This is a genomic window from Novosphingobium lindaniclasticum LE124, from assembly GCF_000445125.1.
In the GTDB taxonomy this organism is placed as follows: domain Bacteria; phylum Pseudomonadota; class Alphaproteobacteria; order Sphingomonadales; family Sphingomonadaceae; genus Novosphingobium; species Novosphingobium lindaniclasticum.
The window spans coordinates 171,164-228,834 of record NZ_ATHL01000076.1 but is presented as its reverse complement, the minus strand read 5'-3'; the positions used below and the strand labels follow the sequence as shown (position 1 = coordinate 228,834).

The window sequence follows — 57,671 nt, the reverse complement described above, 5'->3', positions numbered from 1 at the left end:
CGAGCTTTCCGAACAGTTCGCTGCTGGCGGGAAAGATGGTCTTCTCGAAATGGAAGACGCGTCCGATCAGTTCATTCACTCTCGTCACCTTTCTTTGTTTCGGGTGCTCCGCGCGCGCCGGAGGGGTGGGGGGAACGGGGCGCGGAGCTTGAGAAGAAAGGTACGGATTGCTGTTTTCAGCCGTCGTGCGGATTTGTCAGGAAATGTTGCTGCACCGCAGCGTAGGTGAACGAAAATTCAGCCAAAATCCCCGGATCACGGGCACTTTTTCCCGGATCGCTTCATGTTTCCGCCTATTGCCGAACTTTAACAGGCATTTGGCGGAAGGGGGGACGCCCTTCGTCGCACCGAGCGCTCAGTGCGTCGTGATCGGCAAGCGAATCGTGGCTCGCAAACCACCCTCGGGCCGGTTGCGCAGGTCCAGCGTTCCCCCTTCCAGGCGCACGGCCTTGCGTACGATCGGAAGGCCCAGGCCCATGCCGGCGGTGTCGCGGGCGCGGGCCGTGTCGAGACGCACGAAAGGTTGAAGCGCGTCGGTAATCCGCTCCTCGGGAATGCCCGGGCCGTCGTCATCGATCGTGATTTCCGCCGCTCCGCCATCCCGGCGCAGCCCGACGCGGACGTTTCCGCCGTAGTGGAGAGCATTCTCTATCAGGTTGGACAAGGCGCGGCGGATCGACACCGGCCTCGCCATGATTTCCAGGGAGGAAAGACCTTCGTAAGTCGCCCTGGCGCCCCGGTCGGCAGCCGTGTCGACGAGCGTTTCCGCCATGATCGCCAGGTCGATGCGCTCTGCCGGTATCTGGGTGCCTCCGGTATCGACATAGGCCTGGATCGAATCGAGCAGCATCCGCATCTCGTCGATGTCATGGTTGATGCCGTCGCGAACCACCGGATCGACATCCCCGTCGTCTAGCCGCAGGCGCATCCGCGAGAGAGGCGTCTTGAGGTCGTGACCGATCGCAAGCATCGTATGCGTGCGGTCGACCATGGACTGATGGATGCGTTCCTGCATCTCGTTCATGGCGCGGATCAGTTCGCGCATTTCATCGGGCCCGCGTTCCGGCACGGGACGCGGCGGCCCGGCGTCGAAGTGACGCGTCGCCCGGATGAGCGAACGCAGCGGATTGAGAGCGGCGCGCAGAAGCAGCCAAGCTAGCGACATCAGCAAGAGGGTCGGCAGCAGCAGGCTGGCGAAGCGGCCGATGCTCAGCTTCCAGGCGGAACGGGCATGCGTGCGGAAGTCGAGCACCGTGCCGTCCGCAAGGCGGAGCGAACCACCAATATTGCCGTCGCGCGGAATGGATTCGAGATGAAGCTCGAGGTCGCTCTGGGCGAGTTCCGGCTCAATTTCGATGACCTGAGCCCGCAGATTTGCAAGCCGCAGCGACCCTCGGTAGCGCTTGGACTGGTCGATCAGCGTCAGCGAAAACTTCGCCGTGCTGAGCGCCGAGGTGACGGATGGACGCTCCTCCGCATCCGAGTGCTCGATCGCGCGCCGCGCCAGAACCAGGTTTTCGGCGATGCGCTGGGCATCGTCGCGGCGCAGCTCGAACGTGTTGGCGCGCTCGAACAGCACGGTATTGCAGATCACGTCGATGACGAAGACCAGCAACAGAACTGCTATCAGCCGCTCGGGCAGTCCGAAGCGCCGGAACAGGCGGAACCGGCGCAAGGACATCAGGCGCGCGAAACCTCGGCCTTGAACATGTAGCCGACGCCGCGAACGGTGACGATCGGCGATTCTCCGCCTTCGGCCTGGAGCTTGCGGCGCAGACGGCTGACGAGAACGTCGACGCTGCGGTCCGAACTGTCACCCAGGCGCGAGCGCGAAAGCTCGATCAGCCGCTCGCGGCCGAGCACGCGCTGCGGATAGGCTAGGAAGGTGGCCAGCAGGTCGAACTCGGCGCCGGTCAGGTCCACCATGGCGCCGGTGGGGGAGCGCAATTCGCGGCGGGCCATGGAGAGGTTCCAGCCTTCGAAATGGATCGATTCCGGGGTGCGGCCGTCTGCCACGGTTTCGCTGCCGTTGAATTCGGTCGTGACCGGATTGTTGCCGCCCCGGCGCAGTACGGCGCTGACGCGGGCGGCCAGTTCACGCGTGCTGAAAGGCTTGGCCAGATAATCGTCGGCGCCGAGTTCCAGTCCGAGCACGCGGTCTTCCTCGCTCCCGCGGGCGCTGATGAAGATTACGGGGATGTCGCATTCGCGGCGCAGGCGGCGGAACAGGTCGAAGCCGCTGGTGCCCGGAAGCATGATATCGAGCACGACTAGGCTGACCGGGCCTTCGCGCAGAGTGACCCACATTTCGGCACCCGTCGCGGCAGTCAGAACGTTGAATCCGCTCTGACGCAAGGCGCGGGAAGTAAGGGTGCGCAGAGGACCATCGTCCTCTACCAGCAGGATCGTCGGTGTGGGCATCGGGCCTTCATCGAGATGGCGATAGATGGGGGCTGTTATGTTGCTCATCGTCTCTTCATGTTGGATGTAGGTTTTCAGGTGCCGCTTGGCAAACGGCCTGTGCGATCTGTCGGCACAGAGGACAAGGATCCGCCAAGCCGGAACGACACCGGGCTGTCCGCTATCGGAAACCCATGCCCCGCCGAGGGCTGGGCGACTGCGAGAAGGAGGGTCTCATCTGATCGGGTCTCTGGTTCGCTCGCTTGCGAAACTGGCCGTTTCGGATTTCTCGCTTTGTGCAGAAATGTTACGAAACATGTCTATGTGAAACTATCACATGGCTGGGGCTGGGGCCGGCGCTGCGGCGTGGCCAAGGGTAGTCGGCTTCAGGTGCCGCGCAGGAGGCATTCCTCTTCGCGCTCGCGTGGGAACTCGCTACAGTTCCACCGGGCATCGCCGAGCGCGCCGGCTCGCCGAACATAGGTAAAGGAGATGGTGTCCACGGACGCGCCGGGGAGCGGCAGAGCGTGTGCCTTGCGGGCGGGATCGGTCCAGCCGATGAAGCGGCAGTCCGGCAGTTTGCCGCAGCGCTCTTCGGCAAGGCGCGGGAACGAGGCGGAGGCGTTTCCCGGCAAGGCCACGAGGAACAGGTCGTCATCCGCTTCGCGCGCTTGCGGCTCGCCATGCGCGATCGCCGGAGCCGGATCCGTTGTGCCTGCCAGGTGCTTTCCGGGCGACGAAAGGCTACCCAGCCGCGCGAGGTCAGGCTCTCCGCCACGGTAGCGCCGACCGAAAGCCGAAGGATCTCCCGCCGCGCCGCGCCAGCCGAAAAACAGATGGCTATTGACGACTGCCAGTTGGTTCATGGCGCGGTCCCAGGGCGGTGCAACCCAATACGTATGATAATGCGTCGCCTGGCCGACGAGGCTCTCCACGCGGCCGAGAAGCATTTCGGCAGCCCGGTCGCGCGCATCGCGCCAGTCGCGCGGGGAGGGACGGCGCCGGCCGAGAGACCCGTCGCAGGTGAAGGTGAACTGGCATCCCGTCACCCGGTCGGCGCCGGCAAAGACGACGCCGCAGATCGTGGACGGAAAAGCGGCATGGCGCACGCGGTTGAGTACGACTTGCACCACGGCGCGCTGGTCCGGGGCTTCGCGACCGGCCTCGTAATAAGCCGCGGCGGCAAGGCAGTCGATGGCTCGATCGCGATCCTGTGGTCCGGCATCGAAGTGGAAGGGGGCCGCAGGCGGTAAGTGCATGCCTGCCGATGGCACAGCGGTATTGAATGTGCGTGCGAGGCTGGGGGCGAGTTCTTGCTGACGCGGTTCGGCAGAGAGCATGTGGGCGGGGGTGAGTTGCCGCGTCGTGATCGGGCTACGCCCCGGAACAGGTCCAGCAGGCGTGAGCGCGGCTGCCGCACCGAGTAGAAGGAGGCTCGGCCGGCTCACCGCAGGCGGCCCCGGATCATGCGTTTTGATTGGCGGCTGCGGGGTGGGTGCCGTCCACGAGCCTGACCGCGTCCTCCGAATCGCAGGCGCGCGCCGGGCCGCTGGCGAACGACCGCGTGATGCGCAGAAGCGTATCGGCCACGACCATGACTTCTTCCGGCATCGGATGGCTGATGAAATGAACCGGGCTTGCGGTTAGGCCGTAGGCGCCGCTGTTGTGCACGGCGATCAGGTCGCCTTCGTCCAATCGGGGAAGTTCGACACCGCTGGCGAGACGATCGATCGAGGTGCAGAGCGGGCCTACTACGTCCACCGCCTCCGTCTCGTCGGCAGAACCGTTTCGAACGCCGATGCTGTGCATTCGATAACTCCGGCGCATCACCATGCCGAAATGGCCGGACGCGGGGAGATGGTTGTTCATGCCGCCGTCGCAAATGGCGATCCGTCTTCCGCGCGAGGTCTTGGTGGAGACTACCCTCGTGACGAAATACCCCGCTTGCGATACGAGATAGCGGCCAAGTTCGAGCACTATCTTGGCATTCGTGAAGCGGGGTTCTTTCCTGAAAGTGGAAAGTTCACCATTCAACATCCTGGAAACAAAACGTAAATCGACCGGCGTCTCGCCTTGGTGATAGGGAACACCCAGACCTGAGCCCATCACCAGCATCGCGGGCTTGACGTCATGCGCCGAACAAAGCCGCGCGAATATATCTAGCAGGTGTCGGTAAGTCTCCGCGATCACGTCCGCTTTGAGGCATTGCGTTCCCGCGTAGATGTGAAATCCGGCTAAGCTTAGTCCTGTAAGAGACTGAATTATGGAGATCGCGTCATGTGCCACTTCCATATCGATGCCGAATGGCGTGGGCTTTCCGGCCATCTGGTCTCCAAAGCCCTTGGGCAGGCTTTCGGGCGATATCCGCACGAGAACCGGCTGCACGCGCGCTGCCTGCCGGGCGATCCGATCCGCGATGCGCGCCTCTCGCAGGGACTCGATCACCAGGTGGCCCACACCGGCGCGGATGGCCTCGCGGATTTCCGCCTCGCGCTTGCCGGGGCCGGTGAAGCTCAGCAGAGCGGGGTCCCAGCCGGCCTCCTGAGCCAGTCGCAGTTCTCCCGCCGAAGAGATGTCGAGATGATCCACTTCGCCGGAGAGCCACTCCAGCAGAGCGGGATTGGGGTTGGCCTTGACCGCATAGCTGAGGCCCAGATCGGGGCCGAAGTTGGTTCGCAGCAAGGAAATGCGCTGCTCGATCCGCTGGGTGAAATAGACGAAGCACGGCGTTCCAAAACGGTCGGCGGCCCTTTTCAAAAGTTCGTCCTCGTCGGATCGAGTCACGCTGCCAGCTTCCGGGCGAAATCGAGGATGCTGGCGGCGGTGTCGAAGTTTTCCAGCGTAACGTCCTCTGCACGGATTTCAGCGCCGGTCTCCCGCTCGATGAACAGGATGAGGTTCAGCATGGCGACCGAATCCAGGGCGCCGCTGGAGAAAAGCGGCGTTTCGGGGGCGACTTGGCCTTCCAGAGCGGCGAATTGGGCGATGCTGCGGATCAGGCTGGACTCAGTCAGAGGCATGTCAGGCAAATCCTTGTAAAAGATAGATTCATGGAGAATCATGAAGGGATGGGCCGGCGGAAGCGACCCGGCATTCGCGGATGACTTCCGGACGCGAGAGCTTGCCGCTGGCGGTTCGTGGCATGGGTTCCGGCCACAGATGTATGCGGTGCGGCACCATGTAGGCAGGCATGGCGGCGCGGCAGTGCGCCAGCAGCGCTTCGCGAGTGCCGCCCACAAGCAGCGTGACCGCAATATGGACGGCCTGGCCGAGCAGGTCGTCCTGTACGCCGAAAGCCACGACATCGGCGGCAATTCCGCTGCGGTAGACGAGGTCCTCCACTTCATCGGGGCTTACGCGGTAGCCGCTGGTCTTGATGAGTGCGTCGTTGCGGCCGACGAACCACAAGTCGCCATCTTCATCGATGCGGACGATATCGCCGCTGTAGACCACCGGCTCGTCACCGAAGCGATCGAACAACTCCGGGCAGGGCCGGATCTTCTCGGCCGTCGCTTCGGGGCGATTCCAGTACCCCTGGCTGACGAGGGGGCCGCGATGGACCAGTTCACCCTGCTGTCCCGGCGTGGCAAGTCCTTCGCCGTGGCGGATGACGAAGACTTCGGCGCCCGGAATAGCTCGGCCGATCGAGCCCATCTTGGCGGCGAAGCGGTTGGGGTGAAGGAACGTCGAGCGGAACGCCTCCGTGAGCCCATACATGAGGAATATCTGTGCATTAGGTAAGACAGATGGCATTATTTCGAGCGTGCTTGCCGGTATGCGGCCGCCCGAGTTCGTTATGAAGCGAAGCGCCGGGAGCGGCGTTCGTGCGCTCGCCAGATATCGCACGATCTGGATCCACAGTGGCGGGACCGCTGCCAGCCCGGTCACGGCGTGCTTTACGAGCGAGGCGACGATCTCGCTTGCCATCGGCACGCTCTGGTGCACCACGCTGCCTCCGGTGAGCATCATCGTCGTCAGCTGGTTGAAGCCGTAATCGAAGCTGTAGGGCAGCACGCTCAGCAGCCGATCGGCCCCAGTCAGATGCAAGTATTCGGCGACGGACCGGGCGCCTTGCAGGATGTTGCCATGGCTGAGCATCACCCCCTTGGGCTGGCCGGTGGAGCCGGAGGTGTAGATGATGGCGGCGAGATCCTCGCTGAGCCTGGGAACCGCCGCGATTTGCGGAACCTGCGGTTCGCCAGGCGGGAAACGGACCTCCGAGACGGGCAGTACGCGCGCCGACTCGATCCCGCCGGCGATCACGGCGCGGGCCAGCGCGGGCTCGAGGATGAGAAGTCGCGCCCCGCAGTCATCGGCGACATAGCGTACCTGCTCGGCCGTCCAGGCCGTGCTGATATCCACCAGCACCGCGCCGACGCGGGTCACGCCCAGGATCGCCGCGACTTCCGTGATGCCTTTGCGCACTTGCACCAAGATGCGGTCTCCGGGGCCGACTCCGTGAACCTTGAGGATCGCGGCGACGGTGGCGGCATAAGCGTCGATTTCGGCGTAAGTGGCTTCGCGCTCGGGATCGATCAGAAAGACCGTGTCGGCGCGTGCCGGGAGGTTCGCCGCGAAAAGATCGTGCAGGGTGGCGGCGGTCATCGCATCGGGCCCAGTCGGGGATAGATCCGGGCCGGCGAACCGACGACGATCGAGTCCGCTGGAACGTCGGAGGTGACAGCGGTATTGGCCGCGATGCGCACTCGGTCGCCGACGCGGATCGCGCCCAGCACGGTCGAGTTCACGCCGACGAACACGTCGTCCCCGATGACCGGAGCGCCCTCGCGCATGTTCGATCCAATGGTGACGTTGTGCATCACGCCGCATCGGTCTCCGATCACCGAATGGGGATGGATCGACAGCGAACCCTCGTTGTTGACGATATGAAAGTCTTGGCCCAGCGTGGTCTCGGGAGGGATCCATATCTTGGTAAGATTGGCCAGGAAGAGGTTGGCGAGACCGTAAGTCCTGGAAACGAAAAAGCGCGCGAAGGGTAGCCGAAGGCCTTGGCCCCAGCGGCCGTAGCGATAGAGGCACAGGGACAGGAAGGCGCCGCCGAGCAGGGTCCCGCCGTGCCGCCGGTAGTCGCCGCGCAAGGTGGTCCATGCGCTGGAGACCTTCGGAACGCGCAGGCGGCCGGCCTTGTCCTCAAAGGAGGTCGAGGGTGCGCTCGATCTCGTCGATGTCCGCTGTAAATGCATCCTGGGTTCCTTCCCCGACCACCATTGCGTAGTCCTGTCCCTGCCGGTCGGTGAGCAGCTTGAGTGCCGATACCGCGCGCAGCGGCGGTTGGATGACGAAGGCGCAGGCGCCCGGCGGCATGGTCACCAGCCCGTGCACGAGGTGGCTGCCCTCGACACCGGCGACGACTTCGGCGCCGCCGCAGGCGTCGACGATTTCCGCCAGAGTCGCGTTGCTGGGATCCAGCACCGTGAAACCGCGGCGCTGCGCCAGATGCTCGGAAACGGCGCGTTCGTTCAGCAGGATCCGGGCATCGCCGGTACGGCCGCGCAGAAGGAACACGCCGGGGTGCCGCCTGGCAGAGGGTCCGGCCAGCCGCCTGCGCATGGCCTCTGCCCGCAACCGCTTGTTCTCGTTGTGTGCTGCGTCGTCGAACAGCACGAGTTCTCGAAAGAAGGCGGAAGTGCCGCGTCGAGGGCGCATGTCCATCGCGTGTTCGTAGGCCGGAACGTGGCCCTTGAGTTCACGGGTGGTGAAGGGAGCGCCCAACCCCTCTACGAGGCTGTATGTCAGGCAGTCGTCGCTGAGCCAGTTGCCGAACCAGCGGTTGCCCACCCACGACTCGAACAGGGCCATGCGCGCCTCCTCATGGGGGGCAAGAGCGATGGGGAACGCGCTGGAGCGGCGTCGCAGATGCCGGGCGCCCCCCCCGGCGTAGAGGATTCCATCGTGAAGCAGAGCATCCTTGAGCCGGTAGGCTGTGGTCGCGTCATGCTCGGCTTCGAAACCGCCTCTGAAGTGGCGGACCACCTGATCGACGGAGGCGAACTCGGCCCCGGCAATCCGCTCGTACTGTTCCGGCAAGGCCCTCGCACGGCGGACTTCCGACCGCGATGCCGGAGCGATCTGCCAACGTTCCACGGCGGCAGCGACAATGTCGGGGCGCGGCCGTTTCAGCAGGCGCGCGGCAAGGGCCGCGGCCGGTCGTGCCGACAGGACCCGGCGTTGTGCGAGGCGCCTGGGGGAAAGCGCCGCTTCCAGGGGCAAGCCGATGCTCACGGCTGCACCGATCCGGTCGCACCGGTGGCAGCGGCGGCAGGCGGTGGGAGCTGGCAGCAGGATCCGGGCAAGGCGTGTCTCCGCAAACTCTGGCGAGGTTCGCACGGACCGGCCCGCCCGCGCATCCGGGGGATCGGGTTCCCACGGCCCACCGGTCAAATTCCATTCGGAAAAGTCGCAATGCCGCCAAGAGGAAGGCGCGGCCATAATCCGGGGCATGAGAGAGATCGCGCAATGGGCGGGACCGATGGCCGAAGTGCGCCGTGAAGGCACTTCCCGCGCGCGGACGAAAGTCGCCTATTTCGTCAATGTCTATCCCAAGATCAGCCACAGCTTCATCAGGACGGAAATCGCGGCCCTGGAACGCTGCGGCTTTGCAGTCTCCCGGTTCACCCTGCGTCGCTGCAGCGAACGCCTGGATGCGGAGGATCAGGCCGAAAGCGAACGGACCGACGTCCTGTTGGAGGACCGGGCGGGAGCCCTGCGAGCGATGATTTCAGCGGTCCTCGCCAACCCTGGCGCCGCGCTGGGTGCTCTCGCGCTGGCATGGCGGACCTCCGGCGGCCGTTTCAAGGCCTGCGCCTACTTCGCCGAAGCCGCTCTGCTGGCGCATCGGCTCGGACGGTTGGGCATCCGCCACGTCCATGCTCACTTCGGCACCAACCCCGCTGCGGTGGTGCGTCTCGCGGCGCGGATCGCTCCGGTTACCTACAGCTTCACCGTGCACGGTCCCGACGAGTTCGACGATCCGCGCGGCCTCGACTTGCGAGGCAAGATTGCCGAAGCGGCGTTCGTGGCGGGGGTCTCCAGCTATGGCCGAGGCCAACTCATGCGCTGGGCCGCCCCTGAAGATCGGTCGCGCATCCATGTGGTGCGCTGCGCCGCTGGTCCGGGCTTCTTCGACAGCGCTTTGCAGGTCGAGATACCGCAGGCTCCGCATTTCCTCTGCGTCGCCCGTTTGAGCGCGCAGAAGGGGCTGCCGCTGCTAATTGAGGCCATGGCGAGAGTCTCGGCGCGCCGGGCGGTGACTCTGGACATCATCGGCGACGGGGAGGACCGTGCCGCGATCGAGGAGCAGATCGCAAGAAGCGCTTTGACGCACCGCGTCCGTCTGCTCGGCTGGGCCGGACCCGAGACCGTCCGTGCCGCTTTACAGAGCGCCCGCGCGCTGGTGCTGGCGAGCTTCGCGGAGGGACTGCCGGTGGTCCTCATGGAAGCCATGGCGAGCCGCCGCCCGGTCATTGCCACCGCCATCGCGGGCATCCCGGAACTTGTGGATGAGGACGTGGGCTGGCTGGTTCCGTCCGGTTCGCCCGAAGCTCTGGCCCAGGCGCTGGAGGCCGCTGTGGATGCTGCCCCGGCAGCCCTGGCCGCGATGGGAGAGCGGGGGCGCCTGCGCGTGCTGGAGAGGCATGATCCCGATCGCAACGCGGCGGGTCTTGCAGCCCTGCTCGCGCCTCTCGCCCAGACCGAAGCCGCTCAAGGCTAGAGGCTGGCAGGAGGAATCAGTCTCAGAAGGGGCGGCAGGCGGCGCCGCCAGAGGGCGGCGCGGCGCTGACGCTCGGGCAGGCGGCGGACCATCCATTCGACGTCGGCGCGGGACAGGCCCGTGCGTTCGCAGAGAAACGGATGGCGCGGCGGGTCTGCGAAGTAGCTGTAGAACAGCGCCGCGCGATCGCGCGCAATCGCCGGTTTGCCGCGGTGGAAGTAACGCGCCGTATCGCAGAAGACGACGGTGCCGCGCGGACCTTCGCAGCTTACCACATGGCGTTCGTAGCCGGGCCCGAGCCGCCGTTCGAGCTCGCTATCGTCCGACAGGGCATACGTGAAGCCCTCGCGATCGTCCTGTAGCGTGTCGGGGCAGGAGATCTGCTGGAACGGCCCGCCCTCGTCATCGACCGTGTGGAGATAGACTGCGACTTTCAGCATCCGCCGATCTTCCCAATCGCGGTGCCACTTGCGCGTGGAGATCGCCTGGCCGTCAGCGACAGTATAATTGATGGCGACCCCGTCGTAGGCCGCCGGCAGCCCGAGGTAGGCTTCGGCTATGTCCAGCAAACGGCTTTGGAGGCCCCAACGGAAGATCATCGCGCTGCGGGCGATCTGTTCGGGAGGGACGATGATGAAAGGGCGTCCCCCGCGTGCCAGCGCCCGGGCTTCCTCGGCAAAATCCTCGGCAAGCGCAGCGGAACGCGCCAGAACGGCCTCGGCGCCGGCAATGCCCAAGACATCCAGCGTCGTGACGTGGATGCCGCGTTCGTTCAGGTTCTTCACGATCCCCGCGTCTGCGGAGCCAAGCCTTGGCAGCGAGGAGCTATGGCGACGGACGCTGTCGTCGTAACGGCGACCGAGCCAGGAGCGCATATGGCGCTGGTTGAACAGCTTGAGGGTCGTGCGGGCAAGCAGATCGCGCAGCCACCGGCTCTCCTTCAGACCGATCATGGCAGCTCTCCCAAGGGCAGGTTCAGATCGAAGGCGCGTCTTTGCGGCGCCGGTAATAGCGCTCCGAGTAGCCGTAGCCGCTGCGGGGGGCGGGCTGCGAGAGCGACATGTTGAGAATGGAGCCGACGATCGGCGTCGACCCCAGAGCGCCGGATACTTCCAGCACGCCGCTCTTGCGGCTGCGGCCCTCCTGCGCGACCAGCAGCACGCCGTCGGCGGCAGGGGCGATATGAACGAGATCGTCGCCGATCAGGGCCGGTGGCGTGTCGATGATGCAGAGTGCCGCAGGGTCGTCACCGGCCAAGCGCTTCAGTGCGTGGGTGAGCCGGGGTGAAGCCAGCAGCTGCTCCGCGTCGGCATGGGCGCGGCGGACGCGGTGAACGGTGAGGTCGAACCCCTCGATCGGGGCCGCCGTATCCCTCCAGGCCGCCTCGCCTCCCAAGTAATCGTCGATGCCCGGGGCTTCGCCGCAAAGCCCCAGGCGGGCGCCGAGGGTAGGGCGTCTCAGGTCCAGCTCGACCAGGACTGTGGGGCGAACCCGGCTGAGCACGGCGGCAAGGTTCGCCGCCACATGGGTCTTGCCGTTGCCGGCCTCCACCGACGTGACGGCGAAGACGCGGTGCCCCGTCCGCTCGGCATGGGCAAGCAGAGCCGAGCGGATCATGAAGAACGGGTAGAGCTGGTCGCTCATCTGCCCGAAGCCGAAGATGCGATGGGCGGCAAGATGGGATGCGTCCAGCGCGACAAGGGCCGCAACCTGCTCACCGGCCCGGCGTCGCAGCGAGGGAATATCCGGCTCGGCGTTCATCGGCCCGCCTCCCGCCGAGCCCCGGGCCAACAGGCGCGGAGTTTCGTACCGGCCTCGTCTGCCATGCGCGAAAGCCGGCTCTTCTCAGCTACCAGAGGCACGATACCGAACGAGGGCACCTGTATCGCCCGCGCCAGCGTGTCTGCTCCATGGATGGTGCCGCTCAGGAACTCAAAGCCCAGGATCATGCATAGCCCTGCCGCCACGCCGCCGGCAAGTCCCATCGCGAGCAGCATGAGGGGCTTGAGCCCCAAAGGTTGCAGCGGCAGGCTCGGCTGATCGACCACCGTGAAGCGCTCGCCCTTGTCCTCCGACTGAAGGTTGGCGGCGACTTGCGCCTCAAGCTGCTTTTCACGCAAGGAATCGTACTGGCGCTTGATGTTGTCGTACTCGCGCTCGATCATGTTGAGTTCGTAAGCGGCCTGGGGTGCCTGTGCTGCTCGCTGGTCGAGGTCGGCCATCGTTTGCACCAGTTCCGCCCGGCGTCCCGCGAGGATTTCGATGCGCCTGCGTCCGGCCGCGATCTCGGTTTCGATAAGCGTGGTGCCGCTGGGCCGCAGCCGCGTGTGCAAGGCTTTCTGCCGTTCCACTTCGGCGCGTGCGGTAACGACATCGGGAAAAGCATCGGAATGGACGGCCAGAAGCTGCGCGAGACGGTCTTCCGCCCTGGCCAGTCCGTCGGCTGCGCTGAGCGGAGCCTGCCGCAGTTCCTGCTGGCGCGCGGCAAGCAGGCTGTTCTGCTGGATGAGCCCCTGCGTCTCGGCGTCGGTGCGCGACACTTCGGCGCGCAGGGCCGAGCTGGATTGCGCGCTGAGAGCGACGCTACTGGGCAGCGCGCCGGCGTAATGCGCCTCAACACCGCGGCGCTTGTCCTCCAGTTCGCGAAGCTGCCGCCGCAGCTCCTCCGAACGGCTCTCCAGGAAGGAGGCGGTACCCGTGGCCTGCTCGGTGCGAAAACGTTTGTCCTCTACCAGAAACATGCGGGTGAGCTGTTCGGTGACGCCGCGCGCCTTGAGAGCGTCGGGATACTTGAACGAAAGCGTGAAGGCGATCGTGCTGCCGCCGCCCCGCGCCTGATCGGCGCCGACGAGAGCGACGCCGATGTCGCTGCGCATCGCCTCCAGCACGGCGGGGAAATCCATCTGCGCGCGCTTGTCGGGATAGAGGTCGTTGGTCCTGATGAGCCCCGCCAGACTATCACGGCTGACGATCTGCTGGCGGATCTTGGCGATCCGCTCGTCAGCGATATCCGTCAGCGGAGAGGCGACCAGGCTGGTGGGTATCTGGGGGGAATCGATCAGCAGGGTGGCAGCGGACTGGTAGACCGGCTTGCGCAGGGCGATGGCGATTCCCGCTGCCAGCAGTCCCAGCACGATCGGCGCGATCATCCAGCGCCACCGCCTACGGAACATCGCCAGGATTTCGCGCGGATAGACGCCGATGCTGTCGGGATCCACGCCGATCCTCGGTCCGGTGGCAGGCGGCGACGGGGTCATGGGCGGGGAATCCGATAGAGCACGCCGGTCTGCAACGTCACGGAGTCCAGCGGCGTGTCGCCGATCCCGACTCGCCGGCGATATTCGGCACCCCCATAGAGCACGAAACGTCCGTCCAGCCGGTGCTCGTAGCGAGCGATGAGATTGAGAAGTTCGAGCCCCGGCACTTCGAAGCCCTGCAGGCCGGTGCTTCGGGGAACGCGCACGTAGGAACCGCGCGCGACAAGCGTTCCGCGCGCGCTGCTGCGCCAGTCGAAGCTCATCGCGGCGGACGTTTCGCGCTGGATGCCCCCGAAGCTGCCGACGACCGAAGCCACGGCGGCTGAGGCGCAGAACCTCACGCGTCCGGGCTCCTGGCACAGGCTCGCACGGCCCGAGAACTGGACCGGGCCGGTCTCCCGCCGGCTGCCTGTCCCTCGCCGCGATACCCGCGTGGCACCCAGTTCTACAGCCGCATTCCAGGCGCGCGGCAAGCGCCGGGCCGCCTTGCCCAGGATCGACCACGCGTGCGGGTCGCCGCCGGTGGCGGAGCGGCTCCTCGTAACCTGGGCTACAGCGCCGAGCGTGGTCGCGGAATCGATCCGGGTTTCCGCTGCGAGTTCGGCGGAGACGGCGCTGGTGGGAGCGAGCAGCGTGGAACCGCGTGGGTCGATGCGGCTCCAGCCAAGCTGGCCGGTAAATGCGGTGCGGGCGCTGGTGTGCACGGTTGCCGCTTGGGAAAGGTCATGGCGGACCTGAATGCTGACCGGATCGATCGCGCTGTCGACGCTCGAAGCCAGAGCTTCGATCGGCAGCACCCGCTCGAAGGAGGCTGCACTGCGCAGCGAGAGATACTCATTGCGGCGATGGACCAGCGCCACGTCGGCGCGGCCGGTGAGGAAGTGGCCGTATCGCCGCGCGTACTGGCGGTAGGCGACAGCGCCTTCGGTTTCGAGCTTCGTGCGGAAGTCCAGCGGCCATTCGGCGCCCGCTTTCACCGCGAGCTGTCCTCCCGGTGTGACGGTGTCGTCCTCCGGCAGGAGGAAGGGATTGCGGGCGGCGAACAGGCTCATGTCAACCTCGATGCGGGGCTGGCTCTGCGCGGTAGCCACTGCAGGCAGCAAGGCGGCGATGGCCGCGAAGGCAGGGCCGTGAAGCGCAAGTGCGGGCAGGGTGCCATGTCGCGGTGCCGTCACGGAACGACGAGAACATCGCCGCTCGACAGCGTCGGCAGCGGCTTGGCGAGAGTGCCGGGATCCAGGCTGCGACCGCCCTTGAGCAGCTTCTGAAGCTGGACCGGCTCGACGATCTGTCCTTGCTGCGTCTGACGCAGGATCACGGCATGGCGCACATCGGCAAATTCCGCCGTGCCGCCCGCCATGCTGAGCGCCTGGAGCACGTTGGGCGCCGTGCCGCTGGTGAAGCTGCCCGGCGTGCGAACTTTGCCGACCACATAGAACCTCATGCCGGTCGCCCCGCGCAAGGATACGGTGACATCGGGCGGTGCCGCCCGGTAGTTCAGGGAGATCCGCTCCCGCAGTTCCATGGCGATGTCGGAGACGTTGCGGCCGCTGGCCTTTATCGTACCTGCGAGCGGGAAGGCGAAAGTCCCGTCTGGCTGAACGAGCACCTGACGCTGCATCCGCTCCTCGCCCCAGACGAAGACATCGAGTTCGTCGCCCGCATTCACGGTATAGCGCGCGGAGGACGTGCCCGCATCCTGCGCCAAGGCGGGTGGAAGCGCGAACGCGAGCAGTGCCAGAATGCTCGCGATCGTCCGAAACCCGATGGTCGGGCCGCTCAGAACGCTGCATGACAGGGACCGAAGCTGGGCAAGGGACACGGGACCTCCCTGAACGCCGGCATTTTCCGGCAGTCCGCTCCGCAGCCTATCGCCCGCGCCCGCTGCTCGAAATCGTCGGATGGAAGAGCGGTCTTCTCGGGACCGAAAATCCTGCAGAAAGCGCGAATGCGGAACCTGAAAGGCAGGAGCGGATTTTTCGCAGGCGGATTGCCGGTCCCCGTCGCAACAAGAGAACGCCTCCCGGCTCTGCGGCATAGTGGCTCGCGGGGAGAACCATCATGTACCTGGACAAGTTCCACGAGACCACGGAGCATTTCGCGCCGGCGAACGTGCCGGACCTCGCCGCACTGGTCGCGGCGCCGCTAAACGAAGCGGCGGAACGCCGGATCGAGCCGGATTGGACGGAACCGCGCCCTGTCGAATTCCTGGATCTGCAGTTCACCCGCATAAGCATGGTCGAAGCGATCGAGGCGATCGTCGCCCGCCCGCCATCGGCACCCTTTTCCTACATCGTCACGCCCAATGTCGATCACGTCGTCCGGCTCCAACGCCGCCGTTCGGATCTGTGGCCGGCCTATCGCGGCGCCTGGATGACGCTGTGCGACAGCAGGATCCTTGCCCGGATGGCAAACGCCGTAGGCCGCGATCTGCCGGTGGTGACCGGCAGCGATCTGACGGCCGCCCTGTTCGAGCAGCGCATCTGTACCGACGATCGGATCGCGATCCTGGGCGGGACCGAAGACATGGTTTCCCGGATCACCCAGCGGTTTAACTTGCGCGATGTGCGGCACTACAATCCCCCGATGGGGTTCATCCGCGATGCGCGGGAAGTGGCGGAAGCCGTGGGCTTTCTGGTCGAGGCAAAGGCCCGCTACACTTTTCTTGCAGTAGGATCCCCGCAGCAGGAAATCATCGCGCGCCGCGTTTCGCGGACGGCTTGCGCGAGCGGCGTCGGTTTCTGCGTGGGCGCGGGTCTGGAATTCCTCACCGGCGATCAGGAACGCGCCCCGCGCGTGGTGCAGCAGATGTCGCTGGAATGGCTCTATCGGCTGAGCCGCGACCCGCAGCGTCTCTGGCGCCGCTATCTGGTCGAGGGGCCGCAGATATTCCGCATTCACCAGACCTGGCGGCGCATGTCCGTCAGTCTTCCGGGTAGCGCGGGGAGGCTGGTTCCCTGAAGCGTCTGACGGTCGTGACGGGAGTTTGCGCTGCAGCAGCGGCGGCTATCGGCGTCGTCTCCAGCGGGATCGTGAACCGGTTCCCAAGAGCGGAGCAGGCGTTCCCCGTTCTGGCTGCCGGCGCGCCGCACGCGGTTCCGCGAACCACGCTCGGCATCAACCTGTTCGGGCTCCAGACCTTCAATCGCCAACAGGTCTTCGCCAACATGATCGCGCAAAGCGAATGGTTCTCCTCGCGGGGAGAGGGATGGTCGCCCATGCCGGCCGCGCGACTGGACGCCCTCGGCTGGGTGCGCAGCCTAGAGCCCGGTCAGACCGCGCCCCGTCCGCTGGTCCTGCCCGCAGCACCCTTCGGGCCCGCGACGGTGCGCTGCACTTTCGCGGGGAAAGGTGCGCTTCAGGCGGGCGGCGCGGCCCGGCTGATCGACGCGTCGGCCGAAAACGTGGAACTGGAACTGCGCCCGAGCGGCGCGGAGGACGAAGGCGCCTGGGTGGAACTGATCCGCACCGATCCGGCCGACCCCTTGCGCGATCTCGACTGCCGCAAGTCCACATCTCTGCCCGGAGAGCGGTTCGATCCCGAGTTCCTTTCCTTCCTCTCCGGTTTCGAGGTCATCCGCTTCCTCGACTGGCAGCGGACGAACGACAATGCGAAAGTGGCGTGGGCCAACCGGACGCTCCCTACAAGTGCCTCGCAAGTCGGCATTGGCGGCGCTTCGATCGAGGACATGGTCGATCTGGCAAACGCCACCGGGGCGGATCCCTGGTTCCTCATGCCCTACGAGGCCGACGCCGATTACATTCGCGGGTTCGCGAGATTGGTTCGCAAGCGTTTGGACCCCCGCCGCAAGGTCTATGTCGAACTGGGGAACGAAGTGTGGAACCAGATCTTCGACGCCTCGGCCCAAGCCGAGCGCGAGGGCCTGGCCCTCGGTCTGGGCCACGGCGATCCCACAAGGGCGCGAATGGAGCGCTACGCAGGCAAGATCACTGCCGCGATGCGCATCTGGACCGAGGTCTATGCCGATCGCCCCGGTTCCCTCATCCGCGTCTGCGCCAGCCAGCATGCCAATCCCGAACTGGCTCGCATGATACTCGATCACGAGGACACGCGCCGCTGGGTCGATGCGCTGGCTACCGCACCTTACCTCTGGCTGGACCTGGAGGGGCGCAGCCGGAGCAATCTGGACCCCATTTTCGAAGCGATGCCTGATTCAGTCGAGCGAACATTCGCCATGGCGGCCGCCAATCGGGAGATCGCCGCCGCCCATGGCCTGCGATACATCGCCTATGAGGGCGGCCAGCATCTCGTCACCCGCGACATCGACCTCGCCCGCGCGGTGCAGCGAGACGCGCGGATGGCTCGAGTTTACGACCGCTACCTGGAGGGCTGGCGCCGACGTTTCGGCGATACGCTGACGCTCTATGCCTCCACCGCGCCGATCGGGGAGTATGGGGCCTGGGGCCTGCGCGAATATGCCGGACAGCCGGCCGACGAAACGCCCAAGCTCACCGCCGTCCGCCGGTTCCAGCGGGAAGCACGGTGAACCGGCAGGCCGTGCAGGCCTTCGCCGGAACCGCCTTGGTTCTGGCCGCGCTCGGCGGCGCCTACTACGCGATCCATGCAGCGCTCTACGTGGCATGCGTGAGCACGGCCGGGGTAGTTTCGTTCCTGGTCTGCCTGCGCCGCGCGCACCGCGACGATATGGCCTTGCGCAGTCTCATCTGCGTCGTCGCCATGCCGCTGCTGGCCTGGTCGCTGACCGGCGCGCGGCTCCTGCACCTGGCCATGTGCCTGTGGGTGCCGCTCCTGGCAGGCCGGCCCGAGCGGATCGCGCCGCTCTATCTTTTCAGCCTGCTCCTGCTGCCGCCGCTGGACACTCCGGTCGAACTGGGGGCGCTGAAGCTGTTCGACTTCGGCGTGCAGGATGGTCTGGCCGTCGGCGCCGCAGTCGCGATCTGGCTGAAACCCCTTGGCACCGGCAGCCGGATCGCCAGCGATGGCTGGGTCGCGCTCCTGCTGCTCATGCTGGGCATGGCGCTTTCCCGCGAGACCAGCGCCACGAATTTTCTGCGCACGACCGTCAACCTCGTGCTCGATCTGGGGCTGCCTTATTATATCCTGAGCCGGGGCATCGCCGATGTAGACGGGCAGCGCGGCGCCTTGCGCTGGCTGGCCTGCGGCGGCGTCGCGTTGACCGCAGTGCTGATGCTGGAGACCTGGCGCAGTTGGCCGATCTACAACGAGCTTTACGGCCAATACAACGTGCCCATGGTGCTGCTGGTCAAGGCGCGGGGCGGCCTGCTGCGGGCGGGAGGACCGTTCGTCGAGCCGACCTCCATGGCGCTCGTGCTCGCCCTCTGCCTGGCCGCGCTCAGCGTGTTGCGAGATGATTTTCGCTCCCGAGCGCAGTACATGGGTCTGCTGGCGATGACTTTCGTCGGCGTTTGCGCGCCTCAGTCGCGCGGGGCCTGGATCGGGCTGGGCCTCGCTGTCATCGCCATGGCGATCTATCGAGGCCGCTGGCGCGCGCTGCTGGCGACCGGCGCCAGCCTGGGGATGGTGATCGGCCTGGTCATCCTGACTGCCATGCTCTCGCCTGGCTTCGCCGAAGCGCTCGGCCTTTCCGGCGGCAGTGCCAGCGAAACCACCACGTACCGCCGCGAGCTTTTCGAACAGGGCAAGGACGCGTTCTGGCAAAGTCCTCTGCTCGGCCATTCGATGCCGCAGCTCAATATCCTGCTGGCGGACCTTCGTCAGGGAGAGGGCATCATCGATTTCGTCAACACCTACCTCTGGATCGCGCTCATCGGGGGAACGGCGGGCCTCCTGATCTTCATCGGTAACTTCCTGGACCCGCTGATCGCCTTGTGGAAGCGGCGTCGCCAGCTGCACCGGACGCCCGCAGAGGCGCCCGCTGCTTTCGCTTTCGGCGTGCTGGTCATGCTCGGCGAGATGTTGTTCTTCACCTCGTTCGGCGGCCGACCTGCTTTCCTGACGCTGGGTCTGTTCGGCCTCGGCGCCGCGATCCTGAGGCGGCCCGGTTCTATCGCTCACGAAGCGAGGCGGCCTTTGCCTGAGCCCGTGAGCTAGACCAGGAGGGGGCCGATCAGGATCGTGCCGAGCCATCCGCTGCCGACCCCGGCCAGACCCACCGCAAGGAACAGGAGTTCCTCCCTCATGTCCAGCAGTCCCGCCAGACGCAGTCGGAGCCATTTCACGACCAGCGCGGGCGCCTCCATCAGGCCGACCGCCAGCACCAGACCGATCTGGCCGAGGACCAGGTAGCCGGCAAAGCCCGCTGCCGTTAGCCAGACCAGTTTGACCACGCTGGCTTCCAACGTCGCGCTGATCCGGCCGGTCGCCGTCAGAGCCTCGTTCGCGGCGTTCGAAGGCAGGGCCAGCAGCGAGGAGATGCAGAGGATCTGGAGGTATCCGGCGGCCGCTGCGTAGCGATCGTCATAGAGCACGCTAACGATCATCGGCGCGCTGCCGATCACGCCGCCGGCCGCAAAGCCGTAGAGCAGCGCCGGCAGCCGCCGCTTTTCGTAGAAGCGGTGTCGCAGGTCGTCCGTACCGTCTCGCCATGCCTGGGCATAGGCGGGATAGAGCACCCGGCTGGCGTAATTCGCGGCGAAGGCCAGCGGTGCCGACGCGAGGTTTCCTGCCAGGATGTAGAAGCCGAATTGGTCTAGCGGCATGAGTTTGGCCAGCACGAGCTTGTCGCACTGGGAGATCAACAGGAAGATGATGCTGGACCCGGTGACATAGCGGGCGAACTTCCACAGCGCGCGAAGCGTCTCGCGGTCGAGCCGGAACCAGCGGCGGGATCCGGCGAACACCGCGTAGCTGAGCACGGTTTTCAGGAGACCGCTGACGAATAGCCCGACAAGGATGGCCCAGTAGTTCCCCCAGGCCCAGGCCAAGGCCGCGCTCGCCGCGATCTGCACGATCAGCACGACCAGTTCCAGTGCCGAGAGCCGCAGGATCAGACGGTGCCGAACTGCCGTCAGCAGGCTGGTGGAAGCAAGCCCCTCGATCACGAACGTCAGTCCCGAGGCGGCGATCAGCGGCGCAAGCTCGGGTTTTCCGAAAGTACGGGAGAGCGGCACCGCCAGAGCCGCCACTGCAAGGGCAAGCAGCAGCGAGCGGATCAGCGACACCGTCCACACGGTATCGAGAAAGCGCTTGTCCTCGCCGTTCTCCTGTCGGACCACGAAAGCCTGAAACCCGAGGTCGGTGGCCAGGGCTACGGTGAACTGGACCGAGGCGATCACCCCGGAGATCCCGAAGACTTCCGGCACCAGAAGCCGCGTCAGCACCATGCCCGAAACGGCGCGCAGCAGGTTGTTGAGAACGACCGAGACGACGACCACGTTGGTGTCGCGCGCGGCGTAGTCGCGCAGCCGAGACCAGGCGGCGAGCGGCGAGGAACGGTTCTGCCAGGCTTGGCTCGCTGTCTGCTCGCTCATGGCGCCTTGCCGGCGATGGTGCGGTCGTAGCAGTCCAGCAGTTTATCGCCCACCACATCCAGAGAGAACTCGACAGCGCAGCGTTCGCGAGCGGCATTGCCCATCGCCGCTGCATTCTGCGGGTTGCCCATGAGCCGGTCGAGTGCGTCGGCGAGGGCCTGGTGATCGGCTACCGGCGCCAGCAGGCCGCTTCGGCCATCGATCACGATTTCCTCGGCGCCGGGCCAGGCCGTCGTCACCAGCGGGCTTCCGGCGGCCATGGCTTCCAGCAGGATGTAGGGGAAGTTCTCCCAGCGTGAACTGATGACCGTCACCATGGCGCTCATCCGCAGCGGGATGATTTCGGCCGGTTTCAACAGGCCCCGATAAGTGATCCGCGAAAGGGTTTCGGGCACGAGGCGCGTGGCGGCGAACTGCTCGAAACCCATGCGCTCGCCCGGTCTCGTCTCCAACCCCTCGTCCGGGCCCACCAGAGTGAGCCGGGCCAGCGGCCGCAGCCGAAGGAGCTGTTCGAAGGCCAGCAGCATGGTGTCTGCGCCTTTCCAGAAGTCGAAGCGGCCCACCATCAGCACATGGTTGGGATCGGCATGCTCCAGCCTCCAGCGCGGTGCATCGGAACGCAGGCGAATGGGATTGGCGATAACGGCCGAGTACCGCTCCGGGTCGCGGCCATAGCTGCGGCATGCCCCCGCCATGATGGCCCGCGTCGGCGCAGTCACGACCGGCGCGCTGCGCACGGCTAAGGCTTCGGCGGCACAGCGCCGTCGTTCATCCCGCCGCTCCGCATCGGTCAGAAGACGATCGGGCTTGAGGGCCTGCGGTCCATGCAGGCGCGTGACCACGGGTACCGGGATCGCCCGGCCGGCCAGTTCGGACCAGCCGAAACTCTCCTCCATCTCGACGATGTCGAAGGGCCGGAGCCGATGGGCGGCGGCAATCTCGCGCGCGACGCGCCGGCCGACTTCGGGCAGGGCTCCGTCCGGATGCTTGCGCCAGCGCGCCAGTTTCCGTTCAGCCCGGGCGAGCACGTTCGCCGCGCCGCGCGGGGCAAGCGATAGAGCGCTGCCGTCGCCAAGGTAGAGCCGCTCCTGGGAAATGACCGATACGTCGTGCCCGCGCGCGATGAAGTGGTCGCGCACGGCAGAGACGTAGCTGACGATGCCGTTGGCCCCGCGCGACGGCGGCCAATGGGGGGAACAGAGCCCGATATGCACGCAGAGTCCTCCCGCTGCGGGTAGGCCGAAAATCTACGAAGCGGCCGCCAGGCTGTCGATCATGAGAACTTCCAAGGGAGTTTCCTGCCTGCACTGTGCTGGATCGGAGCGTTATCGTCGCCACAGGGCTCGCTGCGGTTTGCCGCGGCTCCTGCCCAGGCGAAAGGGGGGGAGATGGCGTTTCTGGAACTCACCGACCTGGGCGGTTACAGATGCTTCGATCAGGAGGCCTGCAAGGCTGCCGGATCTGCAGCCGCCGCCGAGTATCGCGCGAACCAGCCGTTCCCGCATGTCATGCTGGATGATTTCCTCACCCCCGATGTCCTGCGGCAAGTGCTTTCGGAATTTCCCGATAGCACGGGACAGGACTATTTCGATCGGGACCAGGAGCGCCTGAAGTTCCAGTTTCGGCCCGATCAGTGCAAAGGGCCGGCAACGCGCATGCTCTTCGCCGAATTGAACTCGGGTGCCTTCCTTGCCTTTCTTTCCGCCCTCACCGGCATACGGGGGCTGATCCCGGATCCCTATCATGCCGGGGCCGGACTGCACGAGACGCGAAACGGCGGTCATCTCGGCATCCATGCCGATTTCCCGCATCACGGGCGCATGAAGGTGGAACGGCGGCTCAATCTGCTCATCTATCTCAACGAGGACTGGTCGGCGGACTATGGCGGCGCTCTGGAACTCTGGGATCGGGGAATGACCCGGGCCTGCCGCCGCATAGAGCCCGCGTTCGGCCGCGCGGTGATCTTCAGCACCGATCGAGATACCTATCACGGCCACCCCGATCCGCTCACCTGCCCACCAGAACGCTCGCGCCGCTCGATCGCCACGTACTACTATACGGCGATCGGCACGAGCCTGCCGGCGATCGAACGGACTACGGACTTCCGCGCACGTCCGGGAACGGGCGACAGGGCCGATTGGCGGGTGCGGCTTCACAATCTCAAGTCCGACTGGCTGCCGCCGATCCTTCAGCGTCGCAATCGCGAACCGCTGGAGGCCATGCCGGCCGATCGCGCGGGGGTAGGTTCCTGATGCTCGTGATTGTAGCCTGGGCGGTGGCGCTGACCGCCTCGCTCCCTGCCGTAGTGCTGGCGATCGAATGCGCTCTGGGACTTTTCCCGCGCCGCCCGCGCGCAAGCTGCGCCGCAGCGCCGCCGTACATCGTGCTCATGCCCGCCCATGACGAGGCGCGGGGCATTGCGCCGGTGATCGCCGCCATTCTCGCCGAACTGCGCCCTTGCGACCGGCTCGTGGTGGTCGCCCACAACTGCACGGATGCAACTGCCGCAGTTGCGCGCGGCCTTGGTGCCATGGTCGTCGAACGTGATGACCCTTCAAGGCGCGGTAAGGGCCATGCTCTCGAATTCGGCCGCGACTTCATCGCCGCTGCGCCTTCGTTGCGGTCGGCGCGCGTAGTTACCGTGGTAGATGCGGATTGTATTCCGGCAGCAGGCGCACTGGCCACGATCGCGGCGGCTGCATTCGAGCGGCGAGCCGTCGTCCAGGGCGCCTACCTGATGGCGCCGCCGCACGAGGCCGATGCCATGGTGCGCGTGTCCTGCTTCGCCTTCCTGGTGAAGAACCTGGTCCGCCAGGCCGGACTGCACCGCCTGGCGGGCATGGCTCTGCTGCAAGGATCGGGAATGGCCTTTCCGCGCTCCGTCTTCGCGGAAAGGCGCTGGGCTACCGGCTCGCTCGTCGAAGACCTCGATATGGGACTGGACCTGCTGCTGTCCGGACAAAGCGTGGTTTTCGCGCAGGATGCTCGTTTCATCAGCGGGGCGAGTTCCCGTCACGGCACCCGGGGACAGCGGCGGCGCTGGGAGCACGGTATGTTGCAAACCGCGTTTCGCCATGTACCGAAATTGTTGGCGGCCGCGACACGCCGGAAGCGCGGAGGTCTGGTGCTGATGGCGCTCGACTTGCTGATCCCGCCAACTGTCCTCCTGCTCGTGGCGCTCGCTCTTGCGACATTGCTCGTTGCGCTTACTGACGGCATTGGCGGCTTACTGGTCACGGTGGCGAGTGCGCAAGCCCTGCTGGCGAGCGCGTTGTTCGCGGCATGGCGGCGCGAAGCGCGAGATATTCTCCCGCCCGCGAGCCTCTGGCAAGTGCCGGGCTACGTCTTGTGGAAGATACCGCTACTCCTGCAGTTCGTCACGCGGCGCGAGCGCGCGTGGGTGCGAACGGAGCGAGATCGGTGAACGACCCGGGCTTCGTCATCATCGGCCGCAACGAAGGGGCAAGGCTGGCGCTGTCCATCGATAGCGTGCAGCGGGAAACCTCGCTGGTCGTCTATGTCGACTCCGGCTCGTCCGACGGAAGCGTTAGCTTCGCCAAGGCGCGCGGCCTGCCGGTGGTGGAACTCGATCCAGCCTTGCCGTTCACGGCGGCAAGAGCGCGGAACGCGGGTTTCGGCTGGTTGATGCGCTGCCATCCCGAGCTCGAATTCGTGCACTTCATCGACGGGGATTGCGAACTCGTCCCCGGCTGGCTGGACCGAGCCATGCTCGCCATCCGCTCGGACGATCGCCTGGCGGCGGTCTGCGGGCGGCGGCGCGAGCGGGATCCGAAAGCGAGTCCCTACAACGGTCTCTGCGATCACGAATGGGATACGCCGATCGGCCTGCGCGAGACTTGCGGGGGAGACGCGCTGTTCCGCACCGCGCCGCTGCGCAGCGTGGGCGGGTTCCGCGAGGATCTGATCGCCGGAGAGGAGCCGGATCTGTGCCACCGCATCCGCAAGCGGGGATGGCTGATCCGGCGGATCGATGCCGACATGACGGTCCACGATGCGGCCATGACCCGGTTCTCGCAGTGGTGGCAGCGCAACCGCCGCAGCGGCTATGCCACGGCGGAGGCGCTCGCCTTGCGCGGGAAGGGGAACCGCCCGTTGTGCAAGGCGGCGGCGAGCAATGTACTCTGGGCCTTGCCGCCCATGTGGATCCTGTGGCCGCTGCTGTGGTTTCGCGTGTGCAGGCGGAGCGGGCCGATGGTGGCCTGCTTCATCACCTTGGGCAAGATCCCGCATTGCCAGGGGCAGTTGCAGTATTGGTTACGATCTTCGCGCGGCAAGGCGGAAAACCGTCGAACAAGGCTGATAGAGTACAAGTAAAGCCAATATCATCCCGGATCATGATGCGTCCGTAATTTCCGCCACCATGAATTTCCGCACCGAGTTGACGAACTATCCCAGCGTGTAAGCTGTTTATAGGGTCCGATGTCGAGGAGAACATCATGGCTTCGACAATCGATTCGGAAATGGGCGGCGCTCTGGTCGACATGTTTGCGCTCGGCAAGCAATCCGGAGGCCAGCGTTATCGCTCCGTTCTGATCGGTGATGAAACTCTGCTGGCCCAATGCGGCGAGATGCTGCGAAGCAGGGCGCACGAGATCGTTGCGGTGGTGGCAGGGCAAACGACCCCGGCAGCGGACTGGGCCCGTCGCAACCGGATACCTCTGCTCACTCGGACCCGCGATCTCCTTGCAGTAGACAGTGCCCCGCTCAATTGGATCTTCAGCATATCGAACCTCTCCGTCGTGCCCGACGAAGTGCTGGCGCTCGCCTCGCTAGGCGCGATCAACTTCCACGACGGCCCGCTACCCGCCCGAGCGGGGCTCAACACGCCGGTCTGGGCCTTGCTCGAGGGCGAGCGCGATCACGGCGTGACCTGGCACCTGATGACGGACACGGTAGATGCCGGGCCGGTATTGGCAGCCGAACCCGTTCGGGTGGAGGAGGGTGAGACGGCCTTTTCGCTCAACACCCGCTGTTTCGAGGCAGGCTTGCGCAGCTTTGCGGGCATTGTGGATGATCTGGAAGGAGCGGTCACTCGCGCCCTGCCGCAGGCGCATGCGCCGCTACGCATCTACGGCCGGGAGCATCGCCCGTCAGCCGCCGCGACGATCGATTGGACGCGCCCGGCAAACGATATCGCGCGGCTGGTTTGCGCGCTCGACTTCGGGCCGTATGCCAACCCTATGGCGCTGCCCAAGGCCGTCATCGGCGAGACACTTGCTTTGGTTCAACAGGTCAGCGTGCTCGACCATCGCTCCGGACGGCCCGCCGGAACTATCCTCCGGGGCGGCGAAATACCGATAGTGGCGACCGGCGACCGGGATTTGCGTATCGATCGGATGGCCTCGCTCGATGGAGCGCCGATGCTCCTGCCGGAGGAGTCTTCGGGCGCTGTTTTCGCCACGCTGGATCCGGAGCAGCGAGCGCGGCTAGATCGGCTTGATACAGCCATCGGCCGGCACGAGCCCTGGTGGCGTAGGCGACTCCAAAGCCGCGACAGCCTCCAAATTCCTGCCTTTCGCTCCCGGCCGGAGGGGAGAGCAGGGCAGTGGGCGCGCCTGGATGCCGCGCTGCTTTCTGGGACGACTGAAGACATGCTGGCGGCGATCCTCGGGTGGCTCGCCCGCGTTGCCGATCGCGATACCGTGGAGATCGGCTTTTCGGACGGGATAACCCGCGCGGGTCTGGACGATTTGGCGCTCTGGTTCGCTTCCGAGCTTCCGCTCAAGGTCGCCGCCGACTTCGACGCGCCGCTATCGAAACTGGCTCGTAACCTGGAACGGGAGATCGCCCAGTTGCGCCGCCACATCGGCTATTCCGCCGATCTCCTGGCACGAAGCCCGGAGCTACGCGGCCTCGCCATGGAGCATCCGGTGGCGGTGCGCATCGTGGATCGGCTCGGGGAGGAAGTGCCTCCGGGGCAGAACGTGCTCGACGTGGCGATATGCCCTGCGGAGGCAAGCTGCCGCTGGACTTATGATGTAAGCCGGTTGCCGGAGGCAGATGCGCGCGACCTGCTGGCCGGTTTCGAAGCGTTTCTATCTGCCGCCGATGCCGCACCGGACACGGCGCTCGGGCGGCTGTCGATATTGTCTGACTCCGAACGTGCATTGGTGCTCGACAGCTGGAACGAGAACTCGCTTCACCCTGCTGGAGAAGCCCCATGGTATCGTGACTTCGCCGAACAGGCTGCGAGGAGGCCCGATAATTTGGCCGTAACCGCAGGCAACGTTTCGCTGACCTATGGACAGTTGGATGCCCTTTCCAATCGGATGGCACGCTTACTGATCGCGCAGGGCGTCGGCAAGGAAACGCTGGTAGGTCTGCACCTGTCCCGATCGGCGGAGATGCTTGCCTGCCTCATCGCGGTACACAAGGCCGGGGGCGGTTACGTGCCGCTGGATCCTGCATATCCGCAAGACCGGATCGCGCACATGATCGCCGATTCGGGCATGACCCTGATCGTTAGCGAAGCCCGTCCGACGTCTCCGCTGCCGAAAACCGAAGCACGGGTTCTTGCGCTGGAAGATCTGCGCAGCGCAGCTGCCGCGTTCTCCGGCGATCCGTTCGACGGTAGTTCCAGCGGTGCCGACCTTGCCTACATGATCTACACGTCCGGTTCCACGGGACGGCCGAAGGGCGTGGTGGTCGAGCACCGCAACCTGCGCAACTTTTTCACCGGGATGGACGCTCATCTGGAGCCCGAGGGCACCTGGCTGGCAGTGACCAGCCTGAGTTTCGATATTTCGACGCTCGAACTGCTCTGGCCGCTGACGAAAGGCTGCCATGTCGTCCTGGCTTCGGAGCGGCAAGTGCGCGGCGATCTGGCTCCCGCGGCTCCCGCGCGCCATATCGGTTTCAGCCTGTTCTATTTCGCCAGTTCCGGCGGGAGCAATCCGGCCGATGCTTATCGGTTGCTGCTGGAAGGCGCACATTTTGCCGACGAGCATGGTTTTGAGGCCGTGTGGACGCCGGAGCGACATTTCCACGATTTCGGCGGGCCTTACCCCAATCCCTCGGTGGCCTCGGCGGCGATCGCGGCCGTCACTTCGCGGATCGCCATTCGCGCGGGCAGCGTGGTGGGTACGCTCCACCACCCCGTGCGGATCGCGGAGGAGTGGGCGCTGGTCGACAACTTGTCGAAGGGCCGGGTCGGAATAGCTTTCGCATCGGGCTGGCAGCCGAACGATTTCGTGCTCAATCCGGCGGCGTTTGCGGATCGGGCAGCATCTCTCAAGGCCTGCATGGAGGACGTGCGTGCGCTCTGGCGGGGCGAGAGCCGCCGCTTCCCCGGGCCGCTCGGCGGCGATGTCGAAGTGCTTACATATCCCCGGCCCATTCAGCCCGAGCTTCCCTGCTGGATCACCTCGGCTGGAAACATCGCGACATTCGTCGAGGCCGGGCGAGCGGGGGCCTTCGTGCTGACGCATCTGCTCGGGCAATCGATCGAGGAGGTGGCGGAAAAGATCGCAGCCTATCGCCAGGCTTGGCGCGAGGCGGGTCATGCCGGAGAGGGGCACGCAACGCTCATGCTCCACACGTTCCTTGGCGAGGACGAGGCGGAAGTCCGCGAACGCGTTCGCGGTCCGTTGATTGCATACTTGCGCACGGCAACGGCGCTCCTGCGCGACTATGCCTGGTCGTTCCCCGCCTTCAAGCGTCCGGGCGGCGCCGGGGCGAGCGGAGACGTGGACCTGGGCAGCCTCAGCGAGGCCGAGACGGAGGCGCTGCTGGACCATGCCTTCGAACGCTACTTCGAGACGAGTGGATTGTTCGGCACGCCCGAGGACAATCTGGCCCTGATCCGGCGTCTGGGAACCCTGGGGGTGGACGAGATCGGCTGCCTGATCGACTTCGGCATCGATACCGACACCGTCATCGCGCATCTGCCCGCGATCAACCGGCTTCGCGGTTTGGCGCAGGAGAGCGGAAAGGAGCGGGCCGGCGAATGCCCGTTGCACGAACTGATCCGGCGCCATGGAGTCACGCACCTCCAGTGCACCCCATCGCTGCTGCAGGCACTGGCGAGCGATCCTGCGGCACGTCCCGCGCTGGCGGGCTTGAAGCGTCTGATGGCGGGAGGAGAGGCGTTTCCGCCTGGTCTGGCGCAAGACATGCTGGGGCTGGTGAACGGCAGCGTGATGAACATGTATGGCCCTACGGAAACGACCGTATGGTCTACAGTTCACACCATAGTTCCGATCGACAAGGCTCCGCCGCTGGGCCGCCCCCTCGCCAACCAGCAGGTCTATGTTCTCGACCGTAGGCTCGAGCCGGTGAGACCCGGCACGCCGGGCGAACTGGTAATCGGCGGGGCAGGGGTCGTGCGAGGCTATCACCGACGACCCGAGCTTACCGCCGAGCGTTTCGTTCCGCATCCCTTCCACCCCGGCGAGCGGGCCTATCGCACAGGAGATCTGGCACGTCAGGGGGCCGACGGTACGCTGGAGTTTCTCGGCCGATTGGACCAGCAGGTGAAGATCCGGGGCCATCGGATCGAACTGGGCGAGATAGAAGCCGCGCTCGCCGCGCAAGCGGAAGTAAGCGAAGCCGTCGTGGTGGCTCGGGGCGAGGGCGGGACGACACGTCTCGTCGGCTATGTCGTTCCGGTCAGCCCGGCGGCGGCGTTCGATGCGTTGCGCGACCGTCTGCGGGAACGCTTGCGGATCCAGTTGCCGGAATTCATGGTCCCCGGTTCCTTCGTGCTGCTCGATGCCCTGCCGAGAACGCCGAACGGCAAGATCGATCGCAAGGCACTGCCCGAGCAGGGGAAGGAACAAGCCGCCCGACCGGCCGCGACATCCGAAGGCTCGAGCCAGAAGGTGTCCGTCGAAACCGCGGCCACGCCGTTCGAAGCGAAAATTCGCGCGATCTGGTGCGACCTCCTGCATCTTTCGCATGTCGGCCGCGAGGATAACTTCTTCGACATCGGCGGTCATTCGCTGCTGGCGATCCAGTTGCATCGACGGCTTCTCGCCATCGCGCCGGGTGCGGTCTCCCTGACCGACATCTTCCGCTTTCCGACCATCGCCGCCTTAGGCGCGCACCTTTCCAGCGAAAGCGCGCCGGATGCCGCCACGCGCGAGGGTCAGGACCGTGCACTGGCCCGACGCGCGGCACAGCTGCGCCGGGGAGCGGTTCGCTCCGTGATGAGGACCTGACAGATGGACCAGGCATTCGGATCGTTCGAGGATCGCGGCGAAAGCGTCGACGCAGCGTCGATCGCCATCGTCGGCATGGCGTGCCGCTTCGCAGGCGTGCGCGGGCCGGATGCGTTCTGGCAGCTCCTGCGAGACGGCCGCGAGGGGATCGTGACGTACAGCGAAGAGGAACTGCTCGCTTCCGGGGTCAGCCGGGCACTCCTGCGCCATCCGCGCTACGTCCGGCGAGGTGCGCCGCTGACCGACATGGAGTGCTTCGATGCCGGCCTCTTCGGGCTGAGCCAGCGCGACGCGGCGATCATGGATCCCCAGCACCGGCATTTCCTGGAGTGCTCGTGGGAGGCGCTGGAAGATGCGGGCCACACGCCCCAAGGTCTCGGCGGCATGGTCGGGGTCTTCGCCGGGTCCGGGCACAATGCCTACATGCCCTACAACCTGCTGGGCAACCGCTGCCTCGTGAAGGACACCGGGCTGTTCCTGCTGCGCCACACGGGGAACGACAAGGACTTCCTGACGACGCGGGTGTCCTACCTGCTCGACCTCAAGGGGCCGAGCATCAATGTCCAGACCGCCTGTTCGACCTCGCTGGTGGCCATCCACATGGCCGCGCAGAGCCTTTTATCGGGGGAGTGCGACATGGCGCTCGCAGGCGGCGCCTCGATCGAACTGCCGCATCGACAAGGCTACCTCTACGAAGAAGGCGAGATCCTTTCGGCAGACGGACGGTGCCGGCCCTTCGACGCATGCTCGCAAGGCACGGTCTTCGGCAGCGGGGTAGCCGTGCTCGCGCTTCGCCGCCTTGCCGACGCCGTGGAAAGCGGCGACCATATCCACGCCGTGCTGCGCGGATCGGCGATCAACAACGACGGCAGCGGCAAGGTCGGCTATCTCGCGCCGAGCGTGGAGGGGCAGGCCGCCGCCATCGCCGAAGCTCTGGCCGTTTCCGGCATCGACCCTTCCCAGATCGACTACGTGGAGGCCCATGGCACCGGGACACCGATCGGCGATCCCATCGAGGTGGCTGCCCTCTCTCAGGTCTTCCGGCAATCCGCCGCGCGCGCACGCCCCTGTTCGCTCGGCTCGGTCAAGGCGAATATCGGACATACCGATACGGCCGCCGGCGCGGCCGGGGTCATCAAGGTGGCCCTGGCGATGCGCCATGAAGAACTTCCCGCAGTGCCTCATTTCGAAGCACCCAACCCTGACTGCGCCTTCGCAACGAGCCCGCTCAGCGTTCAGGCCGTGCGGGAAGCCTGGCCCCGGCGCGACAACAGCCCCCGTCGCGCCGGGGTCAGTTCGCTCGGGGTGGGCGGCACCAACGCGCATGTCGTCATGGAGGAAGCGCCTCTGCGAAACGCGGGCGGCCCAAGCCGGCGGCATCAGTTGCTGCTCTCCTCCGCGCATAGCGAAAGCGCGCTCGCTGCCAACCTCAAGTCCCTGGCAGAGCATGTCTCGCAGCAGCCCGACCTCTCGCTTCCCGACGCGGCATTCACCTTGAGCATGGGACGGCGCCATCTTGGCTTGCGCGGCTTCGCAGTCGCCGGCACGCAAGCTCTCCTCCCGGCAGCGCAGGCGCTGGAGCAAGCGGCTGGGGCGAAAGCTCCGCCCCCAGCGATCCAAGGGCGCGGGGTGGCCTTCCTGTTCAGCGGCGGCGGCGCGCAACATGTCGATATGGCGCGCGGTCTGTATGAAGCCGAGCCGCTGTTCCAAGCCGAAGTGGATCGCGGGCTGCGGCTGCTGGACGATATCGGCGGCCCCGATCTGAAGCGCTGGCTGTTTCCCGCAGACATGGACCGTGGGCTTGCCGCCCGCGAACTGGAGCGGCCGTCCCATGCGCTTCCGGCGCTGTTCATCGTGCAGACCGCCCTGGCGCGGCTCTGGATGTCCCTGGGCGTCAAGCCGGCGGCGATGATCGGGCACAGCTGCGGCGAATATGCCGCCGCGCATATTTCCGGCGTGATCGATCTCGAAAGCGGACTGCGCATCGTTCATGCGCGGGGAGCGCTGTTCGAGAACACCGGCGCCGGAGCCATGTTGAGCATAGCCCTGACCGAAGAGGAACTGGTGCCTCTGCTGACGCCGGAACTATCCATCGCGGCGATCAATGCTCCTAGGCTCTGCGTTGCCTCGGGCGCTCCAAATGCGATCGGACGATTGCAAGAGGAACTCGCCGAGCTCGAGATCGAGGCGCAGCCGATCCCGATCACGGTGGCGGCACATTCGCCGATGCTCGATCCTATCCTTCCGGAGTTTCGCGCTCTGCTGCAGACGATTACGCTTCACGCTCCGAAAATACCCTTCGCATCGAACCTCACCGGCGACTGGGTCGCGGCGGGAGAGGCGACCGATCCGGAGTACTGGGTCCGCCACTTGCGCGAGCCCGTCCGGTTTACCGATGGCCTTCGGTGCCTGCTGGACGATGCGGATCGCGTTCTTCTTGAGGTCGGACCGGGGCGAACGATGTCGAGCCTGTCGCGCCAGCATCCTTCGCGCGGTGCCGCTCAGCCGGTCGTCAGTTCGATGCGGCACCCGGACGAAGATGTCATGGACGACGCGCGCTTTCTGGAAGCGGTTGGGGAACTGTGGTCGCTGGGCGTGGCGATTGACTGGACAGCGTTCTGGCAAGGCGAACGGCGGCTGCGCGTGCCGCTGCCGACGTACCGTTTCGATCGGCAGCGGCACTGGTTCGATCCTTCGCCGGTCAACGAGGATGGTGCGGAGGAGGGGGATGCCGATGCGCGGATGGATATGGCCGACTGGGGCTATGAGCCGGTGTGGACCCGTCAGGATCGCGCGAACGATGAGGACACCGAGGGAGACGAGGAGGCTGGCTCTGCCTTGGTCCTTTGCAACGGCAAGGGCTTTTCGGATCATCTTGCCGCGAGATTGCGCGCGTCGGGGATCGATGTCGTCACGGTGAGAGCTGGACGTCGGCGGTCCCGTCGCGGCGACGGGGCGTTCGTGATCCGTCCCTCTCGGCGCGAGGATTGGGCCTGGCTGCTGGAGGCGCTTTCCGAGCAAGGCCGACTGCCTGCGCGCGCCTATCACTGCTGGCTGGTACAGGAAGATCGCAAGACCACCGATCAAGGCGTGCTGGATAGAGGACTGTTCGCCGTGGCGGCGATGGCGCCTGAACTATCTGCCACCTGCGACGGGGTGGATATAGTGGTTGTCACCGACCGGGCGCAGCGTGTCGCCGGCGACCGCGACGTGGCCCCGCTCAAGGCGGCGGCACTGGGTGCTCGCGGGAGCATTGCCGCCGAATATCCGGACTTGCGCTTCAGCGCGGTGGATATCGAAAGTGGCATTCAGGAGGGGGCGGCGCTCCGTGGCTCGATCGAGGCCGTCTTGCGGGAACCTCGCATCGGTAGCGGGTCCGAAGTTGCGATCCGTGCCGGAGAGCGATGGACGCTGGGCTATCGTCCGTCCGCACAGGCGTTTGGCGGTAGCCCCGGCGCTCTGCTGAAGCCGGGCGGAACCTATCTTGTGACCGGAGGGCTCGGCGGTATCGGCCTGACTATCGCCGGAATGCTCGCCAGGACGTGCGCGGCCAGCATCGCGCTCCTGTCCCGCACGGCGTTGCCCGCTCGCGGGCAGTGGGAGACGCTGCTGGAACAAGGCGATCTGCAGCCTGCGATCGCCGACAAGCTGCGCGGTGTCATCGATCTGGAGCTGGCCGGGGCGAAAGTCGAGGTGGTGGTGGCGGATGTTGCCGATGCGCGGGCACTGCGCCGAGCGGTTCGCCAAGTCGAGGCTCAGTTCGGCAGGATCGAAGGCGTGTTTCACACGGCCGGAACGATCGATGACGAACTTGTGGAAACACGGCGCCCAGACGCCATGCAGGCGGTGCTGCGGCCCAAAGTGGGCGGCACCCTCGCGCTGGAAAAGGTCTTGGCCTCGCAGCCCCCGGAATTCCTGATGCTGTTCTCCTCGATCAGCGCCTTTGCAGGCTTGCCGGGACAAGCGGACTATGCCGCAGCCAACGCCTTTCTCGACGCTTACGCCCAGTCCCGCCGGAACGACCCGCTTACGCGGGTGATCTCGGTAGGATGGAGCCAGTGGGCCGAAGTGGGCATGGCGGCTGCTCTCGCCAGACGAGATATACCGAGCGCCGGGCAGGCGGCGGAGCTTGCTCCGGGTCGGCCCCTGGCACATCCTTTTCTGGATCGGGCCCATGCGATCTCGCAAGCCGAATTCGTGGCCGCTGGAACGTTGTCGCCCGACCGGCACTGGCTCCTGGACGAGCACCGCCTGACCGGCGTGGGGCCGCTGCTGCCGGGCACTGCCTACCTTGAAATCGCCCGTGCGGCAGTGGCCATGGTCGAGCCGGGGGCGCTGGAAATGAGCGACTTCGCATTCCTCGAACCTTTCATCGTGGCGGAAGGCGCCGCGCGCGACTTACGCGTCCACGTGCGCAAGGAGGACGAGGGTGCCTGGAAGGTCGCGGTCCTCGGCCGGGCGGCGGGCAGTTCGGGAGAGTGGACGGAGCATGCGCGCGGAACAGTTCGGGGGCATGATGCGCCATCTTCGCGTGCGGCTATCGACCTCGACGCCGTTGCCGCTCGCTGCCGTCCGGGCAGGGGCGGCAGCGAAGATCAGCCGAGGATGCGGTTCGGCCCCCGCTGGCAGACCATATCGCGCACGTTGATCGGCCAGGCCGAGGCATTGCTCCATCTCGATCTGCCGGAAGCGTTCGGCGGCGATCTCGAAAAGATCCTGCTGCACCCCGCCTTGCTGGACTTCGCCACGGCCGGAGCGCAAATCCTGATCGCCGGACGCGATGCGGAGCGCGACTTCCATGCGCCCTTTACCTACCGCCGGCTGGTGATGCATGCGGCGCTGCCGGCTCGTATCGTCAGCCACATCCGCTATCGACCGGACACCGACGCGAGCGGCCAGACGGCGGTGTTCGACCTGACCATCACCGACCCCGACGGGTTGGTACTGGTGGAGGTGAGCGAATTCACGATGGTCCGCGTGAACACCGCAGGCTTTGCGGAGCGGGCCATTGACGGAGCGCGTGACGGAGAAGTCCTGGAGAGCCGCCCGGGCATCCGCCCCGGGGAAGGTGCGGAAGTGGTGCACCGCCTGCTGTCCGGCGCTTGCCCGCCGCATGCCGTGATCTCGCCCTACGATCTTCAGGCTTCGTTGGCAGCCATGCGCCAGCCGCCCCGACCCAAGGATTTCGACGGAAGCGGCGACCCTGCCGAAGCGCCGCGCACCGAAACGGAGCGCCTTATCGCAGACTTGTGGTGCGACTTGCTGGGCACGGCGGCGGTGGGAAGGAACGACAGCTTCTTCGACCTCGGCGGCCATTCGCTTCTGGCCGTCCAGTTCATCAATCGCCTGCGCAAACGCACGGGGCGGACGCTTCCGCTGGCCGCGATGCTCGGGCACCCGACGGCGGCCAGTCTCGCCGCCGTTCTCGATCCTGAGAGTTCGGCCGAGGTGCTCGGTGCGGCGTCCATAACGCCCGAACCGGACGGCATCGTCACCATTCGACAAGGCGGATCCCGGACGCCCTTGTTCTTCGTGCACGATGGCCTGGGGGAAACGCTGCTCTACCGTGGCCTCGCGCTCAGGTTGGATACCGATCGGCCGGTGCTCGGCCTGGAGCCGCTGCGGCGGGACGACGGCTCCTACGCGCACACGCGTATCGACGAAATGGCTGCCCACTACGTGGCCCGGCTGCGCGGGGTGCAGGCGACCGGCCCCTACCTGCTTGCAGGCCTTTGCGCCGGCGGGGTCATCGCGTTCGAGATGGCCCGGCAGCTTCAGGACAAGGGAGAGCAAGTGGCCTTCGTGGGCATCATCGATGCCGCCGATGTGGAGGCGCGCAAGTTCCGCTTCCTGACGACGCGCCTCCGCCTTGCGCGGCTTCGCGGCCTGCTGAGACGCTCCGGCGTCTCTGAAGTGCTGCCGGATCTCGGCCGGAAGGTCCTGAACGCCGCCCGCTGGGAAATCGGGTCCCGCCTGCGCCAGGCGAAGGATCGCCGCACCGTGCGCTCCATGCGGGAGCGCGCGGATTCCGGGGCCATGCACCGGGCTGGAACGACGGGCGCGGGTGCGATCTCCTTCCTGAAACTCTATGAAGTGGCCCACCGGGAGCATCGTCCGAGCGGAATGTTCGAGGGCGGGAGCGTAGCCTTGTTCAAGGCGGCCGACGATACCGAACTGCCCGACGACACGCCTTACAGCCTCACCTACCGCGATTATGCGCTCGGCTGGGGCAAGCGGGTGCGCGACGAGATCGTCATCGTGGATATACCGGGCGGACACAGCAGCAATCTCCAGGAACCCTACGTGGACCGGCTCGCGCCCTTGTTTCAGGATGCGCTCGACGCCGCTCTGGCCGGCGGCTGCAGGGCCGTGGAGCCGATCGGGGTTGCCGCCGAATGAGCGAAACCGTCCCCCTGCATTCGATTGACGTGGTGATCGTCAATTACCGGACGGCGGCGCTTGCCCTTTCCTGTCTGGATAGCCTGGCGGCGGAGGCTGGCGAAGGGATGCGGATCCGGGCCGTCGTCATCGACAACGCATCGCCGGATGGGTCGGCTGACGTTATAGAGAATGCAATCAGGGAACGGGACTGGAACTGGGTTCATCTTGTCCGCTCGCCGGTGAACGGCGGTTTCGGGGCAGGCAACAATCTCGGCATCGATCTGGTCCTGCAGCAGGAGCGACCGGCCGATCTTGTCTGGCTCCTAAATCCCGACACCCGCGTCATGCCTGGAGCAGCCCGTGAGCTGGCACGCTTCATGGCCTGGAACCGCGCAGCCGGTCTGGTCGGAACGGCTTTGCTCGAGGCGGATGGAAGTCCCTGGCCTTTCGCCTTCCGCTTTCCTTCGATCCAGAGCGAGATCGAGCGCGGCCTGCGATGGCGCTTCTCGTCCCGCCTTCTCGCCGGTTACGCGGTCGCCCGGCGGATGGGCGAGCAGCCGGAACGGGCGGACTGGGTCAGCGGCGCCAGCCTGGCGATCCGGCCCGCACTCCTGCGCGAAGGCTTGCGGTTCGACGAAGGCTACTTCCTGTACTTCGAAGAGATCGACTTGTGCCTCGCGGCGCGTTCGTATGGCTGGGAGTGCTGGTATCTGCCCCAGGCGCGCGTCCTGCACATCGCCGGGCAGAGTACGGGCGTAACCGACGCCCAGGCCGTGCATCGGCGCGTGCCTGCGTACTGGTTCGAGTCCCGCCGGCGCTACTTTCGCAAGAACCATGGCCTGGTCTATGCCATCGCGGCAGATCTGGGATGGATGGCCGCTCACGCGGCGTTCCGTACGAAGCAGGCGCTGCGCCGGGATCCCTCCGTCGATCCGCCGCACCTGCTGGGGGACTTCCTGCGCCACAGCCTCGCCGCGCCGCGCAGATGACGCCGATCCCCTCGAACGATCACGGCCTGTTCGGGCTTGTGGTGACGCAGCTGTCGGCGCCGTTCTGGCTATGGCGGATCGAGGTGCCTCGTCTGATCGACCCTGCCGTGCTGGCGTGCCTCTCGGCGCAGGAGCGTGTTCGCGCGGCACGCTTTGCAAGCGAGTCCCTAGCGCGACGATATGCCGTGGCGCACGGCGCCTTGCGCCTTCTGGGCGAGCGCTGTTTCGGCGTTCCCGCTGCACACCAGCGATATGTTCACAACGCCTATGGCAAGCCGATTCTGGCTAACCTTCCGCAGGCGCGGTGCAGCCTCAGTTACAGCGGCACGAATGTCCTCGCCGCCTGGTCGCTGGACCATGAGATCGGCGTGGATCTGGAATGCGCGCGCCCTATCGCCGATGCTGCCGATCTGGCCGATCTGCATTGCACGGCGCGCGAACGGCAACGGCTACCGCGCCCGGGCGCGGCAGGGTACGACCGCGCCTTCCTGGCGCTTTGGGTGCGCAAGGAAGCCTGCGTCAAAGCGCTGGGCAGAGGCCTCGGCATCGCTCCTTCCTCGTTCGAATGCGACATCGATCCGGGGACGACTATCGTTCACATCCACGGCTCTCTTGTCGAGAGTCACGTCTGCAACCTGAAGGACGACCTCTTGGTCGCCTGGGCCCGATGCATCCGGGTGAACCGGTCTGATCGGAACCATCGGCCTGTCTTTGCCTGCTTCCCTACTGATGGAGTTGCAGAAGCCCTTCGCGAATGACATGAGCGATCATATGCGCGCGATTGCGTGTTCTGGTCTTCAAACGGACGTTTTCCACATGCCGCTCGACCGTGCAGGGCGCGATGTTCAGTTCGATGGCCGTTTCCTTTGCCGAACGCCCCATGGCTACGAAGCGCAGGACATCCAGTTCACGAGCCGTAAGTTGCACAGCTTCATTGTCAAATCTGTACATGAAATTCCCCCTACATTTCGATGTTGATGATCGAACCCCCCTAACTTCCGTTGAGACAATACCGAGCCTCATCGGCAAATGTTGCATCGCGGAGCATACGAGTCACGCTATATTTTGGAGCGGGTGCGGAGCCGTTTGGATTCCGCGCCCGCCAACGCGCAGTCGCATGAGCCTAAGGACTATCCTGATTCGACCGGATACTCATTAGAGTTAGCCGGTGGTGTTATGATCACGATTATACAGATGCTCTGCCCGCTGGAGACCCGAGAAACTTAGCGGAAGCGGTGATCCTTGGCAGTGCGACGGGAAAGATCACCGTCGACCCGGTCGGCGCGGGGCAGCAATGCCGCGGTGATCTGGCGGCCGCAGAGCATGCGTGCCTGACCCTGGTTGGCGAGTTCGCGTGCCAGCACGGCGGCCTGGGTGCGGTTGGTCACCGAAAGCTTTTTCAGCAGCGACTTCACGCTCGCCTTGACTGCGGATTCGCTGATGCCGATGTCACGGGAGATCGTCTTGTTAGGCAACCCGCGTTCCAGCGCGCCCAATACCTCCCATTCCCGCTCTGTAAGATCAAAGCCCTGGCTTTCACGGTGCTGCATGGGAACGTCCGTGATCAGCAGCAGGTTTTCCAGGAGTCCGATGATCTCGGGCGGCGCGACCTTTTGTCCGACGGCCACCATCTGCATCATCGCCACGAGCGACTGATAGGGCACTTGGTCGAGGAAGTAGGCATAGGCACCGGCGGCGAAGATCGCCGTCATCTCGGTGAAAGCGAACGCCGATACCAGGGCTACCACGCGAGCGTTGGGAAAGCGGCGCAGGATCTCGGCGATCACGGCAGCTCCATCGTTGCCCAGCAGGGAACCGCCGACGACGATGACGTGCGCAGCTTCCGGATCGGCCGGCAGCGCGAGCCGTTCGACGGCGTCCACCGATTCCGCAAGGTCGAAACCGGAGTCCGAGAGGATGCGGCGAACGCCTTCCCTTATCAGCGAATTCCGTATGGCTACCGATACACTCGTCGTCATGATCGCTCGCAGGCCTCTCTGCTTCGTCGCACCGTGAGGATGCATGAGGTCCGAGGAAGATCCGTTCCGCCCAACGAAATCCGGTCACCCGGAAAAATCGACTGATCCGTCCGGCGCTGCCGGGACTTGACCAGCCTAGCGCCAACACGTGGTTTTTGACAGATTCCCCTTTTGGGGAGGGTGGTTTTCACCATGCCCCAGGTGCCGCTTGCGCCTGCCGGTGTTCCAGACGTCGGATCATCCGCCGTAGCGGGCTTTCGAAACCCTCGTGCAGCACCCAGGCCAGGGTCGTCACCATCGCGCCGGCGGTCAGGGTCGCGATCCCGTCGCTGACGGCAGGATCGAAACCTCGGTTCAGGGCTTCACGGGAGAAGCGATCCACCAGGCCGATCGCCTGGAAATGCAGCAGGTAGACGCCGAAGGACACTTTGCCCAGCAACATCAGGGGCGGCGAAGCGAAAAGGCGCTTCAGCAAGCCGCGGTCCTGCGCAAGAGTGGCGACCAGCAGGATCATCGCCAGATAGGCGGGAAAGTCCGACCGCGCCTGAGCAAGCGTGACCAGTACCAGCAGCAATACCCCGCACTGGAACAGGTTTCCCGAAAGCACCGGGTTGAACGTGCCGTGGCGGAACAGGCGATGGAGCAACTGCCCGATCACGAACCCGGCAAGGCACCGCACCAGCGTATAAGGCGTGAAATACAAGTCGAGTTCGCCTTTGGCGATGGGCGTCCCGATGTAGTGGCGGCTCGCCGCCACGGTCATCGCCAGAACGGAGAGCAGGGCGGCCATGCCGGTAACCAGCGCAACTTTCCGGCTCGATCGCAGGCAAGCCAGCGCGATCAGCGGGAATAGCAGATAGGCGATCATTTCCGCGCTGACCGACCAGGCGGGCGGGTCCATGCTCGGCCAGTCGCCAAGGGACTGCATCATCACGAGGTTGGCGCTCAGCGTTACGTATTGCGGCACGTTCAGGGCACCCCGTTCCAGCGCGAGAGTCACGAACGCCAGCGTCGCCAGCAGATAGAGCGGATAGATCCGGGCGATCCGGTGCAGCAGGAAACTGCGCTGCCGGAATGTCCCGGAGGTCAGCGCCTCGCCGTAGACATGGGCCATGACGAAGCCGCTCAGGATGAAGAACAGGTCGACCGCAAGGTATCCGTGCAGGAGCAGCGTCGAGAGCGGCCCGGTAGCGATCATCTTGAGGTGGAAGTGGTAGAGCATGACGAACAGCGCCGCTGCACCCCGCAGGCCGGTCATGGGTCGGATTTCCCGCGCCGGGAAGGTTGCCGTTGCCGGTCCTGCTGCTCCTTGCATCGCTGGCTCTCCCTCTCGATCGGCATTGTCCTATCAGATGAGGCGAAGCGTAATCCGAGGCATCGCCCCCTGAAATCTGATCAAGGGGGCGAGCTTTGTGGTTGTCCGGCAAGAGCAGCGAGCTAGAACCTCAGCCATGCGGATCGAACTGTTCATCGCGGCCGGACTTGCCTTGCAGATGCCCCTTACGGCGGCAAGGGCTCAGGATGCGGCGGAGACCTCGGCGGCGGGACCTGTCGATCCCGCATTTGCCGGCCATTATTACCTGTCCGGGGTGATGGAAACCGGGTCGGAACTGCTGCTGCGCCCTGACGGCACTTTCGAGTGGTACATCAGCTATGGTGCGCTGGATCAGTTTTCGCGCGGTGCCTGGCATCGTCAAGGCGGTGAGATCGTGCTCGTGGCAAGCCGGCCCGGCAAGGACCGTCCACTGTTCGCCTATCTGGATCGGCAGCCCTGGTCGGCGGATGCGGAGCAGGAGCGCCTAGACCTCGAGCAGGCTGCGTTGGAGGAATCCGTTCGTCGGCGTTGTCCTTTCCTTGGCGGCGGGATCGTCACTGCCGAACCGGTCGTGGAGCCGGTCCCTATGTTGGACATCGGGACAGGTGTGAATGTGGCAACGCAAGAGGACGGTGAGCGGCAGGTCAAGGCGCGCGCTGCCGCGGATGCAGCGATCGCTGCCGCTCGCACCGCCCGGGAACGATTGGAAAGCACCGCCCGCCGGGTCATGGCGAAAGGCGCCGCGATGAAAGAAGAGGAGGAGGCGGAAGCCCGCCGCCTCACGCAGGCTTGGGAGGAAGCGCGCGGCGCGGCGCTGCGGGCGGCTCGCGAGGCCGGGATGGCGGAACCGGATTTGTCGGAGCCTGAACTTCCCGAAGCCTGCCGTCTGCCGGATTCCGTCGCTGCCGAAGCTCAGCCATCCGAACGGTGGCGCGGCGGTTTGGCGGTCCTCGTCGTCGATCCGCAAGCGGGTGAAGAAGCGCGCGGCGTACATGTCGAGCTGCGCTTCGCGGATGGGCAGGAGAGCGAAGTCACGACCTCCGGCGGACTGGCTCTGGTCCGCGACGGCGACGGCGCCCCGCTCGTTGCCGCCGTGCTGAGCGCGCCTTACGCGCCGGGCCGATCGATCGAAGTCGCCGTTCCCGAGGTTCGCTCCGGCGTCGTGCGCTTCTCCATCGATGCCGAGCAGGTCACCGCCTCGCCCTTCGAACGAATGACCCTGCGGATCGACGGAACCTCGCTGCTGCCCAGTGAACTTGGAAGGGGCCGCTACTCGCGCTGATCGTCGCTCCGGGCGGGAACCTGCGGAAGCGGAAGGCGATATCTAGGGCAGTCCTTTTCCGAAAAGCGCCGCCCATGTTCCATCGAGCCTGCCTGTTCCTTCTTCTTGCGGCGCTCCCGAGCGCGGCCTTCGCCCAGGAGCGCGACTATTGCCCAGATCGTCCTGGGATCGCCGCGCCCACATGTACCATGGCGCCGGGGAGGATCTCTTTCGAAGCCGGGCTGGGCGACTGGACCTTGAGCCGGGACGCGGCGGAGCGGGAGGATGTCGTGGTGACAGGGGATTTCCTGCTGCGCCTGGGCATCGCCGATCATGCCGAGGTGCAACTCGGGTGGACAAGCCTCGGTTTTTCCAGAACCCGCGACCGCGCTGCCGGAGATGTGGAGCATCGAACTGGAACCGGAGACGTCATGCTGGCACTGCGGCGCAATCTCGCGAACCCGGACGGGGCCGGCTTTTCCGCGGCGGTCATGCCTTTCCTGTCCCTGCCTGCCGGGCGCCGACCGATCGGCGCTGGGGACTGGGGCACGGGGCTGCGCGTTCCGCTGTCCTATGAGGTCTCCTCGGCGATAACTTTGGAGATGATGCCGGAGGTCGATGCCGAAGCGAACGAAGGGGGCAAAGGGCGCCATCTTGTTCTGGGCGAGGTTGTCGGGCTTGCCGCGCACCTGAACGATGCGCTGACTGCCACTGCCGAATATCAGTTCCGCAAGGTGGACGAGCCGGGCGATCATCACGGAGAGCATACGTCCGGTTTCTCGATCGCCTGGCAAACTTCCGATCGCTTCCAGGTCGATCTCGGCGTGAATGCCGGCCTCGACCACGACGCGGACGATCTGGAAGTGTACATGGGCATTTCCCGCCGATTCTAACGGCTGCGCCCCGTTCCACGTCACGCCGTGATGCTGCAGTGCGAAACAGGCTCTTGCGAGCCGGCCGAGGATACGGCAAGATGACGGCAACATCGGAGTCCCGCTCGCAAAGGCGCGAGTAGGATCCAGCAGTCCATCGGGCTGTCAGAAGAGGCAACGACGCCATCGGTCGAACCCAGAACAGGGTTCCGGCCGGTGGCGTTTTTTTCGTTTGGGGAAGACGTGGCGAGCAGCAAGGTCAAGAGCGCATGTCCCTACTGCGGCGTCGGGTGCGGCATCGTCATGGAAGTGGCGGAAGGCCGGATCGTCAAGGTCACGGGAGACAAGGAGCATCCCACCAACTTCGGGCGCCTCTGCACCAAGGGGAGCAGCTGCCACATACCCATCACGGCGCCGGGACGGGCCGAAACGGCTTATGCCCGCATCGACGGCAGCAGAGATCAGGGCGCCATTCCGATGACCGAGGCGATCACGCGCACCGCGAAGGGCCTGCGAGCGATCATCGACAGAGACGGCCCGGACGCGGTCTCGTTCTACGTCTCGGGCCAGATGTCTCTTGAAGCGCAGTATCTTGCCAACAAGCTCTGCAAGGGGTTCATCGGCACCAACAACATAGAGAGCAATTCGCGGCTTTGCATGGCCAGCGCGGCCAGCGGGTACAAGCTGTCGATCGGCGCCGACGGTCCTCCCGGTTCCTATCAGGACTTCGACAAGGCCGATGTCTTCTTCGTGATCGGCGCCAACATGGCGGACTGCCATCCGATCCTGTTCCTGCGCATGATGGACCGCGTGAAGGCGGGGGCCAAGCTGATCGTGGTCGATCCTCGCCGCAACGCCACGGCGGAGAAGGCAGACCTCTTCGTGCAGATACGCCCCGGAACCGATCTGGCACTGCTGAACGGGCTGCTCCATCTGCTGTTCGAGCAGGGCCACGTCGATCACGACTTCATCGCCGCCCACACCGAAGGCTGGGAAACGATACCTGCGTTCCTTGCCGACTACCCACCGGCGCGCGTATCCGAAATCACCGGCATTGCCGAAGCCGACCTTCACCTGGCCGCCAAATGGATCGGCGAGGCGGGCGCCTGGATGACCTGCTGGACGATGGGCCTCAACCAGAGCACCCATGGCACCTGGAACACCAATGCGATCTGCAACCTTCACCTCGCGACCGGTGCGATCTGCCGTCCGGGGGCAGGGCCGTTTTCGCTGACCGGTCAGCCCAATGCCATGGGCGGCCGCGAAATGGGCTATATGGGGCCGGGGCTGCCAGGCCAGCGTGCCACTCTCAGCGAGAACGACCGCCATTTCGTCGAGGATGCCTGGCGCGTGCCGCGCGGCACCCTGCGCACAGAAACCGGAGCGGGAACCGTCGCAATGTTCGAGGAGATGGCGGCAGGGCGGATCAAGGCCTGTTGGATCATCTGCACCAATCCCGTGGCGAGCGTGGCCAACCGCAAGACGGTGGTGGCCGGACTGGAGGCGGCCGAACTCGTCATCGTGCAGGACGTTTTCGTGGACACCGAGACGAACCGCCATGCCGACCTCATTCTCCCCGGAGCGCTCTGGGCAGAGGCCGAAGGCGTCATGGTCAATTCCGAGCGCAACCTGACGCTCATGCAGAAGGCTGTCGACCCGCCCGGCGAGGCCATGGCAGATTGGGAGATCATCGCCCGCGTCGCCTGCGAAATGGGCTACGCTCCGGCGTTTTCCTATGACTCCGCCGCCGAAGTCTTCGAAGAAATCAAAACTTTCTGGAATCCGCGTACCGGCTACGACATCCGAGGCGCCAGTCACCAGCGTCTTCGCGAAACGCCGCTGCAATGGCCTTATCCGCCCGACCACGCGGCCGATCGCAATCCCATCCGGTATCTCAACGAAGGAGCGAGCCAGTCGCCGAGGATCGAAGCGGATGGCAGCCGTCCGTCTCTCGCGTTCCCGACGGAAAGCGGCAGGGCGCGTTTCCTGCCCCGGCCGCACATGGATCCGGCAGAGATGCCCGATGCGGACTATCCGCTTGTCCTCAACACCGGCCGCCTTCAGCACCAGTGGCATACGTTGACCAAGACCGGGAAAGTGCCGATGCTGTGCAAGCTCAATCCGGAGCCCTTCCTTGAGTTGCACCCGGAGGACGCCGTTGCGCTGGGCATTGGTGAAGGCGATAGGGTGGAACTGCGCTCGCGCCGGGGACGCGCCGTGCTTCCAGCGGTGATTACGGAGCGGGTAAGGCCTGGTAACTGCTTCGCGCCGTTCCATTGGAACGACGTGTTCGGCGATGATCTTTGCGTGAACGCCGTCACCAGCGATGCCGTGGACCCGATCTCGCTGCAACCCGAGTTCAAGTTCTCCGCAGTGGCTCTCACACGCGTGTCGGGGCCGGTGGAGCGAGATGCCGAGCCTCCCCTTCAGGAGGATAAGACGGCGCCCTTTTCGGCCAGCATACCTGCCGCCGGGGGGCTGATGCCTTCGCAGGCGGCCGCCATCGACGCCTTTGCGCAAGTCATGGGGTTGTCGCCGGGCGACACTCCGGTGTTGTCGCTGGCGGAAGAAATCTACCTCAACGGCTTCATGACGGGCCTGCGAACAAGCGAGCCGGTCCGCACCGTTCCCCTGCTGCCGGACGGCGCTCCCTTGGAGACAGGCAAGCGGCATTTCGTCAATGGGCTACTCGCCGGCCTTTTCGCGCGAAGGCCCGTCACGGTCGACGAGGCTGGCCTCGCGGGGTTGGACATTGCCCCGGCCCAAGCCCGCCAGGCCGAGGAAGCGGCGTCGCAGGTGCTGGTGCTCTGGGCCTCCCAGACGGGCAACGCGGAAGGTTTCGCGGAAGAATGTGCAAGACGCCTGGAGGCGCGGTCGTGCCGCGTCAGCCTTGCGGCGCTGGACAGCGTCAAGCCCGGCGATCTTGCCTTGGCGGGTCAGGCACTCATCATCGCCAGCACGTTCGGCGACGGCGATGCGCCTGACAATGGCGGCTCGTTCTGGTCCTCGCTGGTTGCGCAAACAGCCGCCAGCCTGACAGATCTGCGTTATTCGGTGCTGGCTTTCGGAGATTCAAGCTACGATCAGTTCTGCGGGTTCGGCCGAAAACTGGATGCCCGACTGGAGGAACTCGGTGCTCGCCGCCTCGCGCCTCGCGCCGAATGCGAACCTGATTACGAGGAAACGGCCGGACAATGGCTGGACGCCGTGATCCGCGCTGTGCTCGCGCGCGACGACCGTGAGCCTGCACTTGCCAAGGCCGCCGTTTCAAGGGGCGAGGCAGTGCCTTTCTCACCGCCGCCGCCCCAGGCTGCGAAGGGCGGCTCGACTTATAGTCGCAAGTCGCCGCTCCACGCGCCCATGATCCGCAATATGCTGCTGAGCGGTCTGGGTGCGGGAAAAGAGGTCCGGCAATTCGGGTTCGATCTCGCGGGCCGGGACTTCTCCTACCGCGCCGGCGATGCGCTCGGCGTCTGGCCGGTCAATTGTCCCGCGCTCGCCGCTGAAATTCTGGACTTGCTGGACCTTCCCGCCGAAACCCCGGTCACGGTCAAGGAGCATGGCGAAGTACCGCTGCACGAGGCGCTCCTGCGTCACTGGGACATCGCCAAACCGACGCGCAATATCCTCGAACTGATAGCCGATCGGCTGCCGGAGGCCGCTTTCGTGCCGCTGCTCGATCCCGAGCGCAAACCGGACTACGACCGCTTTTTGCGCGAGCACCAGATCGCCGACGTCCTGCACGCTACCGGAGCACGCCTGACGCCCGGCGATCTCATGCAGGTCATGCGGCCGATCCAGCCCCGGTTCTACTCGATCGCGTCCAGCCCCCATGCCCAGATCGACGAAGTGCAACTGACCGTGTCGGTTCTGCGCTATGCCAATCAGGGGCGGCGGCGCGGCGGGGTGTGCTCCACCTTCATGGCGGACCGCGCGGAAGAACTGGGCGCAGGCCTGTTCCTGCAGCCTGCCGCGCACTTTCGTCCACCGACGGACCCGTCCCGAGCTGCGATCATGGTGGGGCCGGGCACCGGGATCGCACCGTTCCGCGGGTTCCTGCACGACCGCGCGGCCACGGGCGCTGTCGGCAGCAACTGGCTGTTTTTCGGTGAGCAGCACGAAGCGACCGACTTCTACTATCGCGAGGAGATCGATGCGTGGCGTCGCTCCGGGCATCTCGATCGGCTCAGCCTCGCATTCTCGCGCGACCAGGCCGACAAGATCTACGTGCAGGACCGCATGATCGCGGAGGGCGCGGAACTGTGGCGCTGGATCGAAGGGGGCGCGAATTTCTACGTCTGCGGCGATGCCGGCCGAATGGCGAAGGATGTTGATCTCGCTTTACGTCGCATCGTGGCGATCCATGGCGGCATGAAATCCGATGCAGCGGAGGATTACGTCGCCCAGATGCGACAGGACCGGCGCTATCTTCGCGATGTCTACTAGGCCGTAAACGAAGGCTTGGGGAGGCTTTCATGAAGCGGCGTGAAACCTCTTCAGAATGCCGCGCGTTGCTGAAGGGATTCGCATTTGGAGAGCAGTGATGACAGCAAGAGGACCCCAGGTTCGAACGGAATTGGCATCTCGCGATTCATTCCCTGCCCATTCGGCGGTTCTTTGCGGTTCGCAGGCGCTCGTCACCGGGCCGGTGGACGAGCGGGCGCGGTCTTTTCTCGTCTGGATGCTGGCGCGCCGCGATGCACGGCGCGGGCAGCTTGCGGTGGACTGGCCGGAACTCGCTTCGTGAGCCGTCTGGAACCTGGGGCCGCGTAACGAGTTCGGTGGTTCTCTCGACAAGGAGTGCATCATGCCGATAGCGAAGTTTGAGACACCTGAAGGCGACGAAGTCGAGGTCGATCCGGCCGACGTCGTCAACATCTCGGAAGGCGCCGAGGACGAAACCACCACGATCGAGTTGGACAGCGGGGAGGAAATCACCGTGGTAGCCACTCGCCTGGAAGCCGCGGCGGAACTGGGCCTCGATCCGCTCGATTTCGTCGACGCCGATGATGACGACGCGCTCGCGGAAGACTATGATGACGACGACGCGGACAGCGGCGAGGACGGTTACGAAGACGAGTGATGGGAAGGGCCGCCACGGCCCTTCCACCGATCTGGAGACGATATGCTTGAACATGTTCCTCGCTGGCTGGGCGGACTGATGACGAACGTGCGGGCGGGCCATGCCAAGCTCGCCATCGTTCAGGAGGATGTCGCGAGAGGGGCCGGTTTCATCGAACTTTCCAGCCCTGCTTTCGCCAACGGCAGCCGTTTGCCGCTGCGCTTCACCGCCGATGGCGAGGGAGTGTCACCGCCGCTGGTCTGGGGCGATGTGCCAGAAGGCACCGTCAGTCTGGTATTGCTGGTGGAAGACCCGGACGCCCCTGCACCCAACCCGCTGGTCCATGCGCTGGTCTGGAACCTGCCTCCCACGGAGCGGCGGCTTGCCGAAGGCGAGATTCAGGCCGATGGGATCGGCGGGCCAGACGGGCGCGACGTCGGCCGCAACAGCTATTTCCTGGAAGGCTGGCTTCCGCCCGATCCGCCGCCCGGTCATGGTGCGCACGACTACGTGTTCCAGCTTTTCGCGCTGTCGGAAGCGATCGATGTGGACGACAATCCCGGCCGCTCCGAAGTGGTCAGCGCCATCAGCGGCCGTGTTCTCGCCGCCGGCATGCTGGTCGGCAACTACTCGCGGGATGAGCCTGCAGGGTCCGAAAACGCTGCCGAGGTGCCGTTCCCAGTCGGCGGCGCCCGCATCCAGACTGCCTGATCCCGGCAGCCGGTCATAGACGGACGCGCTTCCACGCGGAAGCGCGTCCGTTTCGTCTGGGCGCAGTCACTCCGACGCGCAGGATCCCTCAACCGGTCGGATCGTTCTCCAGCTACATGGCGCGTCAGGTACGCGCCTATCGGGAGAAGCACATGCCAAGAGGCGACAAAAGCAGCTACACCGACAAGCAGAAGCGCAAGGCCGAACATATCGAGCAAGGCTACGAGGCACGCGGTGTCAGCCACGAGGAAGCGGAGCGGCGCGCCTGGGCCACGGTGAACAAGGAGTCCGGCGGCGGCAACAAGTCTGGTTCCGGTCGCGGCAAACCGGATACCCATGTCGCGTCATCGCGCGGCGGCAAGGCGCACAAGTCCGGCTCGAAAGAACAGCGTTCGGCTGCGGCGCGCAAGGGTTGGGAAACGCGGCGACGCAACGGGAATGGCTGAAGGTGTGAACCAACCCAGCCTGCCGCGCCGCAGGACACCGATAGTCGATCCTCAGCCGCGCGCTAACCCTTTAAGAATGTCGACTAATCCTTTGTTGCTGGCCACCGGGGGCGGGGGAAGCCGAACCGCGAAAGGCAGGACCGCGACGATCTCTAGAGTATAATGGCGGGCTCCATCGCCATCCCCTAAGCTCCCCGCCAGATTGCCAATCATCCGGGAAATCGACACGTGAGCGGGCTTGCCAAGCGGATCGTCAACAAAGTCCTGCCGCGTCCGGTCGCGACCCGCCTGTGGAGCGAGGCGCAGTTTCGGGAAAGAGTGGCAAGGCTCCCGCTCGGTGTTCCGGAGCGTCACAAGCTGCGGGGCGAACTGGTGATTTCGCTCACCTCCTATCCTGCGCGCTATGCCACGCTTCACCTGACGCTGCGGAGCCTCCTTCGCCAGGACACCGCGCCGGACCGCATCGTCTTGTGGATTGCCCGAGACGACGTTGCGGCGCTGCCGAAGAAGACGCGCGAGGTTCTGGATAGGGGCATAGAGCTTCGCATCGTGGAGGATGCGCGCAGCTACAAGAAGCTGATCTTCGCGATCCCGGCCTTTCCCGAGGCTTACCTCGCCACTGCCGACGACGACGTGTTCTATCGGCCCGACTGGCTTACCGATCTGGTGGCAGGGCAGTCGGATAACGCCTCGGAAACCCCGGTCATCACATGTCACCGTGCACACCGCCTGGGCGAACAAGGGCCGCAGCACCTGATACCCTATCACGATTGGGAATGGGACGTTCAGGATCCGGCCGCTCGTGTTCCCTGTGCGAACCTGATGCCGACCGGAATCGGCGGCATCCTCTATCCTCCTGGTTCTCTCCATCCCGACGCGGTCAGACGGGATCTCTTCGAGACTTACGCGCCTTCTGCGGACGACCTGTGGTTCTACTGGTGCGCAAGGCGGGCAGGTACGCTCTATCGCAAGGTCGGGGGCCGCTTCGACCAGACGGCGTGGTGGTCTTCGCAGAAGGAGCGGCTCTACGATCACAACCAGCGCGAGAACGATCTCCAGATCGCCGCGCTGGTGCGCGATTTCGGCAATCCGCTGCGCATGCCGGCGTCGGCGGGTGGGAAAGCGGCGACAGTTGATCGGTAGCTCTCGGAAGGGCCGCGCGAGTAGCTATTTATGGTGATTGATCGCCTTTCGGCCCCACGCCTAACAGAGGCTCCACACCAAGGACGGGATGATCGCGTGGCGTCTATCTGTGTCGTCATTCCCTTGCATAACAAAGGGCCGCACATAGCTCGCGCGCTCGATTCCGTCATGCGGCAAACGGCATCTGCGGCCGAGATCATCGTGGTGGACGATGTTTCTGCGGACGAAGGGCCGCAGATCGCGGGCCGCTATCCCGGCGTGCAGGTTCTCAACCGCAGCAAGCCGGGGCCGGGCGGCTATGCGGCCCGCAACCTCGGCATCCGCTCGGCAAGATCGGACCATATCGCCTTCCTCGATGCGGACGACGAATGGGCCGAAAACCATCTGGAAACGATGGGCGCGATGATCCGCGCCGCGCCCCGGGATACGGTCCTGTTCGGCACGGGGTACGACGAAGTCCATCCCGGCGGCCACAGGATCGTGGACGTGTACCGCCGGTCAGGCGGAGCGCAGCGATCGCTGGCTTTTCCCGACTTCGTTCGTGCCTGGCTGGATTGCGGCGAGTGTCCCGTCTGGACATCCGCGATCGTCGCCAGACGGAGCGCCTTGCTCGAAGCCGGGCTTTTTCCGGAGGAGCGCTGCCGGCGGGGCGGTGACAAGGATCTGTGGCTACGGATGGCAGGGCAAGGAAAAGTGCAGTTGAACCCCGTCCAGACTGCCGTCTACTTCAAGGACTCGCAGAACATGGTGACCGCGCTCGCCCACGACAACGTCTGCCACTGCATGGTGGAGACAATTCTGGCGATGCAGGAACAGGCGCCGCGATCCACCCGCAAGCTGCTAGTCAGGCTGGCGAACCGCGAGACCTTCCAGTATGCGCTGCGCACCGCCAAGAGCCAGCGCGTGCGGCATGCCAGTTGGAAGCACTTCAAGCCCTGGCACAATCCTCTGCAATTCGCCGTCCTGCTGGGTCTCTCTTCACCCTTGTGCAGGCCGCTCGCGCGGATCGGCATGAGCCTGAAGAAGCTGTCGGCGCGGGGCTAGGGTGGGGGAGAAGGCCATGCCGCTTGCCGGACACGCTCCCGCCGCCGGACGAAAGCCGCGCGTTCACCTCGTGAACCCGATGCTGAACCCGTCGGGGGGCAGCGAGTGGCGGACGATAAGCCTCTATCGTCAGCTCGAGCCTGCGGCGGATGTGCGGATCTGGCACTTCCGCGAGGCGCCGTCCGACGCCTTTTCGAACGTGCGGCTATCAAGGATCGATACGAGGAAGCTTTCCTTCCCGCGCGGCGGCACGCTGGTTTTCGTCGGGGTCTACTTCAACATCAGCCATTGGATAAGGCTGGCGCGTCCGCGCAGGGTGATCCTGACCTACAATACGCCGGACGCCGAGCGATTGGCAGCCAAGGTCGATCTCATCCGCAAGACCTGCGGCCTCGAGCCCGAAATCGTGTTCTGCTCACGCGAACTGGCGGAACAGGTGCCTTACAAGGGCGTGGTCGAGCTTTCCCTGGTTGACCTCGACGCTTTCACCCCTTCCGACAGATCCGGGCGTACCGGCTTCCGCCTGGGCCGCCTCAGCCGCGATGCGCCGGAGAAGCATCACCCCGAGGACATGACGCTTTACGCCGAACTTGCGCAGCAGGGGTGCGAGGTCGATATTCTCGGCGCTACGGTGGAAATGCAGACGGCGCCACTCGCCACCAGTTCCGCGAACGTCCATATGCGACCACTCGGCAGCGTGAAGGCGCCGGAGTTTCTGCACGGGCTCGATTGCTTCTTCTATCGCACCTCGCCGTTATGGGCCGAGCCTTGGGGGCGGGTGATCATCGAGGCGATGGCCAGCGGGTTGCCGGTCGTGACCGATCGCACCTCGGGCGCCTCGTCCGTGATCGAACATGGCCGCAACGGCCTGCTGTTCGATACGACACAAGAGGCCTTCGACCTCGTCATGCGGCTCAAGACCGATTCCGCGCTGCGAGAGTCGCTCGGCAAGGCGGCGCGGGAAACGGCCGAAAACCTGCTGAGCGCCGGAGTTCGCGCGCAAGTTCAGGCGTTCTACCTTCATCCCCGCGCGCCGTCCTGACCGCCAATCGAGGAAGACGACATGGAATATCGATCGTTCGCGGATCTGGCCGAGACCGTGTTCTTCAACGCCCATGCCATTCCCGAGGACGTCGATCTGATCGTGGGGGTTCCGCGCAGCGGGCTGCTGCCAGCCAATCTCCTGGCGGTCCAGCTTCACAAGCCGCTCCTCGACCTCGAAAGCTATCTCGAAGGGCGTAGGCCTGTGGTCGGGCGCACGGCGCGCGAGACCATCGACGAGAATGTTCGCCCGCGCCGGGTGCTGATCGTGGACGACAGCATCGCCTCAGGCGAATCCATGCGACTGGTTCGGGAACGCGTTCACCTCGCCATGCCGGACGTTCCGGCAACCTACCTCGCGGTCTACGGCACGCGGGCTGCACACGAGGATGCCGATCTGATCTTCGAGGCCGTGCCGTCTCCGCGGATCTTCGAATGGAACCTCATGCGCCACAAGCGTCTCGCCGACGCCTGCTTCGACATCGACGGCATTCTCTGCCACGATCCCCATAGCGCTCAGAACGACGACGGCGAAAAGTACCGCGATTTCCTGCTGACCGCCAGGCCGCTCCTGCGCGCCAACGTCCCGATCAAACATCTGGTGACGAGCAGGCTGGAGAAATACCGGCCGGAGACCGAGCGCTGGCTGGCAGAGAACGGCGTCCGGTACGAGCATCTCTGGATGCTGGACCTGCCGTCCGCCGAGGAACGGCGCCGCCAGCGAGCCCATGCCAGCTTCAAGGCGTCGGTCTACGTCAAGACCGGCGCCGGGTTGTTCGTAGAGAGCGAGGACAAGCAGGCCCGCGAGATCGCCGAGTTGAGCGAAAGGCCGGTGTTGAGCATCGAAGGCCAGCGCATGGTCTGGCCCGGAGACGCCTCCGCCGCCCGGCGCAGTTACATCCGCCGCAGCGAGAGGGGCGGCGGAGCGGTGAAGCGTCTGGTGCGGGCAGCGGCCTTCGGCCTCCTTGGGGACCAGACCATCGCCAGGATCAAGCGAACCCTGCGCCGGTGAGGTGCAGCCTTCCTATCGTACCGGCTCAAGTAGAGGTTCCATGCCCCAGGTTTCCGTCATCATGCCCTGCTATAATGCGGCCTCGTTCCTGGACCGGGCGATCCTGAGCCTGCAGGAACAGACCTTGAAGGATTGGGAGCTATTGGCGGTCGACGACTGCTCGACGGACGATACCCGCGCACGATTGCAGGAATGGTCGAGACGCGACCCGCGCGTCCGCTGTCTCCAGACGCCGAAAAACGGCGGCCCCAGCGCCGGGCGCAACATCGGCATTCGCGAGAGCGCGGGAGACTGGCTCGCCATCCTGGACGCCGACGATGCTTTCAAGCCGGAGCGTCTCGCCAGCCTGACGGCATTGGGCAACGAGCAGGGTGCGGATCTCGTTTTCGACGGCTTGATCTATTACGACGATCAGGAACGAAGGGAAACCGGCCGGTCCTTCCAGCAAGGCGGGATTTCGGCCGTGACGTTACCCGGGCTGATCGACGCGGAACGACCGGGATCGCCGCTCAAGTTCGGCTTCCTCAAGCCGATCATGCGCCGCAGCTTCATCAGGGCCAAGAACCTGCACTACTCCGAGAAACTGCGCTTCGCGGAGGATTTCGACCTCTATGCCCGCTGCCTGCTTTCCGGCGCCAGCGCCATTCTCGATCGGCGGCCTTTTTATATCTATACGACGCAGTTGGGGCAGGTGAGCGGCGCGCGTTCGCAAGGGACACGGACGCGGTTCACGCCGCAAACGCGGGTGGAGATCATGGACCGCCTGATCGCCGACTATGAAGCCACCGCCGATCGCGCCACGTTGAGCACCCTGCGACAGGGAAGGCAGTGGCAGGTGCTCTATGCCGACGCCCACCGCCTGGGCGAGTTGCGGCGGACGGGCCAATGGACCGCGTTTGCTTCGTTGAGCCTGCGGCACCCGCGTGCCCTATGGCGCTTCGTGTCGCGATCGCGCCTTTTTCGGTCCGGAGGGGGCGGCAATAATTCGGCTGCCGGCATCTGAACTACACCAGAATGGCAACCGGTCATATGCGCGAACCAAGCGGTTATCCGCTTATAAACAAGGCATTTTTCTGTATAACCGTTCTTGATCGGACGTATCCGGACCTTCTATATGCGAAGGCTTCGCAGCGCATAGGAGGCTGAAAATCAATAAAATTGTCCAAGTCATACTCGTAGTTGCCATCGCGGTAACCGTCATGTTCGGCGGACGTTGGTACATGTACGTCGCTCATGGTGAGAGCCCCTACGACGAAGTCGGCATTGCGCTGAACGGTTACATGCCCGGCCCCTTGCGGTCGTGGGGCTGCCATAAGATGCAGGAGCGATTCCCCGGTCAGCTTCCGCCATACGGCTGCGGCGGCGCGGACGGTCGTAGCTGGATCTGATCAGCATCAGACCTTCTCTACGCGGCGGAAGCATGGGCATGCTGCCGCCGCGGTCCGCCAACCGCTCCAACGCCACATCTCTGCTTTCCCTTGCGCCGATACGCACGCTTGCGCCTGAGCTTCAAGCGTCCCGCAACTTCCCATCAGATCTGCGATCTTCGTCCGTGCCGAACGCTGTGGTTCGGCCGAGCCGCTCGATATGCAGCCACCGCGTGCCCGGGCCGGCCCCCGGTTATGATAGGGATGTGCAAAACAACTTGGATTATGCGATTTTTGCAATTGTGGCGTGCGTCGTAATATCGTATACGATATTTCAAGTTAGAGAGAGTAGGAAGAAATTCATGGCAATTGGTTGGAAGGGCGTTTTCCCGGCGGTCACCACGCAGCTCCGCGAGGATCTGTCGATCGACCTCGCCGACACCCAGCGCGTCGTCGACGATCTCATCAACGATGGTGTCACCGGCGTGATCGCGCTCGGCACGGTCGGTGAGAACAACTCGCTGGAATTCGAGGAAAAGGTTCAGGTTCTCGCGGCCATCGTCGAGGCGGTGAACGGCCGCGTTCCGGTGGTTACCGGCACTTCCGAATTCGATACGCGCCGTGCCGTGCGCTATGCCCAGGCTGCCGAAAAGGCCGGCGCAGATGGCCTGATGCTGCTGCCGCCGATGGTCTACGTCACGAAGCCGCATGAACTCGTCAACCACTTCAAGGGCGTGGCCCAGCAGACCGGCCTGCCGATCATGCTCTACAACAATCCGCCCGCCTATCGGACCGTGATCGACAAGGAAGTCCTTTCCGCTCTGGTCGACGTGAAGAACATCGTCGCCGTCAAGGAATCGGCTCCGGATACCCGCCGCTTCACCGACTTCCGGAACGAATTCGGCGATCGCTACACGCTGTTCGCCGGTCTCGACGACGTGGCGCTCGAAGGGCTCTACCTCGGTGCGCAGGGCTGGGTTTCGGGCCTGACCAATGCCTTTCCGAAGGAATCGGTCGAACTGGTCAAGGCTTTCGAGCGCGGCGATCACGCCAAGGCGATGGAAATCTACCGCTGGTTCATGCCGCTGCTTCACCTCGACGCCGAGCACGATCTGGTCCAGTCGATCAAGCTGGCCGAGCAGGTCATGGGTCGCGGTTCGGAGCGCGTTCTGCCTCCGCGTTACGTCCTTGAGGGCGAACGCCGCGCTCAGGTGATCGCGATGGTCGAAAAGGCCGCCGCCACTCGTCCCGACCTGACGGTCGCGGCAGCAGCATAAGGGAGCGTCGATGCGGCACACTTTCTTCTGCATCGACGGCCATACAGCCGGTAACCCCGTTCGCCTCGTGGCGGGCGGGGCTCCGCTGTTGAAGGGCGCCTCCATGTCCGAACGACGCCAGGATTTCCTGTCGCGCTTCGACTGGATCCGCACCGGCCTGTGCTTCGAACCGCGCGGGCACGACATGATGTCGGGGGGCTTCCTCTATCCGCCTACCGATGCCGCCAACGATATCGGGATCCTCTTCATCGAGACATCCGGCTGCCTGCCGATGTGCGGCCACGGCACCATCGGTATGGTCACCTTCGGCCTCGAACACGGGCTGATCCAGCCCGCGACGCCGGGCAAGTTGCGCGTCGAGGTTCCGGCCGGCGTGATCGAGATCGTCTACGAGACCGAAGGCCCCAAAGTCACTTCGGTCCGGATCACCAATGTCCCCGCCTATGTCGCCGAGCGTGGCATCGAGGTGGACGTGGAAGGCATCGGCCCGCTCACTGTCGATGTCTCCTATGGCGGCAACTATTACGCCATCGTCGAGCCTCAGGGCAATTACACAGGCCTCGATGACCTGGGCGCCTCCCGCATCGTCGAGCTTTCGGGCCGCATTCGTGAGGCCGTGCGCGCCAAGTACGAGCCGGTCCATCCGCTCGATTCCACGATCCGCGGCGTCAGCCATGTCCTCTGGGCCGACAAGCCCAAGCACGAAGGGGCAGACGGCCGAAACGCCGTGTTCTACGGTGACAAGGCGATCGATCGCAGCCCCTGCGGCACTGGCACCTCGGCCCGCATCGCGCACTTGCACGCCACCGGCCGCCTGAAGGTGGGCGAGCGGTTCGTGCATGAAAGCTACATCTGCAGCCGCTTCATCGGCCGGGTGGAGCAGGAAGTCATGCTGGGCGACAAGCCGGCGATCATTCCCTCGATCGAGGGTTCCGCTATCGCCACCGGCTTCAACACGATCTGGATCGACCAGGCCGATCCCTTCTGGGCGGGCTTCCAGGTCACCTGACGCGAAACGGGAGAGGGAGCCCTGTGTGCCCTCTCCCGTTGCTCCGGTTTCAAGCCCGTTCGAGCGGCACCACGAAGGGCAGCGGCCCGGCCATATCGACATGGCTGGTGACGCCGTAGACCGCCCGCAGGCGATCTGCGGTCAGGACTTCCTGCGGCGTACCATCGGCAACGAGTTCGCCGCCGTTCACCAGAAGCAGCCGGTCGCAGTAGCGCGCCGCCATCGTCAGGTCGTGCAGCACCGCCACGACGAGCTTGCCCTCGTGCGCTTCGCGCGCAAGCAGGTCCATGACGTCGATCTGATGGCCGGGGTCGAGCGAGGCAAGCGGTTCGTCCACCGCCAGCGCCGGTGCGCCGACCGCCAGGGCGCGGGCCAGCATCGCGCGGGCGCGCTCGCCGCCCGATAGCTCGGTTGCGACGCGGGACGCCAGATCGGTTACGTCGGCGCGTGCCATGGCGTCCTGCACGGCGCTTTCGTCGGCAGCGGAAATCCGGGACATCGGACCGAGGTGGGGCAGACGCCCCAAGGCCACGAGACGTTCCACCGTGAGCGGCCAGTGCAGGGTCTGCCCTTGCGGCAGATAGGCCACGCGGCGAGCAAGGGCGCGAGGGTGAAGCCGGGCCAAAGGCTCCCCATCGATCGCGACCTTGCCGCCCGCAAGGGGAACCAGGCCGAGCATGGCGCGGATCAGCGTGGACTTGCCCGCGCCGTTCGGCCCGATCACGCCTACCAGCGCGCCGGGGCGGAGCGTCGCAGACAG

45 protein-coding genes (2 of these 45 running past the window's edge) are annotated in these 57,671 nt (G+C 65.3%); 25 read left to right on the top strand and 20 right to left on the bottom strand.

From position 1 onward, the window contains the following. The 9 genes from L284_RS36210 to L284_RS36175 form a co-directional block, all read right to left on the bottom strand. Window positions 1-79 carry the start of a carbonic anhydrase gene (locus tag L284_RS36210; protein ID WP_031342234.1) on the bottom strand. The gene continues 611 nt to the left of window position 1, outside the view, so the window shows 79 of its 690 coding nt (coding positions 1-79); its start codon is at window positions 77-79; its stop codon lies beyond the left edge, outside the window. A 276-nt stretch (window positions 80-355) separates the two neighbouring features. After that, window positions 356-1,681, bottom strand: coding sequence for an ATP-binding protein (locus tag L284_RS36205; protein WP_021234225.1), 1,326 nt, complete (start codon window positions 1,679-1,681; stop codon window positions 356-358). Further along, on the bottom strand, window positions 1,681-2,421 hold the full coding sequence (locus tag L284_RS36200; RefSeq protein ID WP_031342233.1) for a response regulator transcription factor: 741 nt from the start codon (window positions 2,419-2,421) through the stop codon (window positions 1,681-1,683). The genes L284_RS36205 and L284_RS36200 overlap by 1 nt, the downstream gene beginning before the upstream one ends. Before the next feature lie 365 nt (window positions 2,422-2,786). Beyond that, the gene (locus L284_RS0124235; RefSeq protein WP_021234223.1) at window positions 2,787-3,659 is read right to left on the bottom strand and encodes a cell wall hydrolase; all 873 of its coding nucleotides are present in this window, start codon (window positions 3,657-3,659) and stop codon (window positions 2,787-2,789) included. 205 nt (window positions 3,660-3,864) lie between these two features. Then, window positions 3,865-5,184: a type III PLP-dependent enzyme gene (locus tag L284_RS36195; RefSeq protein ID WP_021234222.1), complete on the bottom strand. Its 1,320-nt coding sequence runs from the start codon at window positions 5,182-5,184 to the stop codon at window positions 3,865-3,867. After that, complete coding sequence (locus tag L284_RS36190; protein ID WP_021234221.1) at window positions 5,181-5,420, bottom strand: acyl carrier protein; 240 nt, start codon at window positions 5,418-5,420, stop codon at window positions 5,181-5,183. Before L284_RS36190 ends, L284_RS36195 begins: the two co-directional genes overlap by 4 nt. 28 nt (window positions 5,421-5,448) lie before the next feature. Next, window positions 5,449-7,005 (bottom strand): AMP-binding protein, encoded by a 1,557-nt coding sequence (locus L284_RS36185; protein WP_021234220.1) that lies wholly within the window; start codon window positions 7,003-7,005, stop codon window positions 5,449-5,451. Beyond that, on the bottom strand, window positions 7,002-7,604 hold the full coding sequence (locus L284_RS36180; protein WP_031342226.1) for a serine acetyltransferase: 603 nt from the start codon (window positions 7,602-7,604) through the stop codon (window positions 7,002-7,004). The genes L284_RS36185 and L284_RS36180 overlap by 4 nt, the downstream gene beginning before the upstream one ends. Next, window positions 7,552-8,643 (bottom strand): glycosyltransferase 61 family protein, encoded by a 1,092-nt coding sequence (locus L284_RS36175; RefSeq protein ID WP_021234218.1) that lies wholly within the window; start codon window positions 8,641-8,643, stop codon window positions 7,552-7,554. The genes L284_RS36180 and L284_RS36175 overlap by 53 nt, the downstream gene beginning before the upstream one ends. 217 nt (window positions 8,644-8,860) lie before the next feature. Here L284_RS36175 and L284_RS36170 point away from each other — a divergent pair, with 217 nt between their 5' ends. Next, the gene (locus tag L284_RS36170) at window positions 8,861-10,132 is read left to right on the top strand and encodes a glycosyltransferase (protein WP_031342223.1); all 1,272 of its coding nucleotides are present in this window, start codon (window positions 8,861-8,863) and stop codon (window positions 10,130-10,132) included. Here L284_RS36170 and L284_RS36165 read toward each other — a convergent pair. From L284_RS36165 to L284_RS36145, 5 genes are read right to left on the bottom strand one after another with little or no spacing between them, the layout of a single operon-like run. Next, window positions 10,129-11,085 (bottom strand): hypothetical protein, encoded by a 957-nt coding sequence (locus L284_RS36165; protein ID WP_021234216.1) that lies wholly within the window; start codon window positions 11,083-11,085, stop codon window positions 10,129-10,131. The genes L284_RS36170 and L284_RS36165 overlap by 4 nt on opposite strands. A gap of 22 nt (window positions 11,086-11,107) precedes the next feature. Then, window positions 11,108-11,893 (bottom strand): CpsD/CapB family tyrosine-protein kinase, encoded by a 786-nt coding sequence (locus tag L284_RS36160; protein ID WP_031342220.1) that lies wholly within the window; start codon window positions 11,891-11,893, stop codon window positions 11,108-11,110. Beyond that, entirely contained in the window at window positions 11,890-13,389 is a 1,500-nt protein-coding gene (locus L284_RS36155) for a GumC family protein (RefSeq protein WP_021234214.1), read from the bottom strand. Before L284_RS36155 ends, L284_RS36160 begins: the two co-directional genes overlap by 4 nt. Continuing rightward, window positions 13,386-14,564: a hypothetical protein gene (locus tag L284_RS36150; protein ID WP_021234213.1), complete on the bottom strand. Its 1,179-nt coding sequence runs from the start codon at window positions 14,562-14,564 to the stop codon at window positions 13,386-13,388. Before L284_RS36150 ends, L284_RS36155 begins: the two co-directional genes overlap by 4 nt. Beyond that, window positions 14,561-15,211: a polysaccharide biosynthesis/export family protein gene (locus L284_RS36145; RefSeq protein ID WP_021234212.1), complete on the bottom strand. Its 651-nt coding sequence runs from the start codon at window positions 15,209-15,211 to the stop codon at window positions 14,561-14,563. Before L284_RS36145 ends, L284_RS36150 begins: the two co-directional genes overlap by 4 nt. A 239-nt stretch (window positions 15,212-15,450) precedes the next feature. On the opposite strand from L284_RS36145, the gene L284_RS36140 reads away from it, so the two are divergent. Genes L284_RS36140 through L284_RS36135 form a run of 3 tightly spaced genes read left to right on the top strand, consistent with a single transcriptional unit; the run spans window position 15,451 to window position 19,444 of the window. Continuing rightward, a complete protein-coding gene (locus tag L284_RS36140; RefSeq protein ID WP_021234211.1) occupies window positions 15,451-16,350 on the top strand; it encodes a WecB/TagA/CpsF family glycosyltransferase in 900 nt (299 codons plus the stop codon). Window positions 16,351-16,364: 14 nt separating this feature from the next. Further along, window positions 16,365-17,897: a hypothetical protein gene (locus L284_RS0124230; protein WP_021234210.1), complete on the top strand. Its 1,533-nt coding sequence runs from the start codon at window positions 16,365-16,367 to the stop codon at window positions 17,895-17,897. Further along, window positions 17,894-19,444 (top strand): O-antigen ligase family protein, encoded by a 1,551-nt coding sequence (locus L284_RS36135; RefSeq protein ID WP_021234209.1) that lies wholly within the window; start codon window positions 17,894-17,896, stop codon window positions 19,442-19,444. The genes L284_RS0124230 and L284_RS36135 overlap by 4 nt, the downstream gene beginning before the upstream one ends. On the opposite strand, the gene L284_RS36130 is transcribed toward L284_RS36135, so the two are convergent. Further along, a complete protein-coding gene (locus L284_RS36130) occupies window positions 19,441-20,823 on the bottom strand; it encodes an oligosaccharide flippase family protein (protein ID WP_021234208.1) in 1,383 nt (460 codons plus the stop codon). The genes L284_RS36135 and L284_RS36130 overlap by 4 nt on opposite strands. Next, on the bottom strand, window positions 20,820-22,037 hold the full coding sequence (locus L284_RS36125; RefSeq protein ID WP_021234207.1) for a glycosyltransferase family 4 protein: 1,218 nt from the start codon (window positions 22,035-22,037) through the stop codon (window positions 20,820-20,822). The genes L284_RS36130 and L284_RS36125 overlap by 4 nt, the downstream gene beginning before the upstream one ends. Window positions 22,038-22,211: 174 nt before the next feature. On the opposite strand from L284_RS36125, the gene L284_RS36120 reads away from it, so the two are divergent. From L284_RS36120 to L284_RS46870, 7 genes are all read left to right on the top strand, one after another. Then, window positions 22,212-23,075: a 2OG-Fe(II) oxygenase gene (locus L284_RS36120; RefSeq protein WP_021234206.1), complete on the top strand. Its 864-nt coding sequence runs from the start codon at window positions 22,212-22,214 to the stop codon at window positions 23,073-23,075. Next, a complete protein-coding gene (locus L284_RS36115) occupies window positions 23,075-24,247 on the top strand; it encodes a glycosyltransferase family 2 protein (protein WP_021234205.1) in 1,173 nt (390 codons plus the stop codon). Before L284_RS36120 ends, L284_RS36115 begins: the two co-directional genes overlap by 1 nt. Further along, window positions 24,244-25,158, top strand: coding sequence for a glycosyltransferase (locus L284_RS36110; RefSeq protein WP_040713308.1), 915 nt, complete (start codon window positions 24,244-24,246; stop codon window positions 25,156-25,158). Before L284_RS36115 ends, L284_RS36110 begins: the two co-directional genes overlap by 4 nt. A 122-nt stretch (window positions 25,159-25,280) precedes the next feature. After that, a complete protein-coding gene (locus L284_RS36105) occupies window positions 25,281-30,002 on the top strand; it encodes a MupA/Atu3671 family FMN-dependent luciferase-like monooxygenase (RefSeq protein ID WP_021234203.1) in 4,722 nt (1,573 codons plus the stop codon). Between the two features lie 3 nt (window positions 30,003-30,005). Further along, window positions 30,006-36,401, top strand: a complete 6,396-nt coding sequence (locus L284_RS36100) for a type I polyketide synthase (protein WP_021234202.1) — start codon at window positions 30,006-30,008, stop codon at window positions 36,399-36,401. Continuing rightward, complete coding sequence (locus L284_RS36095) at window positions 36,398-37,372, top strand: glycosyltransferase family 2 protein (RefSeq protein WP_021234201.1); 975 nt, start codon at window positions 36,398-36,400, stop codon at window positions 37,370-37,372. Before L284_RS36100 ends, L284_RS36095 begins: the two co-directional genes overlap by 4 nt. After that, on the top strand, window positions 37,369-38,130 hold the full coding sequence (locus L284_RS46870; RefSeq protein ID WP_021234200.1) for a 4'-phosphopantetheinyl transferase family protein: 762 nt from the start codon (window positions 37,369-37,371) through the stop codon (window positions 38,128-38,130). Before L284_RS36095 ends, L284_RS46870 begins: the two co-directional genes overlap by 4 nt. Here the strand turns inward: L284_RS46870 and L284_RS47400 are convergent. The 3 genes from L284_RS47400 to L284_RS36085 all read right to left on the bottom strand — a co-directional run bounded on the left by L284_RS47400 (window position 38,096) and on the right by L284_RS36085 (window position 40,609). Continuing rightward, window positions 38,096-38,323, bottom strand: coding sequence for a response regulator transcription factor (locus tag L284_RS47400; RefSeq protein ID WP_031342197.1), 228 nt, complete (start codon window positions 38,321-38,323; stop codon window positions 38,096-38,098). The two genes, L284_RS46870 and L284_RS47400, sit on opposite strands and share 35 nt — an antisense overlap. Window positions 38,324-38,595: 272 nt before the next feature. Next, window positions 38,596-39,351: a LuxR C-terminal-related transcriptional regulator gene (locus L284_RS0124220; protein ID WP_235054368.1), complete on the bottom strand. Its 756-nt coding sequence runs from the start codon at window positions 39,349-39,351 to the stop codon at window positions 38,596-38,598. 187 nt (window positions 39,352-39,538) lie between these two features. Beyond that, on the bottom strand, window positions 39,539-40,609 hold the full coding sequence (locus tag L284_RS36085; protein WP_021234198.1) for an acyltransferase family protein: 1,071 nt from the start codon (window positions 40,607-40,609) through the stop codon (window positions 39,539-39,541). Window positions 40,610-40,802: 193 nt separating this feature from the next. Between L284_RS36085 and L284_RS36080 the strand changes: the two genes are divergently transcribed. The 14 genes from L284_RS36080 (at window position 40,803) to L284_RS36035 (ending at window position 56,911) form a co-directional block, all read left to right on the top strand. Beyond that, window positions 40,803-41,948, top strand: coding sequence for a hypothetical protein (locus L284_RS36080; protein WP_021234197.1), 1,146 nt, complete (start codon window positions 40,803-40,805; stop codon window positions 41,946-41,948). A 74-nt stretch (window positions 41,949-42,022) separates the two neighbouring features. Then, window positions 42,023-42,820, top strand: coding sequence for a transporter (locus L284_RS36075; protein ID WP_021234196.1), 798 nt, complete (start codon window positions 42,023-42,025; stop codon window positions 42,818-42,820). Between the two features lie 222 nt (window positions 42,821-43,042). Next, on the top strand, window positions 43,043-47,245 hold the full coding sequence (locus tag L284_RS36070) for a molybdopterin-dependent oxidoreductase (protein WP_021234195.1): 4,203 nt from the start codon (window positions 43,043-43,045) through the stop codon (window positions 47,243-47,245). A 130-nt stretch (window positions 47,246-47,375) separates the two neighbouring features. Continuing rightward, window positions 47,376-47,546 carry a hypothetical protein gene (locus L284_RS48220; RefSeq protein WP_160172118.1) on the top strand — a complete coding sequence of 57 codons (171 nt, stop codon included), beginning with the start codon at window positions 47,376-47,378 and terminating at the stop codon, window positions 47,544-47,546. Window positions 47,547-47,606: 60 nt separating this feature from the next. Beyond that, window positions 47,607-47,882, top strand: coding sequence for a hypothetical protein (locus L284_RS36065; protein WP_021234193.1), 276 nt, complete (start codon window positions 47,607-47,609; stop codon window positions 47,880-47,882). Between the two features lie 42 nt (window positions 47,883-47,924). Then, window positions 47,925-48,572 (top strand): YbhB/YbcL family Raf kinase inhibitor-like protein, encoded by a 648-nt coding sequence (locus L284_RS36060; RefSeq protein WP_021234192.1) that lies wholly within the window; start codon window positions 47,925-47,927, stop codon window positions 48,570-48,572. Between the two features lie 152 nt (window positions 48,573-48,724). After that, complete coding sequence (locus L284_RS36055; protein ID WP_031342193.1) at window positions 48,725-49,018, top strand: hypothetical protein; 294 nt, start codon at window positions 48,725-48,727, stop codon at window positions 49,016-49,018. 228 nt (window positions 49,019-49,246) lie between these two features. Then, on the top strand, window positions 49,247-50,161 hold the full coding sequence (locus L284_RS0124200; protein WP_021234190.1) for a glycosyltransferase family protein: 915 nt from the start codon (window positions 49,247-49,249) through the stop codon (window positions 50,159-50,161). Between the two features lie 30 nt (window positions 50,162-50,191). Beyond that, entirely contained in the window at window positions 50,192-51,205 is a 1,014-nt protein-coding gene (locus L284_RS0124195; protein WP_081673984.1) for a glycosyltransferase family 2 protein, read from the top strand. 16 nt (window positions 51,206-51,221) lie between these two features. Beyond that, window positions 51,222-52,247 carry a glycosyltransferase family 4 protein gene (locus L284_RS36050; protein ID WP_021234188.1) on the top strand — a complete coding sequence of 342 codons (1,026 nt, stop codon included), beginning with the start codon at window positions 51,222-51,224 and terminating at the stop codon, window positions 52,245-52,247. Window positions 52,248-52,268: 21 nt separating this feature from the next. Further along, the gene (locus L284_RS36045) at window positions 52,269-53,258 is read left to right on the top strand and encodes a phosphoribosyltransferase (RefSeq protein WP_021234187.1); all 990 of its coding nucleotides are present in this window, start codon (window positions 52,269-52,271) and stop codon (window positions 53,256-53,258) included. A gap of 40 nt (window positions 53,259-53,298) precedes the next feature. Then, window positions 53,299-54,261: a glycosyltransferase family 2 protein gene (locus L284_RS0124190; protein WP_021234186.1), complete on the top strand. Its 963-nt coding sequence runs from the start codon at window positions 53,299-53,301 to the stop codon at window positions 54,259-54,261. Window positions 54,262-54,987: 726 nt separating this feature from the next. Continuing rightward, window positions 54,988-55,902, top strand: coding sequence for a dihydrodipicolinate synthase family protein (locus tag L284_RS36040; protein ID WP_021234185.1), 915 nt, complete (start codon window positions 54,988-54,990; stop codon window positions 55,900-55,902). Between the two features lie 10 nt (window positions 55,903-55,912). Continuing rightward, window positions 55,913-56,911: a 4-hydroxyproline epimerase gene (locus tag L284_RS36035; RefSeq protein WP_021234184.1), complete on the top strand. Its 999-nt coding sequence runs from the start codon at window positions 55,913-55,915 to the stop codon at window positions 56,909-56,911. Window positions 56,912-56,960: 49 nt separating this feature from the next. On the opposite strand, the gene L284_RS36030 is transcribed toward L284_RS36035, so the two are convergent. Next, window positions 56,961-57,671, bottom strand: the 3' portion of a protein-coding gene (locus L284_RS36030; RefSeq protein WP_021234183.1) for an ABC transporter ATP-binding protein. Its footprint extends 63 nt past the window's final position; only the last 711 of its 774 coding nucleotides appear in the window; its start codon lies off the right edge, out of view; it ends in the stop codon at window positions 56,961-56,963.

Excerpts from the sequence above, each read along its gene's own strand:
- L284_RS36060 (WP_021234192.1), top strand. The coding sequence starts at position 47,925 with ATGCTTGAACATGTTCCTCGCTGGCTGGGCGGACTGATGACGAACGTG.
- L284_RS36040 (WP_021234185.1), top strand. The coding sequence starts at position 54,988 with ATGGCAATTGGTTGGAAGGGCGTTTTCCCGGCGGTCACCACGCAGCTC.
- L284_RS47400 (WP_031342197.1), bottom strand. The coding sequence starts at position 38,323 with ATGTACAGATTTGACAATGAAGCTGTGCAACTTACGGCTCGTGAACTG.
- L284_RS36055 (WP_031342193.1), top strand. The coding sequence starts at position 48,725 with ATGCCAAGAGGCGACAAAAGCAGCTACACCGACAAGCAGAAGCGCAAG.
- L284_RS36155 (WP_021234214.1), bottom strand. The coding sequence starts at position 13,389 with ATGACCCCGTCGCCGCCTGCCACCGGACCGAGGATCGGCGTGGATCCC.
- L284_RS36080 (WP_021234197.1), top strand. The coding sequence starts at position 40,803 with ATGCGGATCGAACTGTTCATCGCGGCCGGACTTGCCTTGCAGATGCCC.
- L284_RS36075 (WP_021234196.1), top strand. The coding sequence starts at position 42,023 with ATGTTCCATCGAGCCTGCCTGTTCCTTCTTCTTGCGGCGCTCCCGAGC.
- L284_RS36085 (WP_021234198.1), bottom strand. The coding sequence starts at position 40,609 with ATGACCGGCCTGCGGGGTGCAGCGGCGCTGTTCGTCATGCTCTACCAC.
- L284_RS46870 (WP_021234200.1), top strand. The coding sequence starts at position 37,369 with ATGACGCCGATCCCCTCGAACGATCACGGCCTGTTCGGGCTTGTGGTG.
- L284_RS36170 (WP_031342223.1), top strand. The coding sequence starts at position 8,861 with ATGAGAGAGATCGCGCAATGGGCGGGACCGATGGCCGAAGTGCGCCGT.
- L284_RS0124235 (WP_021234223.1), bottom strand. The coding sequence starts at position 3,659 with ATGCACTTACCGCCTGCGGCCCCCTTCCACTTCGATGCCGGACCACAG.
- L284_RS36120 (WP_021234206.1), top strand. The coding sequence starts at position 22,212 with ATGGCGTTTCTGGAACTCACCGACCTGGGCGGTTACAGATGCTTCGAT.
- L284_RS36035 (WP_021234184.1), top strand. The coding sequence starts at position 55,913 with ATGCGGCACACTTTCTTCTGCATCGACGGCCATACAGCCGGTAACCCC.
- L284_RS36130 (WP_021234208.1), bottom strand. The coding sequence starts at position 20,823 with ATGAGCGAGCAGACAGCGAGCCAAGCCTGGCAGAACCGTTCCTCGCCG.
- L284_RS36190 (WP_021234221.1), bottom strand. The coding sequence starts at position 5,420 with ATGCCTCTGACTGAGTCCAGCCTGATCCGCAGCATCGCCCAATTCGCC.
- L284_RS36115 (WP_021234205.1), top strand. The coding sequence starts at position 23,075 with ATGCTCGTGATTGTAGCCTGGGCGGTGGCGCTGACCGCCTCGCTCCCT.
- L284_RS36065 (WP_021234193.1), top strand. The coding sequence starts at position 47,607 with ATGCCGATAGCGAAGTTTGAGACACCTGAAGGCGACGAAGTCGAGGTC.
- L284_RS36045 (WP_021234187.1), top strand. The coding sequence starts at position 52,269 with ATGGAATATCGATCGTTCGCGGATCTGGCCGAGACCGTGTTCTTCAAC.
- L284_RS36140 (WP_021234211.1), top strand. The coding sequence starts at position 15,451 with ATGTACCTGGACAAGTTCCACGAGACCACGGAGCATTTCGCGCCGGCG.
- L284_RS0124220 (WP_235054368.1), bottom strand. The coding sequence starts at position 39,351 with ATGACGACGAGTGTATCGGTAGCCATACGGAATTCGCTGATAAGGGAA.
- L284_RS36095 (WP_021234201.1), top strand. The coding sequence starts at position 36,398 with ATGAGCGAAACCGTCCCCCTGCATTCGATTGACGTGGTGATCGTCAAT.
- L284_RS36205 (WP_021234225.1), bottom strand. The coding sequence starts at position 1,681 with ATGTCCTTGCGCCGGTTCCGCCTGTTCCGGCGCTTCGGACTGCCCGAG.
- L284_RS36105 (WP_021234203.1), top strand. The coding sequence starts at position 25,281 with ATGGCTTCGACAATCGATTCGGAAATGGGCGGCGCTCTGGTCGACATG.
- L284_RS36180 (WP_031342226.1), bottom strand. The coding sequence starts at position 7,604 with ATGCATTTACAGCGGACATCGACGAGATCGAGCGCACCCTCGACCTCC.
- L284_RS36100 (WP_021234202.1), top strand. The coding sequence starts at position 30,006 with ATGGACCAGGCATTCGGATCGTTCGAGGATCGCGGCGAAAGCGTCGAC.
- L284_RS36200 (WP_031342233.1), bottom strand. The coding sequence starts at position 2,421 with ATGCCCACACCGACGATCCTGCTGGTAGAGGACGATGGTCCTCTGCGC.
- L284_RS36185 (WP_021234220.1), bottom strand. The coding sequence starts at position 7,005 with ATGACCGCCGCCACCCTGCACGATCTTTTCGCGGCGAACCTCCCGGCA.
- L284_RS36050 (WP_021234188.1), top strand. The coding sequence starts at position 51,222 with ATGCCGCTTGCCGGACACGCTCCCGCCGCCGGACGAAAGCCGCGCGTT.
- L284_RS36165 (WP_021234216.1), bottom strand. The coding sequence starts at position 11,085 with ATGATCGGTCTGAAGGAGAGCCGGTGGCTGCGCGATCTGCTTGCCCGC.
- L284_RS36160 (WP_031342220.1), bottom strand. The coding sequence starts at position 11,893 with ATGAACGCCGAGCCGGATATTCCCTCGCTGCGACGCCGGGCCGGTGAG.
- L284_RS0124195 (WP_081673984.1), top strand. The coding sequence starts at position 50,192 with ATGGTGATTGATCGCCTTTCGGCCCCACGCCTAACAGAGGCTCCACAC.
- L284_RS0124190 (WP_021234186.1), top strand. The coding sequence starts at position 53,299 with ATGCCCCAGGTTTCCGTCATCATGCCCTGCTATAATGCGGCCTCGTTC.